This window comes from Chryseobacterium hilariae, assembly GCF_051400735.1.
In the GTDB taxonomy this organism is placed as follows: domain Bacteria; phylum Bacteroidota; class Bacteroidia; order Flavobacteriales; family Weeksellaceae; genus Chryseobacterium.
Genome location: NZ_JBLFFJ010000004.1, coordinates 403,700 through 461,370, shown reverse-complemented (window position 1 = coordinate 461,370; position 57,671 = coordinate 403,700). Strand labels below are relative to the sequence as shown.

At 37.0% G+C, this 57,671-nt stretch carries 53 protein-coding genes (1 of these 53 cut by a window edge); 28 read left to right on the top strand and 25 right to left on the bottom strand.

Translation table 11 applies throughout. From position 1 onward, the window contains the following. The 4 genes from ACMGDK_RS14670 to ACMGDK_RS14655 all read left to right on the top strand — a co-directional run. On the top strand, positions 1-1,019 hold the 3' portion of the coding sequence (locus ACMGDK_RS14670) for a DUF3472 domain-containing protein (protein WP_436808642.1). Its footprint begins 532 nt before the window's first position; 1,019 of the gene's 1,551 nt are visible here — the last part of the coding sequence; its start codon lies off the left edge, out of view; it ends in the stop codon at positions 1,017-1,019. A 390-nt stretch (positions 1,020-1,409) separates the two neighbouring features. After that, the gene (locus ACMGDK_RS14665) at positions 1,410-2,006 is read left to right on the top strand and encodes a porin family protein (protein WP_436808641.1); all 597 of its coding nucleotides are present in this window, start codon (positions 1,410-1,412) and stop codon (positions 2,004-2,006) included. 76 nt (positions 2,007-2,082) lie between these two features. Then, the gene (locus tag ACMGDK_RS14660; protein ID WP_436808640.1) at positions 2,083-3,144 is read left to right on the top strand and encodes a sensor histidine kinase; all 1,062 of its coding nucleotides are present in this window, start codon (positions 2,083-2,085) and stop codon (positions 3,142-3,144) included. Continuing rightward, on the top strand, positions 3,134-3,868 hold the full coding sequence (locus ACMGDK_RS14655) for a LytR/AlgR family response regulator transcription factor (RefSeq protein WP_436808639.1): 735 nt from the start codon (positions 3,134-3,136) through the stop codon (positions 3,866-3,868). The genes ACMGDK_RS14660 and ACMGDK_RS14655 overlap by 11 nt, the downstream gene beginning before the upstream one ends. 52 nt (positions 3,869-3,920) lie before the next feature. Here ACMGDK_RS14655 and ACMGDK_RS14650 read toward each other — a convergent pair whose 3' ends face one another. From ACMGDK_RS14650 to ACMGDK_RS14600, 11 genes are all read right to left on the bottom strand, one after another. Beyond that, positions 3,921-4,823: a DUF6268 family outer membrane beta-barrel protein gene (locus tag ACMGDK_RS14650; RefSeq protein ID WP_436808638.1), complete on the bottom strand. Its 903-nt coding sequence runs from the start codon at positions 4,821-4,823 to the stop codon at positions 3,921-3,923. Positions 4,824-4,973: 150 nt separating this feature from the next. Next, the gene (locus tag ACMGDK_RS14645) at positions 4,974-6,164 is read right to left on the bottom strand and encodes a multidrug effflux MFS transporter (RefSeq protein ID WP_436808637.1); all 1,191 of its coding nucleotides are present in this window, start codon (positions 6,162-6,164) and stop codon (positions 4,974-4,976) included. Between the two features lie 169 nt (positions 6,165-6,333). Beyond that, positions 6,334-7,152, bottom strand: coding sequence for a helix-turn-helix domain-containing protein (locus ACMGDK_RS14640; protein WP_436808636.1), 819 nt, complete (start codon positions 7,150-7,152; stop codon positions 6,334-6,336). Between the two features lie 381 nt (positions 7,153-7,533). Next, a complete protein-coding gene (locus ACMGDK_RS14635; protein ID WP_223557958.1) occupies positions 7,534-8,214 on the bottom strand; it encodes a hypothetical protein in 681 nt (226 codons plus the stop codon). A gap of 34 nt (positions 8,215-8,248) precedes the next feature. Then, entirely contained in the window at positions 8,249-18,334 is a 10,086-nt protein-coding gene (locus tag ACMGDK_RS14630) for a SpvB/TcaC N-terminal domain-containing protein (protein WP_436808635.1), read from the bottom strand. A gap of 205 nt (positions 18,335-18,539) precedes the next feature. Further along, positions 18,540-20,507: a DUF8202 domain-containing protein gene (locus tag ACMGDK_RS14625; RefSeq protein WP_436808634.1), complete on the bottom strand. Its 1,968-nt coding sequence runs from the start codon at positions 20,505-20,507 to the stop codon at positions 18,540-18,542. A 14-nt stretch (positions 20,508-20,521) separates the two neighbouring features. Beyond that, complete coding sequence (locus ACMGDK_RS14620; RefSeq protein ID WP_436808633.1) at positions 20,522-22,765, bottom strand: S8 family serine peptidase; 2,244 nt, start codon at positions 22,763-22,765, stop codon at positions 20,522-20,524. Positions 22,766-22,852: 87 nt separating this feature from the next. Then, the gene (locus ACMGDK_RS14615) at positions 22,853-23,692 is read right to left on the bottom strand and encodes a cell wall anchor protein (protein ID WP_436808632.1); all 840 of its coding nucleotides are present in this window, start codon (positions 23,690-23,692) and stop codon (positions 22,853-22,855) included. 85 nt (positions 23,693-23,777) lie between these two features. Next, entirely contained in the window at positions 23,778-24,590 is an 813-nt protein-coding gene (locus ACMGDK_RS14610; RefSeq protein ID WP_436808631.1) for a hypothetical protein, read from the bottom strand. 697 nt (positions 24,591-25,287) lie between these two features. Beyond that, positions 25,288-26,349 (bottom strand): thiamine-phosphate kinase, encoded by a 1,062-nt coding sequence (gene thiL, locus ACMGDK_RS14605; RefSeq protein WP_436808630.1) that lies wholly within the window; start codon positions 26,347-26,349, stop codon positions 25,288-25,290. A gap of 74 nt (positions 26,350-26,423) precedes the next feature. Continuing rightward, complete coding sequence (locus ACMGDK_RS14600; RefSeq protein ID WP_426048149.1) at positions 26,424-26,915, bottom strand: acyl-CoA thioesterase; 492 nt, start codon at positions 26,913-26,915, stop codon at positions 26,424-26,426. A gap of 113 nt (positions 26,916-27,028) precedes the next feature. Here ACMGDK_RS14600 and ACMGDK_RS14595 point away from each other — a divergent pair, with 113 nt between their 5' ends. Genes ACMGDK_RS14595 through ACMGDK_RS14575 form a run of 5 tightly spaced genes read left to right on the top strand, consistent with a single transcriptional unit; the run spans position 27,029 to position 30,621 of the window. Further along, a complete protein-coding gene (locus ACMGDK_RS14595) occupies positions 27,029-28,237 on the top strand; it encodes a BaiN/RdsA family NAD(P)/FAD-dependent oxidoreductase (RefSeq protein ID WP_436808629.1) in 1,209 nt (402 codons plus the stop codon). Beyond that, positions 28,234-28,644 (top strand): energy transducer TonB, encoded by a 411-nt coding sequence (locus ACMGDK_RS14590; RefSeq protein WP_436808628.1) that lies wholly within the window; start codon positions 28,234-28,236, stop codon positions 28,642-28,644. Before ACMGDK_RS14595 ends, ACMGDK_RS14590 begins: the two co-directional genes overlap by 4 nt. Position 28,645: 1 nt before the next feature. Next, positions 28,646-29,284, top strand: coding sequence for a DUF2306 domain-containing protein (locus ACMGDK_RS14585; protein WP_436808627.1), 639 nt, complete (start codon positions 28,646-28,648; stop codon positions 29,282-29,284). Then, positions 29,281-30,198 (top strand): YARHG domain-containing protein, encoded by a 918-nt coding sequence (locus tag ACMGDK_RS14580; RefSeq protein ID WP_436808626.1) that lies wholly within the window; start codon positions 29,281-29,283, stop codon positions 30,196-30,198. The genes ACMGDK_RS14585 and ACMGDK_RS14580 overlap by 4 nt, the downstream gene beginning before the upstream one ends. A 30-nt stretch (positions 30,199-30,228) precedes the next feature. Next, positions 30,229-30,621 (top strand): energy transducer TonB, encoded by a 393-nt coding sequence (locus ACMGDK_RS14575; protein ID WP_436808625.1) that lies wholly within the window; start codon positions 30,229-30,231, stop codon positions 30,619-30,621. On the opposite strand, the gene ACMGDK_RS14570 is transcribed toward ACMGDK_RS14575, so the two are convergent. From ACMGDK_RS14570 to ACMGDK_RS14560, 3 genes are all read right to left on the bottom strand, one after another. Then, positions 30,608-31,009, bottom strand: a complete 402-nt coding sequence (locus ACMGDK_RS14570) for a ribosomal maturation YjgA family protein (RefSeq protein WP_436808624.1) — start codon at positions 31,007-31,009, stop codon at positions 30,608-30,610. The two genes, ACMGDK_RS14575 and ACMGDK_RS14570, sit on opposite strands and share 14 nt — an antisense overlap. A gap of 154 nt (positions 31,010-31,163) precedes the next feature. Continuing rightward, complete coding sequence (locus ACMGDK_RS14565) at positions 31,164-31,823, bottom strand: thioredoxin family protein (RefSeq protein WP_436808623.1); 660 nt, start codon at positions 31,821-31,823, stop codon at positions 31,164-31,166. An 11-nt stretch (positions 31,824-31,834) separates the two neighbouring features. After that, entirely contained in the window at positions 31,835-32,323 is a 489-nt protein-coding gene (locus ACMGDK_RS14560; RefSeq protein WP_436808622.1) for a TlpA family protein disulfide reductase, read from the bottom strand. A 138-nt stretch (positions 32,324-32,461) separates the two neighbouring features. Here ACMGDK_RS14560 and ACMGDK_RS14555 point away from each other — a divergent pair, with 138 nt between their 5' ends. The 3 genes from ACMGDK_RS14555 to ACMGDK_RS14545 are packed head-to-tail and all read left to right on the top strand — an operon-like array spanning position 32,462 to position 33,019. Continuing rightward, a complete protein-coding gene (locus ACMGDK_RS14555) occupies positions 32,462-32,626 on the top strand; it encodes a bacteriocin (protein ID WP_111954095.1) in 165 nt (54 codons plus the stop codon). 29 nt (positions 32,627-32,655) lie between these two features. Next, complete coding sequence (locus ACMGDK_RS14550; RefSeq protein ID WP_436808621.1) at positions 32,656-32,814, top strand: bacteriocin; 159 nt, start codon at positions 32,656-32,658, stop codon at positions 32,812-32,814. 52 nt (positions 32,815-32,866) lie between these two features. Then, positions 32,867-33,019, top strand: coding sequence for a class IIb bacteriocin, lactobin A/cerein 7B family (locus tag ACMGDK_RS14545; protein ID WP_436808620.1), 153 nt, complete (start codon positions 32,867-32,869; stop codon positions 33,017-33,019). 29 nt (positions 33,020-33,048) lie between these two features. On the opposite strand, the gene mutS is transcribed toward ACMGDK_RS14545, so the two are convergent. Next, complete coding sequence (gene mutS / locus ACMGDK_RS14540) at positions 33,049-35,637, bottom strand: DNA mismatch repair protein MutS (protein ID WP_436808619.1); 2,589 nt, start codon at positions 35,635-35,637, stop codon at positions 33,049-33,051. 143 nt (positions 35,638-35,780) lie between these two features. Here mutS and ACMGDK_RS14535 point away from each other — a divergent pair, with 143 nt between their 5' ends. Then, positions 35,781-36,311 (top strand): GNAT family N-acetyltransferase, encoded by a 531-nt coding sequence (locus ACMGDK_RS14535; RefSeq protein ID WP_436808618.1) that lies wholly within the window; start codon positions 35,781-35,783, stop codon positions 36,309-36,311. A gap of 147 nt (positions 36,312-36,458) precedes the next feature. Here ACMGDK_RS14535 and ACMGDK_RS14530 read toward each other — a convergent pair whose 3' ends face one another. Beyond that, positions 36,459-37,340 (bottom strand): cupin-like domain-containing protein, encoded by an 882-nt coding sequence (locus tag ACMGDK_RS14530; RefSeq protein ID WP_436808617.1) that lies wholly within the window; start codon positions 37,338-37,340, stop codon positions 36,459-36,461. 358 nt (positions 37,341-37,698) lie between these two features. Between ACMGDK_RS14530 and ACMGDK_RS14525 the strand changes: the two genes are divergently transcribed. Next, the gene (locus ACMGDK_RS14525; RefSeq protein ID WP_436808616.1) at positions 37,699-38,592 is read left to right on the top strand and encodes a bestrophin family protein; all 894 of its coding nucleotides are present in this window, start codon (positions 37,699-37,701) and stop codon (positions 38,590-38,592) included. Here the strand turns inward: ACMGDK_RS14525 and ACMGDK_RS14520 are convergent. Next, entirely contained in the window at positions 38,589-39,188 is a 600-nt protein-coding gene (locus ACMGDK_RS14520; protein ID WP_436808615.1) for a hypothetical protein, read from the bottom strand. The genes ACMGDK_RS14525 and ACMGDK_RS14520 overlap by 4 nt on opposite strands. A 55-nt stretch (positions 39,189-39,243) precedes the next feature. Between ACMGDK_RS14520 and ACMGDK_RS14515 the strand changes: the two genes are divergently transcribed. The 10 genes from ACMGDK_RS14515 (at position 39,244) to ACMGDK_RS14470 (ending at position 47,243) form a co-directional block, all read left to right on the top strand. Continuing rightward, the gene (locus ACMGDK_RS14515; RefSeq protein ID WP_436808614.1) at positions 39,244-39,864 is read left to right on the top strand and encodes a toxin-antitoxin system YwqK family antitoxin; all 621 of its coding nucleotides are present in this window, start codon (positions 39,244-39,246) and stop codon (positions 39,862-39,864) included. A 5-nt stretch (positions 39,865-39,869) separates the two neighbouring features. Next, complete coding sequence (locus ACMGDK_RS14510; RefSeq protein ID WP_436808613.1) at positions 39,870-40,400, top strand: RNA methyltransferase; 531 nt, start codon at positions 39,870-39,872, stop codon at positions 40,398-40,400. A gap of 187 nt (positions 40,401-40,587) precedes the next feature. After that, entirely contained in the window at positions 40,588-41,238 is a 651-nt protein-coding gene (locus ACMGDK_RS14505) for a CBS domain-containing protein (RefSeq protein WP_436808612.1), read from the top strand. A gap of 1 nt (position 41,239) precedes the next feature. Next, a complete protein-coding gene (locus ACMGDK_RS14500; RefSeq protein WP_111954075.1) occupies positions 41,240-42,106 on the top strand; it encodes an NAD kinase in 867 nt (288 codons plus the stop codon). Between the two features lie 71 nt (positions 42,107-42,177). Beyond that, positions 42,178-43,248 (top strand): class II fructose-bisphosphate aldolase, encoded by a 1,071-nt coding sequence (gene fbaA, locus ACMGDK_RS14495; RefSeq protein WP_436808611.1) that lies wholly within the window; start codon positions 42,178-42,180, stop codon positions 43,246-43,248. A 90-nt stretch (positions 43,249-43,338) separates the two neighbouring features. Beyond that, positions 43,339-44,193: an acetyl-CoA carboxylase, carboxyltransferase subunit beta gene (accD, locus tag ACMGDK_RS14490; protein WP_034739627.1), complete on the top strand. Its 855-nt coding sequence runs from the start codon at positions 43,339-43,341 to the stop codon at positions 44,191-44,193. A 54-nt stretch (positions 44,194-44,247) separates the two neighbouring features. Next, entirely contained in the window at positions 44,248-44,757 is a 510-nt protein-coding gene (locus tag ACMGDK_RS14485; RefSeq protein ID WP_436808610.1) for a DUF6973 domain-containing protein, read from the top strand. 199 nt (positions 44,758-44,956) lie between these two features. After that, positions 44,957-46,360 carry a nucleoside recognition domain-containing protein gene (locus ACMGDK_RS14480; protein WP_436808609.1) on the top strand — a complete coding sequence of 468 codons (1,404 nt, stop codon included), beginning with the start codon at positions 44,957-44,959 and terminating at the stop codon, positions 46,358-46,360. Positions 46,361-46,426: 66 nt separating this feature from the next. Beyond that, a complete protein-coding gene (locus tag ACMGDK_RS14475) occupies positions 46,427-46,792 on the top strand; it encodes a four helix bundle protein (RefSeq protein ID WP_436808608.1) in 366 nt (121 codons plus the stop codon). 58 nt (positions 46,793-46,850) lie between these two features. Continuing rightward, positions 46,851-47,243: a hypothetical protein gene (locus ACMGDK_RS14470; protein WP_436808607.1), complete on the top strand. Its 393-nt coding sequence runs from the start codon at positions 46,851-46,853 to the stop codon at positions 47,241-47,243. A gap of 15 nt (positions 47,244-47,258) precedes the next feature. Here the strand turns inward: ACMGDK_RS14470 and ACMGDK_RS14465 are convergent, their stop codons facing one another. The 4 genes from ACMGDK_RS14465 to ACMGDK_RS14450 form a co-directional block, all read right to left on the bottom strand. Continuing rightward, positions 47,259-48,146, bottom strand: coding sequence for a ferric siderophore ABC transporter substrate-binding protein (locus ACMGDK_RS14465; protein ID WP_436808606.1), 888 nt, complete (start codon positions 48,144-48,146; stop codon positions 47,259-47,261). A 33-nt stretch (positions 48,147-48,179) separates the two neighbouring features. Then, positions 48,180-48,578 (bottom strand): ExbD/TolR family protein, encoded by a 399-nt coding sequence (locus ACMGDK_RS14460; RefSeq protein ID WP_436808605.1) that lies wholly within the window; start codon positions 48,576-48,578, stop codon positions 48,180-48,182. A 99-nt stretch (positions 48,579-48,677) separates the two neighbouring features. Then, on the bottom strand, positions 48,678-49,382 hold the full coding sequence (locus ACMGDK_RS14455; RefSeq protein WP_306840982.1) for a MotA/TolQ/ExbB proton channel family protein: 705 nt from the start codon (positions 49,380-49,382) through the stop codon (positions 48,678-48,680). A gap of 168 nt (positions 49,383-49,550) precedes the next feature. Beyond that, the gene (locus ACMGDK_RS14450; RefSeq protein WP_436808604.1) at positions 49,551-50,012 is read right to left on the bottom strand and encodes a hypothetical protein; all 462 of its coding nucleotides are present in this window, start codon (positions 50,010-50,012) and stop codon (positions 49,551-49,553) included. A 167-nt stretch (positions 50,013-50,179) separates the two neighbouring features. On the opposite strand from ACMGDK_RS14450, the gene ACMGDK_RS14445 reads away from it, so the two are divergent. The 4 genes from ACMGDK_RS14445 to ACMGDK_RS14430 all read left to right on the top strand — a co-directional run bounded on the left by ACMGDK_RS14445 (position 50,180) and on the right by ACMGDK_RS14430 (position 53,811). Beyond that, positions 50,180-51,970, top strand: coding sequence for a DUF885 domain-containing protein (locus ACMGDK_RS14445; RefSeq protein ID WP_436808603.1), 1,791 nt, complete (start codon positions 50,180-50,182; stop codon positions 51,968-51,970). A 99-nt stretch (positions 51,971-52,069) separates the two neighbouring features. After that, positions 52,070-52,516 carry a DinB family protein gene (locus ACMGDK_RS14440; protein ID WP_436808602.1) on the top strand — a complete coding sequence of 149 codons (447 nt, stop codon included), beginning with the start codon at positions 52,070-52,072 and terminating at the stop codon, positions 52,514-52,516. A gap of 37 nt (positions 52,517-52,553) precedes the next feature. Further along, the gene (locus tag ACMGDK_RS14435) at positions 52,554-53,156 is read left to right on the top strand and encodes a hypothetical protein (protein ID WP_436808601.1); all 603 of its coding nucleotides are present in this window, start codon (positions 52,554-52,556) and stop codon (positions 53,154-53,156) included. Then, complete coding sequence (locus ACMGDK_RS14430; protein WP_436808600.1) at positions 53,143-53,811, top strand: hypothetical protein; 669 nt, start codon at positions 53,143-53,145, stop codon at positions 53,809-53,811. Before ACMGDK_RS14435 ends, ACMGDK_RS14430 begins: the two co-directional genes overlap by 14 nt. 71 nt (positions 53,812-53,882) lie before the next feature. On the opposite strand, the gene ACMGDK_RS14425 is transcribed toward ACMGDK_RS14430, so the two are convergent. The 4 genes from ACMGDK_RS14425 to ACMGDK_RS14410 all read right to left on the bottom strand — a co-directional run bounded on the left by ACMGDK_RS14425 (position 53,883) and on the right by ACMGDK_RS14410 (position 57,472). Further along, positions 53,883-54,713 carry a DUF6625 family protein gene (locus tag ACMGDK_RS14425; RefSeq protein ID WP_436808599.1) on the bottom strand — a complete coding sequence of 277 codons (831 nt, stop codon included), beginning with the start codon at positions 54,711-54,713 and terminating at the stop codon, positions 53,883-53,885. A 68-nt stretch (positions 54,714-54,781) separates the two neighbouring features. After that, on the bottom strand, positions 54,782-54,964 hold the full coding sequence (locus tag ACMGDK_RS14420; RefSeq protein WP_116010438.1) for a TIGR04149 family rSAM-modified RiPP: 183 nt from the start codon (positions 54,962-54,964) through the stop codon (positions 54,782-54,784). Positions 54,965-55,025: 61 nt separating this feature from the next. Further along, a complete protein-coding gene (locus ACMGDK_RS14415) occupies positions 55,026-56,663 on the bottom strand; it encodes a vitamin K epoxide reductase family protein (RefSeq protein ID WP_436808598.1) in 1,638 nt (545 codons plus the stop codon). Between the two features lie 20 nt (positions 56,664-56,683). After that, a complete protein-coding gene (locus ACMGDK_RS14410; protein ID WP_436808597.1) occupies positions 56,684-57,472 on the bottom strand; it encodes a GLPGLI family protein in 789 nt (262 codons plus the stop codon). Positions 57,473-57,671 lie beyond the last annotated feature (199 nt).

Here is a 57,671-nt window from a genome sequence, read left to right as displayed (position 1 = left end):
CTACCACCAGTGATATTTCATATTATTATAATGAGGTGACCGTTCCCATCGGGAAGGATAAAGTTGGATCTTATTTTATGGCCAATGGTTTTGCCGAGGGTTACTTTGGTATGCAGGTAAATTCTTCCACCGAAAGAAAGGTCATATTCTCTGTATGGAGCCCGTTTATAACAGATGACCCGACTACGATCCCTGAAGATCAGAAAATAAAATTAAACTGCAAAGGAACAAATGTTACCATTGGAGAATTTGGTAACGAAGGATCTGGCGGACAGAGCTATTTGAAATATCCTTGGAAAGCCGGAGTTACCTACAAACTTCTTTTGAAAGGAAGCCCTGACGGAGCAGGCAATACTGATTATACAGCATGGTTTTTTGCTCCCGAAGCAGCTTCCTGGCAACTGATTGCAAGCTGGAAAAGACCCTATACCAATACCTATCTGAAAAATTTTCACAGCTTTGTTGAAAATTTCGAACCAGACAATGGCTATCTGGACAGAAAAGCTGAATACGGAAACCAATGGGTAAGAACTGTCCAGGGACAATGGCTGCCCGTATCCAAGGCAATGTTTACTGTAGATGCTACCTATACAGCCCAACAGCGGATAGATGCCTCAGGAGGAACCGTAAATAACAAATTCTTTCTAAAAAACGGAGGTTTTACCAATGAACAAACACAGGTAAATTCCTATTTAAATGTTTCTGCTCCTACACAATCTCCTGATATCAATTTTTCTAATTTACAGCTTTGCTCCGCTTCATTAAAAACTACAGAGTCTGCTACCTACGGCGACATAAAACTATATCCTAATCCTGTACACAGAGTTGTTAAAATAAATGGATTGAAAAATAAACAGGTTCCTTATAAAATTTTCAATTTTCAGGGTAATATTATAAAAAATGGATACACAAATGGAAATGAAATTATCGTTACAGATTTATCGGAAGGTACATATGTGCTTAATATTTATAATGAAAATAATACCCTTAAAAAAAGTCTGAAGTTTATTAAAAACTAATGCTACCTGTAAAAATGAAGCTCTTTATTATCAGCAGACTCGCATATTGCTTACAAACAAATATTTAAAAATAAAACCAATTTGGCATTTATATATTTACAAGAACATGATTTGTAACTTAATCAAATTGAATCATGAAAAGAATGAAGCCTTTGAGGCCTGTCAACAGTTTTTGGTTCCGGAATAAGCGGATGCCATAGGTACAGGCGGCTGCCCTCCGGGCATCATCCTTATTAACAAACAATTTAACCGGAAGAGAGATCTTCCGGTTTTCTTTATCCTTTTTCAGCTAAAAACAGAGTCTTATCCAAGCATCTCTGCCGTTTATCAAATAAAATTTTATCATCTCCTTCATAGTTGTTGTTTTGCATCAAATTATTACAGCAATTTATGAAACAACAAATTTTAGCACTAAGCTCATTTTTATTATGTATTACCTGTTCGGTTGAAACCCAAGCACAGCAAACTCCGGCTTTCCACATCGGGATAAAAGGTGGGGCAACCTATACTAAAACCTCAACGGAGTCTTCTGCACTGGAAGGAAAATATGGTTTTGGATATCAGGGAGGAATTATGACAAGAATGGATATTGGAAGCCTCTATGTGCAAGGAGAAGCCTTATTTAACAAGAGAAAAACCTCTTACAATTCCAAAGACGGAAGCTCTCCAAAGCTGACTTGGAACTCTATTGACATCCCGATAGTAGTGGGTTATAAATTGATCAATACGAAGGATTTTAATGTAAGGGCATTTGCCGGAGGAGTTTACAGCTATGCATTCAAAAATAATCTGTCAACCTCCAAAGCATTGCAGGAGGGCTTTAAAAGCTTTGATAAATCAAACATCGGAATTACAGGAGGTATCGGGGTAGATTATAAAAATTTTACAGCAGACCTCAGATATGAAACAGGGCTTACGAGCATCAGTAAGGAGTTTAAATCTAAACCCAACGGCTTTACCCTCGGGATAGGATATTTCTTATTCTAAAAACTTAAAGTACCTTTACCTATTAGAAACTGCGTCCGGCGGTTTCTAATTTTTTATAACCTATGTTATCTTATCCATGACAAAACCTTTTATTTTAAGAAAATATTTTTTTGTTACGATTTTCTGGCTCGTTTTTGCCGCTGCGGTCTATATTAACTTCCAGGCCACTTCCGACAAAGTTTCAGCCATATTCCAAACGGTTGTTCTTGCTGTTACTTCATTTATCTTTACTCATTTTCTTACGACACGACTTCTTCCTAATGCTTTAAGGCTAAAGAGAATGAAGTTATTTCTGATCCAGGCCACCGGAATTATACTTTTACTGAGCTTTATCTATTCACTCATTTTCACCTACATTGAGATCAATTCAAAAAACCAGCTCCCAGCAGATTTCGTGGATCATCTACCGTTTTTATGGAAAGGATTTTATCTGGCTCTTCCAGCCTCTTTTTTGGTTAACGGTTCTGTCTGCGGAATCAAATTCTACCAGGAGCACGGAAAAATAGAACGGGATCATATTCTTCTTCAGCAGGCTCATTTAGAAAACCAGCTCAAGCTGCTGCAGGACCAGATCAATCCTCATGTGGTTTTCAACATTTTGAATCATATTCATATTCTGATGAAAACGGATACGAAACTTGCGGATTATCTGCTCCTTAAATTTTCAGACATTCTTCGTTACCAGCTCTATCACTGCAGCCAGAGTCTGGTTCCCCTGGATAAAGATATTGAACATCTGCAGAATCTGGTAGAAGTTGAAAAATTAAGATGGGGAAATGAGCTGGAAGTGAATGCAGACTGGAGTACCGGAAATAACAAGTCATTTATTGCTCCTCTCCTTCTGGTTCCATTTATCGAAAATGCATTTAAATATGTATGCAGATTGCCTGGGCACAAGGGCTATGTAAAGATTTCATGTATAGAGAAGGACGGTTTTCTTTTGTTTTATGCTGAAAATTCCTATTCAGAGCCGGCAACCTATAAAAAGAAGGACGGCTCCGGCGGAATCGGGCTTCAAAATGTACAAAAGCGTTTGAAATTACAGTATCCGAATACTCACGAGCTTACCATTGTGGCAGCCGATAATGTATACAAAGTAACTTTAACCCTACAATTATCTGACAATAATGAGCAGTAATATCCCTAAAATGAAATGCCTGATCATCGATGATGAGCCTCTGGCCAGATTCCACCTTAAAGAGCTGGCAGATCAGATCGATTTTTTATCCGTTGAGGGTACGTGTGCCACAGCACTGGAAGCTGATGCTGTAGTGAAGGAAAAAGAAATTGATCTTCTTTTTCTGGATATAAATATGCCTTATTTAAGCGGTCTTGAATTCCTGGAACAGCTTGAAAATCCGCCTTTATGTATTCTTACAACCGCCTATTCCGAATATGCCCTGGAAGGGTACCGGCTGCAGGTTGTGGATTATCTGCTGAAACCCATTGCCTTTAACCGTTTTTATCAGGCGGTGAACAAAGCGCAACAGCAGTTTATTGTATCTGAAAAGATAAAGAAGAATTCTCCTTTTGATGATCCTTTTCTGTATGTAAGACAATCTGATACTTTTGTAAAAGTTTCCTGGGTGGATATTCTCTATATTGAAAGTATGCAGAACTATACGAAACTGCACTTTAAAGACAAGTCTCTGGTCATTCATCAAACCATGAAGGCTATTGAAGAATCCCTGCCGTCAGAACATTTTTTCAGGATCCACAAATCTTTCCTGATCAATATCACGCACATCGATATGATCTCAGGCGGACGTCTTTACATCAATAAAACAGAGCTTCCTATTTCCCGTACCCGAAAAGAAGAACTGCTTAATCAGGTGGTGTATAAGAAGCTTATCAGTAAATAAACAGGAAAGGAAGAGGGAAGCGAATATCCTTCTTCCGCTCCATCTTAATTCCTTACGGCAAATTCCATCTCAGCGATACGGCTGCATAAAATGTAGTGGCAAATTTGGGATCATCCATCTTTTTTTCTTTGAAAATACTTTTGATCTTCCTGTCGTTCTCACTGAAACTTCTCAACAGTGCTGTTCCTCCTGTAAGACGAAGACTCAGCTTGTCATTCAGTTTCAGTTCCGGCCTGATTCCCGCTGTGATCTGTTGGTAACCAAGCAACATTGATTTTCCGTCTTTATTTCTTTCTGCCGTCATCCCGCTGAGGTTGACCACAGCTTTTAAAGCAAATCTGTCTGAAAACAGGTAGCCGGCTTCCATTCCTTCCGGGAAATTGATGTTGAATTTAATTTTACCATTTGTTTTCCAGTCGAAATAGATCCACGGTAATATCATAGGAACTCCAAAGGCAGTTGTCAGCACAGGTCCTCCACCCAAAGCAAGATTGGGATTGAAATGCCTGATAAATAATATTCCTCCCTGTCCGAGAAAATCGTCAGAACTTATCTGCTCAAGATCTGTATAAACTCCTACTGTAGCTGCCATCATCATGCTCCATTTTTTTCCTAATGGTCTTATGTGCTGGATTCCGGCCTGTGCATTCAGCATCTGATCGGGAAACAGCTGCTTTTCATAGTCTTTATGAGTCATTTTCGCATATGATCCGCTAAGTAAAAGTGACCAGGCTTTTATCTTTCCGCTGCTGTCTTTTTTCATTGACAATGGAATGCTGAGGTTAAGATCTGCTCTCTTAAAGTTACTTTTAGAATTGGTTTTTACACTGTCTTCCGGACGTATGTAACTGGAAAAGGGTATATATTCAGTCTTAAGCTCTCCTGATATTCCGGATTGTGCACTGACCAAATATCCGAGCAGGCAGCAGGCTGCTGCCAAAAGATTTCTCTTCATAATTTAAATTTTATGCAAAGAGATACTTTTAGAAGGCGGTCACAAAAATTACTTGATTAAGTGCTAGAATGGTATGACCAAACGGAAAGACAACATGATAATATAAAATAGTACATCATCTATTTTGAGGTGGAACCTGCTAGAGTTTCATTATACCGAGGCTTTTTTATTCTTAAATAAACGGTAAGCAAACCAAACTGCAAATAATGCAATGCCTGCACGCAGAATAACCATCGGCATAATGGAATCAGCTTCTAAAAACCCAGCCAGTCCTGAAAGTAAAAAAGTAACCATCAGCTGCATGAATCCCATCACGGCAGCCGCTGTACCGCGACCTTCTTTAAAAGGAGACAAAGCATGAGCAGAAGTAATGGGAAACAGAATTCCAATAGCCAGCAATGACAGATACAGCATCATAATTTCTAAAGTCACAGAAAGATCAGACGCAGTTATCAAAATATGGAGGCTACATACCATCAGCAACAGAAGAGTGGCTGCCAGTAAAAGTTTTGTGTCACTTATTCTCTTTATTAATTTAGGGGTAAGGTAAGCTGCCGTTATCAATGCCAATGAATTAAAACCGAATATAAGACTGAAAACACCGCTTGAAAACCCATGAAGCTTCATAAATAAAAACGGTGCATTGGAAATATAAATGATTAGGGAAGCGAAAGCAATACTTCCTATCATCGTACTGTTGATGAATTCTTTATTTGAAATAATTGCCTTTAAATGGCTTTTTAATCCTTTTTCGGTTTCTGAAAGATCAGGAAGACTTATTCTTGGATTGGTCTCAGGAACATATTTATAAACCATGAAAAAGGTAATTAATCCCATTATTCCTAAAAAAGCGAACGAACTATTCCACCCCCAGAATTTAAGAAATACACTTCCCAGAAGCGGTGCAACAATAGGAGCAATTCCGCTAATTTGAGACTGCTGCGAAAATATGGCTACAGATTTCTGCCTGTCATAAAGGTCGATAACGATGGCTCTCCCGATCACAATTCCTGCACTTCCACCAAATGCCTGCAGAAAACGCATTGCCCAAAGCACGTAAATATTTTCTGTAAAAAATATCGCTGTAGCCCCTATAATGAAGAGGAAAAGTCCGCAGTACAGCATTGGCTTACGTCCTGTCCTGTCAGACAAAGGTCCCCAAAGCAACTGCCCAAAAGCAAATCCTGCAAAAAACACAGAAATTGAAATCTGAATATGTCCTATATCGGTTTGGAAAATCTGGGCCATGCTTGGAAAAGCAGGCAGATAAAGGTCTATACTCAGTGATTCCAGGGTGTTGAGCAGTGCCAGAATAAACACTACGATACTTAAGTTTCTCATAAAGGGGTTCAATCATTAAACGATCCACACAGATCGTTTTTTCTTCTGGCAAAATTCCGGTAAAAAACAAAGCTTTTCAATACAGTAACTGAAGGAACACCAGCACAAACTGAAGATTACATTTTATAAAATATATTATTTAAAATGATTTAGAAGAACTTTTTGAAGATTATGCTTTAGTCTCTTTAAATCCTTCCGGATTCCGGCCGGTATGTTTTTTGAAAAAACGGGAGAAATAAGACGCGTCGCTGAATCCCAGTTTAAAAGCAATTTCTTTAACGGTTAACGCACCAAAGCTAAGTTCTCTTTTAGCTTCCAAAACAATTCTCTGAGCAATCATCTTTTTCACTGTTGTTCCTCTGGATAAGCGGACAATATCATTGAGATGATGGGTACTTATTTTGATCTGATCTGCATAGAAGCTTGTCTCTCTCTGGACGACATAGTGCTCTTCAATAAGTCTTACTAGCTCTTGAATACGCTGCCTGTCATTAATTGATGGGTCTTGCAGATTAATCTGTTCTGTGATGATGATGCAGAATGCCCGCAGATAGGATTTTAATAAATCTAACCTGGAAGATCCATTATATTCTTTTTCCATCAGTGAGATGATTGTACTACAGGTTTCTCCGCTTTTAGGATCTAAAGAAAAAGGACATGTCCCTCCTGTGAGGATTGTTTCTATATCGCTGGCTTCCTTAAAAATTTCCCGGCTAACGGCCAGTACATAACCTTTTTCACCGTTCAGTTTCATATTGAATACCTGTCCCGGCGCAATAATGCAGATTTGGTTATTTTTAAGGATATGACTTTCAAAATCCAGTTCCAGACTGCTGTTTTCTTTCACCTGGCTGAACCAGATGATCTCAAAGAAATTATGCCGGTGAACATCATTAAAATTCTCTGGGTGTCCTGTATCAAGAGTCATTAACTGAAACTGTTCGGAGGTGAGATGATGGATGGGGATGTTTTTTTCTGATGAATTCATCGGTCAGTTTTTTATAGGGGTAAACAGAAACCTCAGCAAAGAAATACTGGGATGTCTGCTGATTAGCTGTTTGATTGTTTTTTATAAATGTAGAAATTTATTTGCTTTATGAAAAGATCAGCACCTTTTAAATTTCGACCATTTTACCCGTCCCTGCCTACGAGAGCATACTTCGCATAAAGGATTCTCAAGAAGCTACCAAAAACTTACCTTACAAAGAAAAAATTTAAAGACTTCTTTAATGAAAATGTAGCTGCTTTATAAAACACAAAACCACCGCTATTGCAGTGGCTTTTGTTTTACTATAGCTCAAAGTCACAGACTTTGCGCAGCGGGGGTTCTTCTTCTAAATTTCATGAGAAAAAAGAAAAGATCCGGAAATTAGGAAGTTGACACTAACATAGAATCTTCTATTTCCCAATAATTATCATTATTCAATCTTAGTTCAAATACAGCATTTCTATGGAAATAATTTTTTATACGATGGTCAACAAAAACTAATGCTCTTCTTTTAGAAGGATCAAATACAATCTCTGAAAAATATACTACTCCTATCTCACATTCATTTGTATGTTTATCATACTCTGCCAGATCTAGGACTTTTGCGGTACACAAATTAAATTGATTTGCTTTTATAGAACTTCGTATGCTTAAATTTTTAATATCTGGATTATTAGAAAAGTCTTTAAAAGAATCCTTCGTTCTTTTTATGCGTCTTAAATAAACTTCGGTATTATGTGTCCCGAAATATGTATTTTTATTTTTAGTAGAATCTATATACAAATTGCAAAATTTTTCAGGATGATTAAAAAGTTCGTTGTGCGCTTTTGTCTTCTCTTCGATATATAAATCATCATCATGAACTCTTAAACTATCAAAATATCTTTTTTCACCTAAATAATCTTCTCTAAAAAAATAAGGTATCAACTGATCTGTTAAATCATTATATAGTTTTACATTAGTATCGGTTGATTGACTTACACATTTTTTCATTTCCTCCTTACAATTCGTAATTAATAAAGAGGATAATAAAATCATAACTATTTTAGTTTTAAAATTCATACTATTTGGAAATTTTAGATTAATAACATCCTCTTTAACGATTTCCTGTTCGCAAATTATCTTTTGGTTTTTTATAAATATCTAAAATAGATGGCTTTTTTTCTGATTTCAAGTCCCTGATTTCACGTTGTTGCCTAAAATCTTTTGCAGCATTATTCCTCCTAAATCCATCAAACTTTTCACTAATTATATCACGATCAGAAGCAGAAAATTGAAGATCTGTTCCAAAATAAATAATTTCCCAATTATCTCCTATATCACCCTTAACACCTTTTGATTTAAGACTCTTCTTAAAAAGTGGGTCCTTTTCCTTGGAAACATGGTCAATTGCATAGTCTGCCCAATGACCACCTTCATGAATTATAATTTCTGCTAAATTATCAATATACTTTTTATTTCCTTTATTTTTTGAAACCGTGTTTACTACGCCAGAATCTATTTTAATAACATTGGGATCATCTTGATCAAAATTCCCCAAATCAAGTAAACTTTCATTCATTATAACAGTGGGTCCATCTCCATCTTTGAGCATTGTCTGTATCATTTTATCATCTACACCAAATTTCTCTTTAAACGCTCCTCGAAATTCTGAATCTCGAAACACCGCTTTTATAGTTTTTATTGCCTCTTTATATAATCTTTTTTGCTCTCTCGTAGCATTTGCTGGTAATCTAAAATTTCCATCAGGATCAATGTAATTAATAGGGTGGTTTCCACAATAAATATAAGGCTCCATTGTTTGTTCCGCCAGCGGATCCACATTCAACCAAAGAGAAACTCTAGGATTATAGTACCTCGCTCCATAATAGTAATACCCCGTTTCTGCATCAAGTTCCTTGCCATTAAACTTATAGGGACTGTAGTTACTGTTTCTGTGGTTTTCTACAAAAGTTTCACCACTTGGGAAGTATTCTATATTCTGGGTTACTTCTCCGTCTGCACCTGTAATAAAGCTGCTGGAACCTAAATGATCCGGATGGAACCAATAGATCTCTTTTTCTTTATCTCCTGCATAATCATTAACACAAGCTCCATTGTATCCTGCGTTTTGTCCGTAATTAGGTGGTGGCGTGATATTATTCTGCTGCATTACCGCAAGAGTAGCCTGAGTAGCTGCCTGCAGAATGGTATTTGATGTATTGACCGGATTAATCGGCGGAGTACTTCCTGCAAATGGAATGATCAGCCAGTTACAATCAAAAACTCCAATATTATCGCTTGTCCCATTCTTAGTTACTATTCTTTGGCTTCCTGCATAATAATGTTTTGTATAACGAGGAAGTGATACACCTCCAAGACTATCAAAATAAAGGTTCATCGTCAACAGTCCATTCGGGTAAATAGTTGCTGAATGGTATGTCATAGGTGTCTGCGGCCATGTATTTGTCTGTTCTGCTCTTGTTCTGAAAAGCATTCCTGAATACATCACATCTTTAATAATTCTTTCCCCTCCCGCATCATAAGTGTAGATCGCTGCCCCGTCAACTTCAGGAGTAGAAGGATTGGTATCTACAAAACGAAGGCGATTTTCTTCATCCCACTGATATACTGCTTTTGCTTCAGCATAAGTACATGTTTCCTGTTCAATAGTCGTAGGATTTCCTTTTGCATCATATTTATAATGTTGAAACTTCACTCCCGGATCATCCGGATTACAGCATGTGGAAGATGGTACCAAATTAGGTTCATCTACAATGGTTGTAGGAGCATGTGGATGTGAAGAATTTTCATATTTGTAGTTCAGCCTGTAAGAGGTTGGTTCCATTGCCGTCCAATTATTGTTGCTCGCACCTGTCGTCCATTCATGCTTCTGTGTTTTGCTCATGATATTGTGCATATTATCATAAGACATCGCAACAGTATAACGGTGACGTTCTTCCTGAGCCTGTGTATTAATCCCTCTCCAGTTCCCTGAAGCTGATGTAAGACGATAAAGATCATCATATCCGTATGCATAATTGGTTCCTCCTCCTAAAAGACCATTTACGACAGGAGCATTGTTATGAACCTGCATTACGTTAGATACCACATCATACTGGTATACGTTCTGCATGAAGAACCTATTGGTATTGGTATTCTGAGCGTACATTTTCAACAATCTTCTTCGGTTTGTCTCGTATTCGTATGTTGTTTCCGTACCGTTTCCATTTTTCAGGTATACTCTCTGTTCAAATTTATCATATCCAAGACTATTGATCATCGGATAGGAATTACCATCTTTTACTGAGGCAACATTATTTAAGTTCCCTGCTCTGTTGTATTTGTATGTTAATTTTTCTCCATCCGGATACGTAATGGTTTTCACACGATTCCATGTGTCGTACTGCCATTCTGTTCCGAACCAGTAAACCTGTGCCCCCGGGACAGCTACTGAACGTCTCTGGTAAGTAAGTTCTCCCAGTCTTCCGTATTTCAGATACTGTGTTCCTGTAGCGTCTGTCTGATACCATAATCTTCCTACTGCATTATTATCCATCGCTGAAGCATCCAATGCATTTCCGTAATAATATTTTACATTGTTTTCCGGATATAAAGGATATTTAACTTCTTTCAGCCTTGAATAGTCATATTGATATTCTACCGTTTCATTGGCAGCATTGGTTTTGGAAGTCATGTTACTTGCCGGATCATACTTATAAGTGGTAACCCCACTATCAGGATGAGTGTAAGAAACCCTTCTTCCCAGATCATCATAAACGGATGTCGTAATATTACCATTTACATCTTTTACCTGAAGAATTTCGCCGATGGCATCATGGGTAAACTGAGTTTTGATATCTCCGGTATTTGAAACTTCATGAACCGAAGTTGTTCTTCCTTTGATGTCAGTATACGTTTTCTTAATGCTTCCTAATTCATCTTTGAAGATAGTTTCAAACATATTTCTTCCCTGAACATCCGTACCAAAACCGTAAGTAATGGTTGAGAACAGGTTTTCTCCCGGAAGTTTTGTATAAATCACTCTGTCTAATACATCATACTGGTTAATAGTAGGTTCAATATTATCTACGACAGCATTGTACTGAGTATTAGAAGATCCAATATCTTCTACTGTTGGATAGTATGTTTTTAATGCTCTTCCGAACGCATCTTCTTCTACTTTACCCGATACAATATATTTTAATCCCTGATTATGAATGTCTCCGGTTTTCTTTACCTGAACCGCACCTCCGAAACCATCTGCAATGGTAATGGTATTAATGGTACTGTCTGTATATTCCGGATCATAATGTTTTGTTGTTGCAAAAGATTGTGCATTTGTTGCATTAAGCGGAGCATCCGTAATCGGATTGTACTCAAATTTTATAGTCCATGGAATGTTATTAAATAATTCGTATGGCCCTGTAATTTCAGTAGTTCTTGCTTTGGCATCATATACATATTTCATTGGCTGCAGGTTCATGTCCTCAGTGTAAGTTGGTACTCCGAAACGGAAATCATACTGGGTTTTGCTGCTGTATCCAAAGGCATCCTGAACTTTTACTGGATAGGTTTTTACATTATCATCATAGGTATATTGCTGGAAGAACCTTTGGTTCTGCACATTTGCAGGCCCTGTAGATTTAGTTATATTTCCATAAACGTCGTACTCAAAATCATAAACGGAATAATTCACGCCCTGATTAAGAATCGTCATCTTAGAAAGATTCCCATTAGCGCTATATTCTGCTTTTTTCTCTCTGGTAAAGCCATTGCCTGTAATTGTAGTGTTTTTCACAGAAACAGGCATAATTACATATCCTGATGGATCAACATTGGAATATTGTAGAACACTGGATATCCCATCAGTAGTAACCCCTATCTCTTGGTCTCCAATATCAACGATACCAGTAGCATTACCCCATTGGTCATAAGCAACAATAGTTGTTGAGGTCGATTTCCCTGGGGTCATTTGCCCCTCATAAAAATAAGATGTTGAAATATCTGTTGAAACAAAATAAGCATAGTTACCACCTAATTTTTCATCTTCTTTCTCTAATGGAAATTCATCATAGCCGGTATTCTTAATTAATCTAAGACTATATTGATTAAATTTTGTTGTCCAAACCTTATTATTAGCATCATAAAGTACTTCACTTATTAAAGTTCCCTTTAAATAGTAATTCGTATTATTAAACGTCTGAAGGGTTTTTCTGTAAACTACATTTGAACCAGCACCGCCTTGTTTTGTGTCAATTTGGTTGATAGTTACACCTCCAAATCCATAAAAAGTTCTCTCTCTTCGGCTGTGATAAGGATTCTGATACTCTACCGTCACTTTGGATACATCCGGACTGTATGCATTATCTCCCGTAAATCCGTCATTTGTAATTACGCTTTTTAATACGTATTTACTTTGAGGCATATCATAAGTATTGCCTAGTCTTTCGTAAGTAACTTCCCAAGAACCTCCCATTGGAGTGGTCACTTTTTTAAGAAGGTTCGTAACCCCTGTTTGGTTAAGTTGTACCTTAATATTATCTGTATCATCAGAAGTTACCAGATCTGGATATCCATCTCCATTCATATCTCTGAACGTAGCATGAGATCTTGAAGTTGAATTTCCTTTTGAAACCCCTAAAGTCACATTTAGTTTCAGCCCGCTTACTCCTGCAATAATAGGAATAGAAATTAAAATAGTTCCTGCTGCATTTCCTCCAACACTGATAGATACATCTTTATGAATATCATTTCCATTCTGAAAATTTAAATTTAGCGGAGTGCTGGACATTCTATCTCCTAAGTTTAGATATACTGTTGCACTATTTCCTGTGTATAAAACCTTGTCTGCTAGTCCATCACCATTAATGTCAACCAGTTCTTTTGTCGTTGTACTTGTATTAGAGCTAAAATTAACTCCAAATTCAAAACTTCCTCTGAATAAACTGATTCCTCCTCCCAGTCCAAATCCATTTCCTACACCTTCCGGTTTGATATCTGATCCCCAAGAATCATTTCCTGCAAACCCATTTCCGATATTCAGTTCAAAATTATTTGTATTAAATTTATCAGGAAGACCATCTCCATTAATATCTAAGAATGTTTGTTTAGAATTTTCACTTGAAGTTTCTCCATTTGCACTGATTGAAAGCTTTGTTGCTGCTTGTTTACTTTTAACAGAACTATCTATTAAATTCTCATTAAATGATTTATTCTTAGGGTTTTTACCCGCCGTCTGTATAAATGCCATTCTAGTGGATTCCCCATGTACAAATGAATATCCGGATGAAATTCCAGTAGAACTGGCTTTTGAAATCGACTGGCTTCCCACATTTAAGGAATTTCCAGATAAAAACCCTACCGGATATGTGATTTTTACATTGGTTTTACTGAAATCATCCGGGAACCCGTCTCCATTGTAATCTAGTACATTTCGGACAGATTTGGCCTCAGAAAAAAGAGTTTGTGACACATTTACTCCAGCCACTCCCGCACTTACTCCGGCACCAATACTTACACTTTGATTTTTCAACTGAATATTTGGTGCATTCAATTCAGATCCGACGGCCTGACTTAGTGAATGGTTATCAAAATTAGAATCTATATTATGTATTCCTAAACGTGAAGTATTGATCGTATTTTGAGAGATGTATATGGTTGGGTCAACATCTGTTAATCTTCCTTTATCAGTATTATTAACATTAGAGTTGATCATTAAGAAATAGTTTTTTGATAATGCCCCATCATTATCTGCAATGGTAATATTTCCATCAGGATCTATTATAGGGTTGTTAATTGTAGGGTTTATACCCTGATCTATACCATAAGCATTGCTCAGCTTCAAGCGGGTTTCATCTACCTTCATTTCGGCATCAGTTCCTCCATTGGCCAAGTTATTATTAATATCATAGGCTTCTACAATGGTATTTTTACTTAAATTATTCCCATTCAGGATAAAGCCTCCCCAACCGCGATAAAGTATACCGAATCTGTTGTCATATTCATTTGAACTTAATGCAGATGTTGGTGTTTGCGGCCCCAGAATTGGTTTATGCGGCGGTGAATTTGTAAAACTTGTTATGATAGTTTCACTGCCCGGATTTTCAATATATAATTTTGTAAATGCTGAAGGCGCGCCACCAGGAGAAAATGTCAGCGTATAGCTATAGGTCCCCGGGTTCAGCATTGTTTCCGAATATACAGGCATTCCTGATTGTCCGGATAAAGTTCCGTTAGGGAAAAATGTATTTATACCAAGTGTTGCTGATGTTCCTGCAACATAATTTCCTAATTCAAACTTCAGCATTGTAGCCTGATTGATTACAATTGTTCCTGTTTGCTGCACTGTATTTGAACCGGACAACTGTACTGATAAATTATTCGGGTTGTCTATATAATTGAGACCATTGTTTATTAGAGTGCCGGTAATGCTTGTTATATTATTTATAAAGTCTCTGTCTTCACTACTTACTGTTGTTTCCAGGTATATATTCTCATTTAAATCCTGAGAGACTATAGTATATGGCGTTCCAAAAACTGGAGTTACATTACCGTTAACAACATTATAAACTGTCTTGGTTAATAATTTATTTTTAATTTTTGCAGAGATAACAACCTTTCCGCTTTTCCCGTTAAAATTAGGAAGGGATGATGCTTTTACAGAAATCTTTTTTCCAATATCTGCCGATTGAGTTGCATAGGTTACAAAATTTCCTCTATCATTATACATACTGTACTCTACCTGCAAATATGTTTTTTCACCGGTTGAAGTCTCGGTAAATTCAGGAATTAACTTAAAGTTTGACCAATCTATCTGGGTATCTGTATATACTTTTACAGACACTTTATCATTAGGATTTAAATTCACCTGTGAGCCAATGACACTATTATTATAAGTAGAGCCAGATGCGATAGTCATCGGAAACTGAGGATAGTCCACATCGTTGACTGTCAGAAATATTTTAGCATCATCTGACAGCGGGATTATCTTGTTTAAATATAAATTTAAAGTTCCCGCATTTCCCACCATGAAAGCGCTGGTACCTGAGTTCACAAAATCCTCCTGAGCTTTGTATGTTGACAAATCTCTGTTATCACTATCAACAGCTGGTATATTTGGTGTTGAATAAGTAATTTCAGGATTCCATGTAAGCTGATCCAGTGTCCCATCATATTTGGAAGATACTCTGAAATAAAGCTTTTCTCCTTTACTGATATTAATGATCTGATCTGCAAAAGAATGTAAGTTATAGTCTCCAGCATTAATGTTATTGACTAATGGATCATTATTTTTATACTGAAAAGATACCGCAACACCGTCTGCTTTGCTACAATCCTCTTCCGGATTACATGATACCTGATTCAGTTTAAAAGCATTTTTAACAGTAATAGAACCCGACTTTGGAGCTACCCATACACGAACAACATCATGCAATGGATTCTGTTCCAGCATCATTTTTTTCTCTGTTTTATCCTGATCATCAAATAGTGAAACGGAAGGCTGTGCACCACTGGAAGTAACATTAATAGGATATGGCGTCAACCCGCTATTAGGGTCAAATGAAGGAATATTTCCAATAAGACTGTTAAAATAAACTTTCCCATTTTTCACAAAGTCCACCAATCCATCGTTATTGAAGTCCATAAAATATGATGCCGTAGTATTGGTACTGTTAGAATAATCAAATCCAAGACTTCCTCCACCGAAATTAGCATCAATTCCTACTCCCCATGATGAGTTTTTAGACTTTCCTATATCCTGTAAATTTCCAACACTTACCTGAGGTCCAAATGCTTGAACTCCATTTGTTGCGGTTGACAAGTTTTTAGAATAAGAAATAACTCCATTATTTTGATAAACTCTGTCTGCCAGATTATCCCCATCTATATCTATTAAAGTAATTTTATTTTCTGAAGATGAATTACTGATGGAGCCATGTGCCCCAACAGTTCCTTGTCTGAAACTGAATAAGCCAGTATCACTTGTAGGAGGAGAGGAAAAATTATATACTCCTACACTAATGCCAAAATTGGTTCCTGTAGATTTACCCTGACTTCCTGAAAGCATGGTATATCCTTGAAATAATTGTCCTGAAGAAAGTAAGCCTGGGAAACTGGCAGGATCCGGTGCGGCCCAAGGCTGAGGTGCCCCAAACATATTGGCTCCATCGGGAGCTTCATTATATTCTATTTCATTAGTATAAAAAACAGCACCTGCCGCATCTTTCTCCGTTATGTTTTTTAATAAGGATTTCCTGAAAGTTTTATCATCATTTTTATACCCGAATTCATAACTCCTTACGTTTTCATCACCATATTTGATTTCAACTTTGCTTAGCCTCTTTGATTCTATCTGAAGGAAACCTAATCTTCCATTAATCTGAACATCTTCTCTGCCAGTAGTTGTGGTAAATAGAACTGTATATTTTTTTACCGGATTTTGTGCATTGTGTAAAGTGTAATCAATTTGAGAAATATGCAATTCCTGTCCTCCATTTCCTGGATTTCCTGTATAAGTTGATTTATCATACGTATACAGCACATAATTTCCATTGGTATCAACAGTTTTATATAAAGCCCAATGTCCTATATTTCCATTGGCATCTTTAAGAACGGCATTATCAATTACGCCGGCCTCTCCGCCAAAAAAAGATTTTGTCCCGTCTTTAGATGTTACAATCCAAAAATAATTTTTAGGACTTGTCCCTCTTCTTACAATATTATTATAAGCACCTTCAATTCTAGGATAAAATTTTCTGTGCGGTATTCTTCCTTTTTCAAACCCTTCATTTCTGTTAGGCATAGCAAATATACCCGGGCTTGTTTCAAAGGTCAACTGTTCTCCTCCTATTGAGTACAATTCTGTTTCAGTTGCCTGATTGTATGTAGGAACGCCCCATCTCGTATCAATATTTACTGATGGAACAGACATATCCCAACCAAGTCCCATCCAGCCATTTCCTCCTTCACTGCTGTAGCTTACCGCCAAAGAAGGCTGCATTCCCGCTCTACCTGCGGGAAGTTTAATTGGAAAATTAGTGGTAACACTTCCCATACTGTTAGGAGATGGCGGTGCAATGCTTACAATTCCCTCGGAAGGGTTTGCGGCTTTAATATCTTTAATAGAGTTAGGAGCATAGCTTCCCGTTTCCGGAGATTCGGGAACTTTTAAAACCCCATTGACCATGTCTGTAAAGTGGGTAGTTTTTGACACCAAAATGTTCTGCTGCAGATTGACACTGTCCTTGTCTAAAGCAATCCATTTTTTTTCTGTTCTGTCAAAATAAAAAGTTTTGATATCCTGTTCCGTATAACCGGTTGGTATTTTACTTTTATCATATCCTAAAGATACTTTTGCAGGAGCTGAAAAATGGTCTCCATGAGGAAGGAAACGATACCCTGCGCTTTCAGATGTTACGTTTACCATTTCGGGAGTAATCGCAGGCATATCTATGTCTCTAAGCGCTGTGATTGAAAAGTTTTCTGAACTTTTAAGTACTCCTTTTGGGATGTTTAATTCAGCGGAACCCAGATTAAGTTTTTCAGAATCACTGATACTACCAACAAATTTTGAAACAGACAAAGCGTTGTATTTTACGCCGATACTATTTTTAAAATTCTGTTTTTTATTAGAAATTCCTATCCTAAGGTTTTTTACTTTATAGCTATAGTCTGCAAGATAAGGCAAGGTAAAAATTACCGTATTCTTTCCTTGTTGGATAGATTGATCTGCAATGGGTTCCGACTGGTGAATCCAGGTCGTGTTTTTTTGGATATTTTTTCCACCAACGGCCAGATCATCATTGATGACTTTGCTAACTTCTTTATAGCTGTCAACTCCATACAAATCATATTCTAATGTATATTGATACGTAGAATTAATTTTTTCATCGACTGAAATATTAAAGATATTATCATAGATCTGATCAATAGGATGTTCTGAACTTGTTCCTATAATACCTTCTTTAATATCAGAAATATAATATCTCTTTTCATTTAATGATAAGGGAGCAGAAGCATTATATCTGACCGTTTTAACAGGAGGAACCAAAATAGTATGGCCTGATTTCTCTTTACTTCCGTTAATAGTATTTCCGGAAATACCATCAGGCTCTTTAGAATTCTCTTTTTTCTCTTCAGCCTTGATACGTTCAGAAACGTCTTTCTTTATATTGTTTTTTGAAGCATCATTAATTTCCATTATGGGAGTCGCGTTTTCATGCCTATTCAAATAAGTTGAATTAGCATAAGCATGAACTTGAGACCAACAAGTGAAAAATATAACTGAATTAAGAAGTTTTGTGTTCTTTCTTAAGACGCTTAATAAAGATCTTTTCATTCGTTTATATGTGTTTTTACATTTAAGACACTCCTTTTTTACATATAGAGTGCCTTAGATGTGGATATTAATTTTTTACAATAAGTTTGAATACTTTTATTTCAGACGAAGTTTTTACAATGATTAAATACACGCCTTCAGCTGGCAGAGTATCTTTTATTTCATAGTAATCCTTGCCTTTGTCTTGGATGGTTTTTACCAATCTTCCAGATCCGTCATGGATTTTTATATCTACCGTTTCTATTTTATCTGAAATAATTCTAATGGTAAATGGCTGTCCTTTAGGTACCGGATTTGGATAAATGACAATTCCGTTTTCTTTTTTTCTTGTCACTTTTACTGTATCTTTTTTCGTACAGTTATCTGACGTTTTTACTGTTACCGTATATTCTCCCGGCTCGTAAACATTGATAGTAGCAGAACTGCTCGTAAATCCGTTATCAGAAGTCCATGTATAGACTGCATTTGGATCTGTAATTTGTGTTGATGCATCAAACTGTGCAGAATTTCCTGAAGAAAGTGCGACATCCGGACCAAGGTCTAAATTAATAGTACTGAAATCATTAACCGTGAAATCATATCCGGTAACATTATTATCAGCATCCGTAATATTCAGATGATAGTTACCAATTGTTAAATTAGGGAATGATACCTGTGATGTCTGAACGGTTATATTTTGTGATGTTCCGTTACCTGTAAGGGCAACATTAAACGGCGCTTTTCCTCCTTTAATATTTAAGTTAAGAGTTCCGCTAGTCACAGTACATGTAGGTTGGGTAAGCTGATAAGTAGATAAAATTTTATTTCCTAAAGCAAATGAGAAAACATCTGTTCCGGACAAATCCTGGTCAAAAACAACATCTTTAAAATGCACTCCCTGGTGATTATCAACATGGTCCATTGCGTAAGCTTCAATGTTGGCGGAATTAAAATTCCCTTGTCCTGTTCTGTCTACAAGAAGCCAAAGCTTTTTGTCAGCCGGAATCTGAGATATAATATCTTTAATAGAGAAAACTACTTCCGTTGGAATGGTCTGTGAGTTTTCTGTTGTAAATCTCGCTTTCCATTTTCTCTTTAATAATCTGTACCCGAAAGTATCAACGTCAAGCTCTAACGGCTTTTTATTATCGCCCCAAATCAAAAAACTCTGATCTGGAAATTGTGCATCGTTTGATTTATTATCGATCGCCAGTTTTTTGGCTGCAATGACAAGTCTCTTTTGTTCTGACGAGCTGGTAGCCTGTTTCTGATAAAGATCTGAATATCCGTCTCTAGCAATACCTGTTATATTGGCAGGATAGTCATTAAAATCATCCTGCTTCCATATTTTTTTATTTTTGGAGCTTAGATATTCTGTATAAGGCATTGTAATGGCATATTTTACAGCCAGATACGAATTCACCCTATTGCGTTCGTTAAGCGTAAGGATTTTTCTGTATGCAAAAAATTCAGGAAGTTTTCCTGTGAAGTTTTTCCATTGATGGTTTCCTTCATCTTTCCCGATATACATCGATGAAAGCCCCGTCTTACCGATTACTTTAGTAATTTTAGTTGAAGGGATTCCAAACTTAGAATACAAACTGAAAGATGCTAGAGTATCTATTGTGCTTATATTGATGTAATTAATCTGTTCGTTATTATACCTAAATACATTTTTAGTACTGTAAAACAGCTCTTTCTCATCGGTATTATCAGTTGTAAATAAAGCCGATTCCTGTGTTGAATTTTTATTCTGATAAGCCGTAAAAAAGTTCAGTTTATCTATTGTTTCTATGACAAAAGGGAACTTTAAAAAATCATCTGTGCCGTCAAAATTCAAGCATTCATTATAATTCAATAATGAATAAGTGGGTTGGTTCGCTCCCGTTAAAGCTTGTATCTGATGCTGATTGCCACTATAATCCTGGTACAACAGTGAAGGAGTCTGAAGTGAATTGGTCTTATACCATACACTTGTACCTCCTACTCCTCCCGGGGACTGTGCATTCGAAGCACAGACAAGTAAAACGCTGAGAATTGTAAATATTTTTTTCATGAGTGTAAGCGTTTTTATTTTATGATAAGCTTCTTGGTTTCCTTATATTCGGCAGTCTCTATAGAAACCATATAGATTCCCCGAGAATAAGATCGTGTGTCTATGGTTTTAATAAATTCCCCTTTTGGAAATTTAGTTGAACTTTGTTCTGATGATATCAGCTTACCTGAAGCATCATAAACCGAAATTTTAATTGAAGATTGGCTCTGTAAGAAAAATCTTACGTTTACCTCTTCTTTAGCCGGATTTGGAAATATTGTAAAATGTTCAGATCCCGAACTGCTGGTGTTAGACACGGATAGCAGCCCTGAACCAACTCTTTCCTGGGCTCTATATCTCATAGCAGAAATTATATCAAAACACGGCGTTATGAAAGCGTGGAATCCCGCATCCTGCTCAACTTGAAAACCGGGAAGTAAAACAATATCTCTGGACGCAATGTATTCAACACCCTGTACAGGAGCTATAATTTTATTGCTTGCAGCGATCTGTTTAGCCAAAATGGTCTGGCTTGTTGTAATATCATCTGCCGGGCTTACCAATGTTTTCAGATCTTCTTTATAACAGAAGTCTACATTAGAAACAACGATTGAAAATGTTTGGCTTCCACCAGGTAATAAAGGGGTTGTATTTGTTTTTGGAGAAACAATGATTTTATAGGTTGCTATTTCAGGATTTTTAACATCTACTCTTTCTATGGTATCTACATCATTTGTTGAAAGATTAGTTGCAGCGCTGGTTAGGTTATTCATTCCTCCAAGCTTCCATGGATAATAGGTAGTTTCCGTTCCGTTAGTGTTTATCTTTACAATTTTTAAATCCAAATCATTAACTACGTTCGGATTACTAAGGTCTACCACATTACTTACGAGATTTCCCTGAGGATCTGTCCACGAAATAGTGGCAGATAATGGCTGACTCGCTTCGTAAGGAACCACATATAAAGTATATTTATTCCCTTGGTTTAAGGTAACTTCTTTTATTAACGTTGATTTTTTTTCATTATTAATAATACCTTCAATATTATTGTAAATGGCTTCAGAAGCTCTTTTTGCATCGGCCAATCCCCAACCATATATATAATCCGGTCCTTCAGTCCCTTTGTCATTGGCTGTATGAACCAACAATGCACGCACCGTAGAAGAAAGCATATAACTTTGTGTAGGACTTACAGATTTATAATACTGCTGAAGTAAAGTGATAATACCAGAAACAACAGCTGCTGCAGAAGAAGTTCCTCTGTAAGTACCATAAGCAGCATCATAGGTTTCAATGGATGAATACATATTTTCTCCCGGAGCACAGATATCCGGCTTTATTCTTCCGTCATCTGTAGGGCCATAACTGCTGAATGCTGAAACGTCAAATGCTTCATCAGAATTCATATTTACATTTTTCTTAGCCGAAGCTACTACCAGAACATTTTTGGCAATTCCCGCTCCTTCCAGTAGATCATATCCGTTTTTGGCAGAAACCTGTGGAACGATACTAGGATCAATCTCTCTTGCATTTCCTGCTGCTTTTACAATTTGCAGGTACGGTTTTAGGTACATCAGATTATCCCATGATTGTGCTGTTACATTATATTTTCCGAACTGGTAGGCCAGAAGATACATAGGATCGAAGCCATAGCTGTTATTAGCCACTAATATTCCACTTGTCCCATTATATGCCTGTGAAAGCATTTCCGGAACATCATCTACCCAGTCATAAGCATTGATTTTTGCTTCATAGGCAATTCCTCTAGCTTCAGCCTCACCATTATTTCCCGCCAAGGTCCCCGCTATATTGGTACTATGCCGTGAAATGGTCTGATTTTGTAAATTATCGTAGCTGTTTATTTTTCCGGCTAATAACTCATGGGTAGTTCTTGGCTTGGAATAATCCCATTGACCAATGGTCATATTATTTCCGGTTATATTAAGCCCTAGCCCTCCTCCGGAATATAAATTATCAGCTTTTGTCATTTTTGCCGCTCCGGCATTAAGAGTCATATAATACATGGGGCGACCATTCTCGTCAGCCCCAATAAGTTGTTTTTCATTTCCATTTTCAGAAATGAATTCTTCATGACCTAAACTTTTAAGTCTTTGAATCTCGTTTTTTTGCTTTTGCGCCTGTTCTTGTACTTTATTTCGAAAAGCTTTGATTTCTCGTTCCTGCGGGTCTGTTTTTAATTCATTTTTGGTCTGACCATAAGATGAAAAAAAGAACATCACTGCAATACCTAATATAGATTTATGGTAGATTTTCTGCATCCGGAAAAAATTTAATGTGTGTTTTACTGAGATATATTAGGATGACATTAATCTGTGAATACAGATTAATGTCATCAACTTATCATTCTATTTATCGAGTAATTCTATTGTTTTCTTGAGTTCCTTGTTTTCTTCTCTTAGCTGCTTAACATCTTTATTAAGCTGGATAATATACAGGGTAAGTTCTTCTATCTTTTCAAGAAGTTTGGCATCCATTTCACCTAGATTAATTCCGTTTTTTTTCACATCTTCTGCAGATGGAATATTAGGTAAATGTCCTTTTTCTTCGATATGCTTTTCAACTGTTTCTAATGTATTAAGTTTATACTCTTTCTTAAAAACATAATCTGCCCATCCATTAGCTGCAGGATTTTCAACCTTTATCTGCTCAGCTTTTATCCCTTTTCTTACGTAGAAAATATAATTGGGATCGTTGTCGTACTGATCTGTCCCTACCGTCACTTTTCCAGTATTGAATATGACAAAATTACTTTTATGGACACTATCCGTAAATTTTATTTTTGTAATTCCAGATGAATTAGGAGTAGTTACATCAGAATTTGGATCAATAACATTATTGTTTGGCATATGAAATTCCATATTCTTACTTCCCAAATTTCTAATAACAATATCAGATGGTACAGACCAGTTAGAAGCACAGCCATTACATAATACACTTGCAATTTCTAGTCTTCCTCTAGCAGTACCCGTTGCAGTAGTATTCCCGATTACAATACCATTAGCATAGGGGCCGGCAAAAACCCTTAATCTTTCCATATTATTGGTTTTAAAAACAATCTCCTTATCGTCAATTGTTCCAATAAAATTGTCAGTTGTGTTTGTTCCCAAATTCCCTGTAAGATTCCAAGATTGGGAAGAATAAAAATGTGAAAACGACAATAAAGTAAATAGTAAAATTTTTTTCATAATATGTTGTATTTTAAGTCAGCTTATAGATGTATATGTTGTGAATATTCTTTCTAGCAACAAGCAATTGATTATTCTTAATAACTTATTCAGTGATGAGATTATCTTTTTGAGCTTTTTTATTTTCTTCTTCCAATTTTTTCACATCCTTATTAAGCTGTATAATATAAAGGGTTAGCTCCTCTATCTTCTCAAGAAGCTTGGCATCCATTTCACCTAAATTAATTCCGTTTTCTACCACATCTTTAGCTGACGGAATATTTGGCAAGTATCCTTTTTCTTCAATGTGCTTTTCAACTTCCTCCAATGATTTCAGTTGATATTCTTTTCTGAAAACATAATCTGCCCAAGCATTAGCGGAAGCAATATCTACTTTTATTTTTTCCGTTCTTATTCCGTTTTTTACAAACAGCCTGTAATCATTACAGTCTGAACAAGAAATATTACCAGAAGTCCCTAAAAAAAGTTTCCCATTTGATTTTAGTGAAAACATCAATTCGTAAGCGCTGGAAGTTGGCCAACCCGCAACATCCAAAACTCCTGGATTATCAGGCTGATACTGACTATATCTTAAAAAAACAAGAGATGCACCAGCCCCAATATTCGAACCGGTATTCCCTACATAAAAAGCATCGCTATTTATATTCGTAACGACTTGGGATCTTCCATTAACTCTGAAAGCTATATTTGGATCTGGCAAACCACCAATGGCAATATTTCCCGTTTGACTAATCCTCATTCTTTCCAGATTATTAGTTTTTAAAACCAGATCCTGAGCATCCTTTGTTCCTAAAAAGTTTGTTGTAGGATTAATTCCTGAATTCCCTTGTATATCCCAAGATTGAGAAAAATAAAAATTTGAAAAGGAGGCTAAAGTAAATAATAAAATTTTTTTCATAATGTGTCTTTTTTTTAATAATAAATAATAGATTAATTCTCCCGCAACCTATATGTTAGAATACCATTATTGAATTTCATCATAACATAACTGTTTGTATAGCCGGATCACTTGTTCCGATTTCGATATTGTTTTTATTTAAAAGTTTAATCCCTACCCATACATATAATTAAAGCCCTAATCCATCCCTACCAGAGCCAGGATAATGCCCTAAATAATAATTATAAGGTTCGAGTTCCCATACAATTTATCAAAGGTAATTTTTGAGAAAAAAGAGAGCCAAAAATACCAGGCTAAAAATTGATATCTTTTTTTTCATAAAAGTTTTTTGACAGAGGACATGATCATGTTTATGGCTTAAAAATCCAAGGTGCAAATACCGAATAATATCTGACTTTATTATTAAAGCCAGCAGAAAGTTCGGGGAAATTTAATCTTGATTCTGAGAAATAAAAGCAGGGAATCTACAGAAACCCGTATGACTATTTTTTTTCATTGGTCGTTAAAGTATTTGTGTTTTTGAATTACAGCAAATATATAAAATTTCCCTTTCGGGGGAGAAAAAATTTTTAAAATTAATATTCAATACATAGCATGCTGTTTCCAAGTATCTTTCATCTCCATAAATTGAATGGTAAACAAAACCACAGCGAAAAAATGCTGTGGTTTTACAATATTCAAATTAAATATAACTCTATTATTTTTGCTGGCTGTTTAAAAAAGCATCCCAGCCCTGTGCCGTAAGGGGAACAAGCTGATTGGAGCCTCTTGCTACCATATAGTTACCTTCTTCATTCTCTACAGCATGACCAATGATTGTAAAATCAGGGTGATTCTTAATTTTATCAAAATCATTGGGCGAAATGGTGAACAGCAGTTCATAATCTTCACCACCGCTTAATGCGGTCATGACAGGATTAAGATTCATTTCGTCCGCCGTGGAAATCGTGAGACTGTCCATCGGAATCTTCTCTTCATAAAGTCTGAATCCCGCTTTCGACTGGTCAGAGAGATGAAGGATCTCAGAAGCCAGACCATCAGAAATATCGATCATTGAAGTAGGTTTAATATCCAATTCCTCCAGGATAGCTTTAACATCTGTTCTTGCTTCAGGTTTAAGCTGTCTTTCAAGGATATAATCATAGCCTTCCATTTCAGGTTGCATATTTGGGTTGGCAAGGAAAACAGCATGTTCTCTTTCAAGAATCTGAAGTCCCATATAGGCACCACCCAGATCTCCGCTTACCACCAGAAGATCGTTTGGTTTTGCTCCGCTTCTTTTTATGATATTCTCCTCATTCTCAATCCCCACTGCTGTAATACTCATTACGAGACCGGAATTAGAGCTTGTGGTATCGCCTCCTATCAGATCAACCTTATATCTTGCACAAGCAGCCTGAATTCCGGAATAAATTTCTTCTAAAGCTTCTACCGGAAAACGGCTGGAAACGGCAAGAGAAACCAAAATCTGTGTAGGTACAGCGTTCATGGCTGCAATATCGCTGAGGTTTACTACGACAGCTTTGTAGCCTAAATGCTTTAAAGGCACATAGCCTAAATTAAAGTGAACTCCTTCTGCAAGGACGTCTGTTGTAAGAACAACTTTTTTGTTTCCAGGGTTGATAACTGCCGCATCGTCTCCCACTCCGAGTTCAGAAGACTCATTGGACAATGGAAAATGTTCTGTCAAATGCTTTATAAGACCAAATTCTCCTAATTTGGAAATGGGGGTCAGTTCCTGTGATTTATCTTCAAACATATTTTTTGTATTAATGCCCAGTGTGAAATGTATTGATGACATTCAACATTGAACTGTGAGCTTTAAACTTCGAATTAATTAAATTCTGCCGGATCCACATTATTAGGCTGGAAAGGAAGCTTTTTAAAATCTTCCCTGCTCATCACAATGGTTTCAGGGCTTTTGTATTTATTCATTGCTTCTACCACATCATCCGGCGGGGTTGTCATTTTTCTCAGCATCATGTCGATCCACACTCCCGTAGCCTCTGCAGTGGCACAATGAACTCCGTCCGGAGTATAAAATTTATGAAGGAATCTGTAGATGGAAGAGTCTTCCGAGCATCCGTCGATCTCAAGGCTTACAATTACCGTCTGGTCGGCGTAGATCTCCTTGAAGAAAGAATATCTTTCATGCAGGATGACAGGCCCTATTCCCCAGCGGCTCAGTTGGGTTACTCCCATCTTTTCTTTGGTCATAAAGGCCATTCTGGACTGCGCGCAGTACTGTACATATGATGAATTGGCTAGGTGCTTGTTGGCATCAAGGTCACTCCAGCGTACTTCGAATTTATGGTAAAAAATCATGTAAAAGTTGTTTTTAGTATGATTAAATTATAATCTTCAAAATTACTCAAATAAGATGGTTTATAAAAATTGTACTTTTGAAAAAATAATCTTCAGCATAGGATTGCAATTACATGAAACAGATCATCATTATCGGAGGTGGTGCGGCAGGCTTTTTCTGCGCATCGAATCTTGACGAAAAAAAATACAAAATCACCATCCTGGAACAGAACTCGGATGTACTTCAGAAGGTAAAAATTTCCGGAGGTGGGCGTTGCAATGTCACACATGCCTGTTTTGACCCACGGGAACTGGTTCAGTTTTATCCGAGGGGAAATAAGGAATTGCTGAGCGTTTTTACTAAATTTCAGCCGGGAGACACAATGGATTGGTTTGACCAGCGCAGCGTACCTTTAAAAATAGAGAACGATAATCGCGTTTTTCCGGAAAGCAACTCTTCACAGACCATTATCAATACTTTCCTGAATGAAATTCAGAATAAAAAAGTAGAGATTAAGACAAAATGTTCTGTTAAAGAAATTGAAAAGCAGGATGAAAAATACCTGGTAAAAACAAGCTTAGGCGATTTTCAGGCAGATTATATCGTTTATACAACGGGAAGCTCACCAAAATCACTGAAGATCGTTGAAAACCTGGGCCACAAGATCGTGGATCTTGTTCCGTCGCTTTTTACCTTCAATATTAAAGATGAGCTGTTACAGGATATTCCCGGCACGAGCTTTGAAAATGCTGAAATCTCAATTCCTTCCTTAAAAACTGAGGAAAGCGGACCTTTATTGATCACACATTGGGGCCTTTCCGGACCTGCTGTTCTGAAAATTTCAGCGTGGGAAGCTATAAATCTGGCGAAAGTAAAGTACCATTTTGAAATTGAAGTGAATTTTATTTCAAAATCCATAGATGAAGCTGAAGAAAGTTTCCAGAATTTTAAACAATCGAATCCCAAAAAGACCATCGGGCAGTCGAAAATTTTTGACATTACCAACCGATTCTGGCAAAAAATATTGGATGTTTCACAGGTTGATCTTAATAAACAAATATCCAATATTTCAGGGAAAGAAACGCAGAAGATCCTTGAAAACCTCTGCCGTAAAAAGTTGAAAGTAAATGGAAAGTCTACTTTTAAAGACGAGTTTGTAACCGCCGGAGGTGTTGATTTAAAAGAAATTAACTTCAAAAACATGTCCTCCAAGCTTCTTCCGAATTTTCACATTGCAGGAGAAGTGCTGAACATTGATGCGGTGACGGGAGGTTTCAATTTCCAGGCATGCTGGAGTGAAGGATGGCTTATTGCACAACATTTAAATAATTTAGAGATATGAAAAAAACCTTACTATTTATCCTATTTTCAAGTTCAATAACAGCCTATACGCAAACACGGGACACTTTGAAAACAGCTCTTTTACAAGATATTTCAGAGAAATCTAAAGATGCTGAGTATCCCGGAGGGATGATGGAACTTCGAAAGGATATCGCTAACAAACTAAAAATAAACAAAATAAAAGGAATAGAAGGGAAAAAGGGAGTTTTCTTTTCGCAAGCAAAATTTATGGTTAATATCAAGGGAAGAATAGAAGGCATTGTGGTAATCGGAGACGATGTCGATTTCAATAAAGAAGTAGAGAGAGCTATAAAATCTTTGAGAACCAGATGGAAACCTGCAGAAGATAAAGGGGTTCTTGTCCGCTCATATTATAAGGTTCCTTTCACCTTAACTATGAATAATTAAAATGCTTACCGCCAAAAAACATATTCTCTTTTTATTAAAAATCCTTTTGATGTTTGGGTTTGGATATTTCTTTTGGTTAATGTTTAAAATTACTTTGGAATATATTCCCTTCAATCCCAATGTAAGCTTTCTGATGATTAAACAGACAGAAGTCCAGGACAGACCGGAATATCTTTCTTTTTTCTATACTCATGTGTATACCAGCATTTTTGTTCTGCTTTACGGTTTTTTGGCTATTGTCAGAAAAGATTTCGGGATTAAAAACTTTCATAAAAATATGGGAAAGATCTATATTTTTTTGATTCTGATCTTTGCCGCACCCTCCGGAATTTATATGGGATTTTTTGCTAATGGAGGCTTTTTATCTAAAATTTCGTTCATTATTTTAGGGTCTCTTTGGTGGTTTACTACATATAAAGCCTATCAATCGGCAAGAAAGAAAATGTTTAAAGAGCACAAACAATGGATGTGGCGAAGTTTTGCCCTTACTTTATCTGCGCTTACTTTACGAATCTGGAAAGTTATTATTGTATATTTATTCCACCCAAATCCCATGGATGTCTACCAGATCATTGCGTGGCTGGGCTGGATTCCCAATATCCTTTTGATTGAATATTTAATTACAAAAAAACATATATGAAAACTCTAAATTACACCCTTGTTTCCCTATTAGCAGTTTCGCTCCTGAGCTGTAAGAAAGACGGAAAAATGAACGACATAGGAAAGGATTCCGTGATCGTTAAAAAAGATTCTGTAGCTGTTCCGGAGATTTATAAAGAATATTACGGGATTTATACCGGAGATTTTGCCGGGAAAGAAAAGATTACTCCTGAAGAGGGTGAAGAATATGAAGATTATGTCAATAAGAAAATTTCTCTGAAGATAAACAGAATAACCAAAGACAGTGTCTACGGACAAAGCATTGTCAATGGAAATCAGCGTCCTTTCAGAGGCATTTTTAATGAAAGCACCAAATCTTTTGTACTGGATGAGCCTGGCAATGACAAAACAGACGGTAGGTTTGAAGTGAAATTAAGCGGCGACAGCATTACCGGAAAATGGAATGCTTTTAATAAAACCGCAGTAAAGTCACCTTTAAAAACCCTTAAGCTTTCAAAGAAAGATTTTGTATATAATCCGAATTTTATGCTGGATAAGGATTCTGATCTGGTGGACTGGTCCAATCCAAAGGATTTTGTAGAAAAATATACGGATGAAGAAACCGGAAAGACGGAAAGCTATACAACTTCTAAAAACAGGGTAGCTTCTGAAGCGATTTTTAATTTGAATGCATCGAAGCAAAAGCTATCTGAAAAAGACCTGAAAAACCTACGGAAAATAGATCTTGAAATCATCAAAAATTCTGTTTTTGCAAGACATGGCTATTCCTTCAAAAAAGAGACTTACAGGTATTTCTTTGAACAGACGGACTGGTATATTCCTGTTTCAAATAATGTTGATAAAGAGCTTTCACCAATGGAAAAGGAGAATGTAGCTTTGCTTAACCGCTTTATCAAATATGCGGAAGATAAATATGACAGCTTTGGAAGATAAGATAACCCTATGAAAAAATATTTGTTTTTTATGATGTTATTCTGGGCTGTCTCTATTGCTGCCCAAAAGGATTCAACGGTAATTCCAGATCCAAAGCCATCGGTAGATGCAGAACCCGGGCCATCCCAGATTGCGGCGTTTCCTGGTGGGCACCAGGCATTTGTAAAGGAAATTTTAAAGAATTTCCGGACCTCTCCATTGGTAAAAGCGGAGATTATGAAAGCTAAAGCTGTTGCTACTTTTATTGTAGACACAGAAGGAAATATGGTAGATATTAAAATAGAATCCTACGAATATAAAATGGTAAGAGATGAATTTCTAAGATCTTTGAAAATGATCAAAACACAATGGATTCCTGCGGAACAGAATGGCAAAAAAGTCCGGAGCATCATGAGACAGCCTTTGGTATTCAGCCTGCAATAGTCTGCTTTTTTTTCTTCAATTGGGTAAACTTCAGCCCAAGGAAAAGCAGCAGGCATCCTGCAGCATAACACAGAATATCTATCCACGAGAAAGAATTTCCGATTACAATATACATCACGCTTCCAGGACGGAAGCCTAATTTTTCTGCAACCGTAAAGTATTGGGCAAATTCCACTATACAGGAAAAAATCAGAATTCCCAGGATCAGCCTTTCATCGTTTATTCTGACAAAAGTTCTGACGAAAGTATAGAGAAGCATAACAACTATCACATCACCAAGGTAAGCTCTCACAAAGAAAATATGGGCCAGTTTTGTGGCAATCAGAACTTCTATAAGAAAGATGGCAATGGTAAGAAGAAGATATTTCAGGCTGAATTTAAATTCCATACTGTGTGTAAGTTTTGGCTAAAGTCTTTAACGACTGATTTCTTTTCACGCGGGTTAAAGCCCATTCCTATTGAATGAATAACCTCATTCAATTTCGATCACAAAAAATCGGCGTTCAATGAACACCGATCTTTATAATTTTAATGCAAATATATTATTTCTTTACTTTGATTGTACATCCTATAGCTACTGTTTTTGTCATTTTTATTGGCTCACCTTTGATCAACGCATTTACAGCATCCTGAACATAATATTCAGATACATCGTTTGGGTTTTCGTAATTGTTGTCGATGGCTCCGATATATTTCACTATGTTTTTTCCGTTTTCTTTCTGAAGGACAAAAACATGGGGTGTTTTTGTAGCTCCGTAAAGCGGATATATCTTTTGTCCTTCATCTACCAAATACGGGAAAGTAAATCCTTTCTGTTTTGCTCTTTCTATCATCTGTTTGTAGCCGTCTTCCGGCTGTACATTGGGGTCATTAGGATTAACAGCAATAACGGGATAGCCCTGATCTTTGAATTTTTTATCCAACTCTACAATCCTGTCTTCATATTTTTTTGCATAAGGACAATGGTTGCAGGTAAAGACTAATATAAATCCTTTCGCGCTTTTAAAATCGCTTAAAGAAACCATTTTACCGTCAATATTCTTCAACTTAAAATCAGCGGCTTCATCTCCAACTTCATATCCTTTTACGGCAGAATTTGCATATGTATTTTGAGAAGCGTCTGCTTTATGATCTGTTGTTGTAAAGCTCAGAAGCCCAAGCCCGGCAATGAATACTGTCATTAAAATTTTCAGATTTTTCATATGATATTTTTTTATTTTAAATTATTGTTGATGGTTTTTTCCAGGTCTTCTTTGCTCATTTCGCCATCATTGAAATATACTTTTTCTCCATTTTTATAGAAGATGGTTACCGGAATATTTCCGTCCCAGTTTTTTTCAAACCTTGGTATCCATGTATTCATTCTTTTAATATCGTCCAGCAGGATCACTTCAGCGGTAATGTTTTTATTTTTCATGAATTTCAATACTCTTTCTTTATCCACAATCCTGTCCAGTGAAACCAAAATCATTTTAAAATTTGGCTGATCTTTCAATTTGTTATTGATCTCCATAAAATGCGGCAGTTCTTTCACACAGGGTGCGCAGGTAGTTGCCCAGAAATTAACAACCAGCAACTTATCTTTATCCTTCTGAATGTGTTTTTCAAGATCTTCATATTTCATAATGGAAACTTCTGTCTGCTGAGCACTCAAAGCAACAAAGGATAGAAAAATAAGACATATACTTAATAAATTCTTCATGCTTAAAATTAGTAAATGCTTCCTTTTATTTAAGTATCAATCTGTTAAACTTTGTTAATGACATTTATTTTTTTATCACTATCAATAGAATTATATATAAATAAAATGTAAATTAGCTATAACCAAATTAAAATTATTATGAAAAAATCAAATCTTCAACCAAGAAAGCTTTCAAAAAAAGAATTGAAAGAAATCAGTGGAGGCTTCAGGCCTGTGTGTCCTAGAGTTGTAAGCTGCATTGATCCGGTAACCGGAGTAGAATTGTATGGCGTTTATGGTATTCAGGACGGATACTGCTGTTAAGAATTTAAATTAACTATAAAATAATTGGTATGAAAAATTCAAACATTCAAAGCAGAAAACTTACAAAAAAAGAGTTAAAAGAGATCAACGGAGGGGCTTCATGTGCTGAAGGCCTGTGTAAGCTCAGAGGTGTACCTAGCCATTTCATGATCATTGGACCGAGAGGCAGTGACGGATACTGCTGCTAATTAACAGAACTTTGCAAAAAGACCATTTTAAACCTAATTAAAAATATTTAACATGAAAACAAATCTTCAAAAAAGAAAATTGACAAAAAAAGAATTAAAAGAAATTAATGGCGGTAACGGACCAACCTGTGTTGCAACCTGTTTTTGTAACAATGACGGAGAATTGTACATAGGAGCCTGTAATACAAAGGGAGTTTGCTGCTAAATCAGTACAAATGAAAAAATGATTGGAGGCTACCCTCCAATCATTTTTTTTATTGAATTCAGCTTCATTAAAGCTTCAATAGGTGTTAAGGTATTGATATCTATTTTCGTGAGTTCCTCACGGATATTTTCCAGGACCGGATCATCCAGCTGGAAAAAAGAGAGCTGCATATTTTCTTCCGTTACTCTTTTGATGCTTTCTGAGGTGCTGGTACTCTGCGTACGGCTTGCTTCAAGAGTTTTAAGGATTTCATTGGCTCTGTTGACCACTTTTGCAGGCATTCCCGCCAGTTTAGCCACATGGATACCAAAACTGTGCTCGCTGCCTCCCGGAATCAGCTTTCTTAAGAAAATGATATTTCCTTTATTTTCCTGTATGGAAACGTGGAAATTCTTCACTCTTTCAAAATTCACCGTCATTTCATTCAATTCATGATAATGGGTTGCAAATAACGTTTTTGCCTGCGTAGGATGCTGGTGAAGGTATTCTGCAATAGCCCATGCGATAGAAACCCCGTCGTAGGTAGATGTCCCACGGCCTATTTCGTCCAGAAGGATAAGGCTGCGTTCCGAAATATTATTCAGGATATTCGCTGCTTCATTCATTTCTACCATAAAAGTAGATTCACCGGCAGAAATATTATCGGTTGCTCCTACCCTTGTGAAAATTTTATCTAAAACCCCAATTTCGGCATGCTTTGCGGGAACGAAACTTCCAATCTGAGCCAAAAGACACACAATAGCTGTCTGACGCAGGATCGCTGATTTACCGGCCATGTTCGGGCCCGTCACCATAATGATCTGCTGGGAGTCTTTGTCTAAAAAGATGTCATTCGGAATGTACTTTTCTCCCAAAGGAAGTGCATTTTCAATAATAGGATGTCTTGCTTCTTTAAGATCAATAGCATACCCTTGATTAAGAACAGGCTTCGTATAGCTTTCAGAAACAGCCAGTTCTGAAAGTCCCACCGCTACATCAAGCTGCGCAATAATATTGGAGTTTCCCTGGATCTGATCCATATATACCATTGTTTCAGAGCAAACATTTCTATACAGCTCATTTTCCAGCACTCCTATTTTTTCTTCGGCACCCAGAATCTGGCTTTCATATTCTTTCAGCTCTTCAGTGATATAACGTTCTGCATTGACAAGCGTTTGTTTTCTCAACCAATCGGCCGGAACTTTATCTTTATGAGCATTCCTTACTTCTATATAATATCCGAAAACGTTATTAAAATCAATTTTAAGGCTTGAAATTCCCGTTCTTTCTATTTCTCTCTGGCACATTTCATCCAGGAAACCGCGGCCTTTACTTTGTAGATTCCTCAACCGGTCAAGCTCTTCTGAGATACCTTCTTTGATAATATTTCCTTTGGAAATATTCACCGGAAGCTCTTCATTCAGGTGATTCTGTAAAAATTTGATCAGCTCATCCATATCAAATAACGGCTCCAGCCAGGCCAGAACATCAGCATGCGGATGGAGCAACGCTTTGATCTGATGAATATTGATGAGACTCTGGCGCAAATAGCCCAGTTCTTTCGGGGATATTTTCTCTGCAGCCAGTTTTCCCATCAGCCTGTCAAGATCCGAGATCGATTTCAACAGCTGACAAATCTCGTATTTCAGTTGATCATTTTCGTTCAGAAAATCAATCAGAGAAAGTCTCCTCATAATTTCGTCCACCGATTTTAACGGAAGAATGATTCTTCTTCTCAATAACCTTCCACCCATCGGAGTAGATGTTTTATCAATAATATCCAGGAGTGATTTTCCCTGTGGATTACTTGGATAAACAATTTCAAGATTTCTCAGGGTAAAGTTGTCCGTCATCAGATAGTCTTCCTGTGGAATGATCTGAAGCTTTGTGATATGGGCCAGCAGATTGTGATGGGTATCTTCCACCAGGTAAGCGAAAATAGCTCCGGCAGCTGTAATGGCAAGCGGAAGGTTTTCAACACCAAACCCTTTTAAAGAATTCGTTTTGAAATGGGAAGTTAATTTTTCGTAGGCAAAATTATACTGGAAAGCCCAGTCTTCAAGCTTAAAGGCACTTTTATTTTTGAGTTGCTCCGGCAGCTGAACACTTCTCTGAAAAACAATTTCACTTGGATCAAAAGTATTGATGATGTGCAGGATCTTTTCCAGATTCCCTTCGCTCACTAAAAACTCGCCTGTAGAAACATCCACCATAGCAATTCCGTACTTCTCTTTTTCTTTATGCAGAGAAAGAAGGAAGTTGTTCTTTTTTGAATTCAATACCTGGTCATTGAATGTAACTCCAGGTGTCACAAGCTCTGTAACGCCTCTTTTTACAATTCCTTTGACCATTTTCGGATCTTCCAGCTGATCGCAGATGGCAACTCTCATTCCTGCCCTTACCAATTTTGGAAGATAGGAGTCCACTGAATGGTGTGGAAATCCTGCCAGCTCTATATGCCCTTCTCCATTGGCTCTTTTAGTAAGAACAATACCCAGAATCTGGGATGTTCTCACAGCATCCTGTCCGAACGTCTCATAAAAGTCTCCAACCCTGAACAACAGCAATGCATCAGGGTATTTCGCCTTGATGGTATTATACTGCGTCATTAGCGGGGTTTCCTTCTTCGTTTTTGCCATAATAAAAAATGAGCCCCAAATTTAAATAAAATAAATTCAGGGTTGGAAATTGTGGTGAAATTAATCTCGCCATAGGGATCAAAATAGCACTTAGCCATTTTCAGAATAAAATATTTATCGTATTTTTCAGTAAAATAAATTCTATGATATACCCTGTTTTAGAAACTGAAAGGCTTCTTTTAAGACAGCTGACTCCCAATGATGCAAAAGACCTCTTCGAATATTTTTCCCTGGATGAAGTGATGGAATATTATGATCTGGAAACATTCAAAACCCTGGAAGATGCTCAAAATATTATCCGTCATTTTAACAGTGAATTTGAAAAAGGAAAGGGCTTCCGATGGGCTCTGGAACTGAAATCTGAAAAGAAAGTTATTGGAACATGCGGTTATCACAACTGGTATCCTGAACATTTCCGGGCTGAGATCGGATATGAGCTGAATCCTAAATTCTGGAGAAACTCCTATATGAAAGAAGCCATTCTTTCTATTCTTACTTTTGGCTTTGAAAGTATGAAACTTCACCGGGTAGATGCATTCATAGATCCTTCCAATATTTCTTCCGAGAAGCTTTTAGATTCTTTAAATTTTAAAGATGAAGGAACCCTGCGCGATTATTTTTTTGAAAAAGGAAGGTTTGTAGATGCCAAACTCTTCGGATTTATTAATGAGTAACATCGAAGGCGGAAGTTTCTGAAGTTCTACAAAGCCACGGAATATTATTATTTAATTAATTTTTAAAACCGTTTTAAATTTGTTGAGTCATACGATCATTGAAATATAAATAGAAAAAGTAACTTCCACCTTCCCTCTTCCTCCAGACTACTTTCTCTCCGATTTCATTTGTTTTTCAAAAGCTTCCATCCCTTTTTCATAAGCCCATTTCTGCTTGTAATTCACCCACTTAGCCTTGAATAACTTACGGAGAAGTTTATCCGTATACCTCATGATAAAAACATGGTACATCATATTGGCAAAAACATTCGGTTTATTGGGGAGAGCTCTGAGCGACATAGAAAATCCCGGTTCCAGGTACCTGTTAAAATGCCAGAATGCCCCAGGAATGAAAAGCGCATCACCATGCTCCATAAAAATCTCATATCCTTTGGCATACTGTAAGGCCGGAAACTTCTCATAATCAGGATTTTCATAATCTATATCATAAACCGTATGAACAGAGAGCGGCACTTTATATAGAAAGGCAGATTGTTTTTGGTCAAATAGCAGAATTCTTTTTCTTCCTTCGAAATGAATGTGAAGAAAGTCTCCGAGGTCTACATCGTAATGCATCAGTACATGGGCTTTACTTCCACCGAAGAAAAGGGTTGGAAGCCTCTTAAAAAACTTGATTCCCAGGTCAGGATAGGTGAAATTTTTAAGCAGTTCCGGAAGCCGGTCTGTGATAATGTAGAAGAAGATACGCAGATCTGAAGGCCCGCTTTTAATCCGGTCAATATAGTCCTTCATTTTCATATTCGTCACAGGAGCGTCTGAGCTTTTGGAAGCATCAGCCGGTTTATTATCATACAACGGCACGGTCTGATCGCCTGCTTTCTCACGGATATAGGCAAGATTCCATTTGTCGAACGCATCCCATCTGGCCGCAAAATTTTTGATCAAAAGCGGCTTATGTTTTTTGAAATAATTTTTCTGAAAATCTTCTTTACTGATATCGTTGACTACATCTACGTTTTCGAGGATCATCTTGTTTTATTATTTAATACGAAATAAAAATAGTCTTTTTTTGAAATCTGAGAAAATTAAAAATCTCTACAGCTTATCATTTGCCTATTCAGCTTAAGGCATAAAACAAAAAAGAAAGTATTCCTCCTAAAATAACAACCACACATCCCTGTGGGTTTTTAGATCTTCTCTTACCTCTTCCAAAAGTCTTTACATAATGCCCACTCACCCATTTTCCATTTTTTTTAAATGTCCTTTTCTATAATATCCCATTTTATTTTTTATAACAAAGAAACAGTGTGGGCTAGAATCAATTTTATGGATTCCCATAAAGCAGAGATAAAATGAAAAAATTATCTTTGTAAGACTAAGCATATTTATGAGAGCCTACAACACCAAACATTTCCTGAAGATCCTTTTCAGTATGCATAAAAGCGATACCATGAAGATTCTTTTCCCGACGATGATCCTCGTGGGGCTTTATTCCTGGGGAATCCAGTATCTGGAAGTGGAGTATCTTCATCTTACTACAAAATCAGGGGTAAGCAATGTGGGAATGATTCATTCTCTGTTGGGTTTTGTATTGTCGCTGCTACTCGTTTTCAGAACGAATACGGCTTACGACAGATGGTGGGAAGGCAGAAAACTTTGGGGAAAGCTGGTGAATGACACCCGGAATTTCGCCGTAAAGATTAATGCTATTTTGGGTGACAATAGGCAAGACGCAGAGCAGATTTCAAGATATTTAAAGTACTTTCCGCATTTTCTGGCCAAGCATCTTTCCCAGGAGTCTACAAGATTGGCTTTAGACGAGGATTATTCAGAAATTGAAAGCTCCCTGAAGCATCACGGCCCCAGTGAAATTGTAATTCTTTTAACCCATAAGCTAAATCAACTGAAAAAAGAAGGAAAGATATCGGATATCGAAATGCTGTATCTCGACACTCAGCTTTCCGGATTCCTGGATGTCTGCGGAGGCTGTGAGAGAATTAAAAACACTCCTATTCCCTACTCTTATTCTTCGTTTGTTAAGAAATTTATCATCTTATATGTCCTTGCGCTGCCAGTTGCCTATGTTATTACAATCGGGCTTCTGATGATTCCGCTTACCGTATTCGTCTATTATGTTCTGATGAGTCTGGAACTGATTGCTGAGGAAATTGAAGACCCTTTCAATAATGACGAAAATGATATTCCTATGGAAGCATTGGCACAAAATATTGAGAGGAGCGTCCATCAGATCATGGGGCTAAAAAGTAAAAATCAACCTTAAAGGTTGATTTCTTTGATTTCTCCGTCTGCTTTTATTTCTACAAATTTACTCTCGCGGTTGGCCGCAGAATAGCCGTAAAAAAAGGTCTGGTATATGGGAGTAGAATACAGATAGCCGCCATAGGCATTGTAGGCATCTGACCTTCCTGTCTGCTCCTGATAGCTTGCTGTTGCTGTAAAATTAACAATTGTTTCCAGGTAATATTTTCCGGGTTTTAATTTTTCAAACTTAAATCGCCCATGATCGTCCGTTAACGCTTCCAACCTGTATTTAAAGGCATCTTCGGACATATAGACCGTTGTTTTCTTATTCTCATACTTTCTTCTCATGCTGTAAAACTCATCAAAATAAGGAGTCACAGGAAAAAGCATAACTACCGTTCCTTTAGGAGCATAATGCTTTGCCCCAAGCAGAGGTTTGATTCCCCAGTTGTTTTTCTGTTTCGTGGAAGCCACTCCTTCTATCGTAGAATTTCCAAAGCTAAGCATCTCTCTGGCTAGCTTTTTATCAAAAAAAGCCTGCGGATAATAAGTGTTTTGTGCCTGTGAAAATAGAAAAGTGAATACCAACAGCAGTAAAGTGGATATTTTTTTCATGTTAATATTTTAAATCAAATATAAGTATTTTGTTATTTTTGAAATAAAAATATCTATGAAATACTTTTTTCTGTTGCTAATGACCGCATCATCGTGGTTTATAGCACAAAAACCATGCGGATTCAAAGACGGACTTCAGGAAGGATCGTGCAAAGCTTTTTATGATAACGGCCAGGTAAAGCAGATCCTCGAATGGAAGAAGGGAAAAGTGGAAGGCGATGCCATTTATTACCACGACAACGGAAAAGTTCAGGCTAAAGGGGAATACAAGAAAGATTATAAGGTAAAAGAATGGGCTTATTATGATAAAAACGGCGTTCTGACTTCGAAGGAAGTTTTCAGAAATGGCGATAAAAATGTTTATGACAACAGCTTTACAGCTACTTTTTACACCCCGTCAGGAGTCGTGGCTGAAATTTCCAATTATAAATTTGCTAAATTAGACGGTGAAAGTAAAGTTTTTTACGAAAACGGGAAATCTGTAAAACAGATCGGCCAGTATGAGAACGGACTTGCTGTCGGAAAATGGAAATCATTTTATCCATCAGGAAAACTGCAGCGTGAAACAGAATTTGCCAACGATAAATGGAACGGAACCCGGGTTCATTACCGTGAAGACGGAGGTATTGAAAAAACAGAGATCTACAGAGACGGAAAATTAATCTCAACAAAATAAAACAATTGGTACAGAAATTAAAACTGGAAGAACTTAACAGAATAGATGTAGAAACATTTAAGAAGGTTGAGAAAATTCCATTGGTCATTATTTTAGACAATCTAAGGAGCATGCACAATGTAGGGGCATCTTTCAGAACGGCAGATGCTTTTCTGATCGAAAAAATAATTCTTTGCGGGATTACCCCGCAGCCTCCGCACCGTGAGATTCACAAAGCGGCACTCGGAGCTACAGAAAGTGTGGACTGGAGCCACGCAAGCGATATTAACACAGCAATTAACGATTATAAAAGCCGTGGATACGAGATCATTGGGATCGAGCAGACAACAGACAGCATCATGATTACAGATTTCAGCATTGACAAATCAAAAAAATATGTGCTGATCTTAGGAAATGAGGTGGACGGAATAAGTGATGAAGCGCTCCCGAATATTGATACATTTCTTGAAATTCCACAACTGGGAACCAAGCACTCTCTGAATGTAAGTGTATGCGGAGGAATCGTGATGTGGGAGTTTGCCAAAGCCCTAAAATAAAAAAACTGCATATGTCCTTAAAAGACAGTGCAGTTTGAAATAAATCTAATAAAAAGTAAAAATGAAAGGCGACAAAGATACTTTTTTTTTCTTTACGGACAAATTTTAACACCATTTTTTTATTTTTTCAAGAAAAAAAGTGATGTTTTGAGAAAAAGTTTCATTTAATTTTTTATAAATTAGCACAATGTTTATCAAGGATTATATCTCAAAAGACTTTCCGTGTTTTAGCCTGACTGACTCAATAGAATCAGCGAGGAATACGTTAGAGGATTTTGGCTATTCCCATGTTTTCATAAAAAAATCCCATCACTTTTATGGAGCCATCGCAGAAGACTTCCTGTATGAAGGTGATGGAATACTAAAGGATCTTGAGCATCAGATCGAGCGTTTTGCCATACTGGAAGATAATAATATCATGGACAGTATCCGCCTTTTCTACACATTCAGCGCCAATGTGATTCCGGTGATCAATAAAAATGAAAAATATCTTGGGTATATTACCTGTGAAGACATTTTCCAGAACCTTTCCCGTTATCCCCTGTTTTCGGAGAGCGGAGCTATCCTCACGATAGAAACCCCGGCCAGGAAATATTCGATGACAGAGATCGCCAATATTGTGGAAAGCAACAACTCGAAATTCTATGGCGGATTCATCACTTTTATGTCTGATGAAGTAATTCAGGTAACTATTAAGATCAGCAATGAAAACCTGTCTTCGATAGACGCCACTTTTGACCGGTACGATTATAGAATTGTTGAAAAATACTATTCTGATGAAAAATCAGACCTGTTTAAGGACAGATTCGGGTTTTTCCAAAAATTCATAGAAATATAACATGAAGGCAGCCATATATTCTCAGAAAAAAGACCTCGATACTTTTTTATATTTAAGCAAGTTTATTTCAGAACTTGAAACCAGAGGCGTAAAATCTGTTCTGTATGACGAAATGGCTGAAGCGCTTCAGTTTTCAAAGATATTTGAAACTTTCAACAGCAAACAGGACCTTCTGGATAAGGAGGTAGACCTTTTCTTTACGTTTGGAGGTGACGGAACTATTGTGAATTCCCTGACCTTTATTGAGGATCTTGAAATCCCGATCGTGGGCGTGAATACCGGAAGATTAGGATTTTTGGCAAGCTTTACTAAGGAGGAAGCATTCAAAGAACTTGACGCCATTTTAAAAGGTGATGTCAAAACAAGCCGCCGTGCCGTTATCGAAGTAGTTTCTCCAAAATCCGGCGATTTTTTCCCATATGCATTAAATGACGTTACCGTGTCCAGAAAAGAAACAACGTCCATGATCACGGTAGATTCATATATCAATGACGAGTTTCTCAATGTATTCTGGGGTGATGGAGTTATCGTTTCTACGCCTACAGGATCTACCGCTTATTCTTTAAGCTGCGGCGGGCCGATTATCTCTCCCAATAACGAAAATTTTGTCATTACCCCTATTGCTCCCCACAATCTGAATGTGAGACCTTTGGTTGTAAATGACAGAGTAGAAATAAAATTTAAAGTGGAAAGCAGAGTACCACAGTATTCCCTTTCCCTGGACTCCAGACTGGTTCATATAGAAACCGACAAAGAAATTATCATCAAAAAGGCAGATTTCCAGATACTTCTGGTACAGCCCAACCATTTAAGTTTCTACGAAACAATCCGTCAGAAGCTGCTTTGGGGCAGGGACAAAAGAAATTAGTAATTCCTCAAAAATGATTATCTTTACAGGAATTTTAAAAACGCCTAATAATTTAAAATAAAAAGTAAAACATGAGCAGAATTTTTCCGGCAGGAGTTGCCACAGGTCAATTAGTTACTGATATTTTTCAGTATGCCAAAGAAAACAAATTTGCACTGCCTGCAGTAAACGTAATCGGTTCAAGTAACATAAATGCTGTTATGGAAACTGCAGCGAAATTAAACTCTCCTGTAATCATCCAGTTTTCAAATGGCGGAGCTGCGTTCAACGCAGGAAAAGGATTAAGCAATGATGGTCAGAGAGCTGCCATTTTAGGATCTATTGCCGGCGCCAAACATATTCATACTCTTGCAGAGGCTTACGGAGCAACTGTTATTTTACATACGGACCACTGTGCTAAGAAATTGCTGCCTTGGATCGATGGATTATTAGATGCAAGTGAAGAGCATTACAAGCAGACAGGAAAGTCTCTTTATTCTTCTCACATGCTGGATCTGTCTGAAGAGCCTTTAGAGGAAAACCTGGAAATTTCTGCTAAATATTTCGAAAGAATGGCTAAAATGCAGATGACTTTAGAAGTTGAGATAGGTGTTACAGGTGGTGAAGAAGATGGTGTAGACAATTCTGATGTAGACAATTCCAAATTATATACGCAGCCTGAAGATATAGCTTATACTTACGAAAAATTAAAAGCTATTTCTGACAATTTCACTATTGCAGCAGCATTTGGAAATGTACACGGAGTTTACAAGCCAGGAAATGTGGTTCTTACGCCAAAAATCCTTGACAACTCTCAGAAATATGTTCAGGAGAAATTCGGAACTGCAGCTAAACCTATCAACTTTGTATTCCACGGAGGCTCAGGGTCTACTTTAGAAGAGATCAGAGAAGCTATCGACTACGGAGTAATTAAAATGAATATCGACACTGACCTTCAGTTCGCATATACGGAAGGAGTTAGAGATTATATGGTTAACAATATTGATTATTTAAGATCTCAAATCGGAAACCCTGAAGGAGAAGAAAAGCCTAACAAGAAATTCTATGATCCAAGAGTTTGGGTAAGAAAAGGTGAAGAAACTTTCTCAACAAGACTGGTTAAAGCGTTTGAAGACTTAAATAACGTAAATACTTTAAAATAAGAACTGTACATTTGTATTAATGTAAATAATATTCATACAGGATATCATTTACATTAATACATTTTACATTTATACCCTAATACAAACAAAATGGCATTCGACTGGTTTAAAAGAAAAGCAAAAAACATTACCACCTCTACTGATGAAAAAAAGGATGTTCCCAAAGGCCTTTGGCATCAGACTCCATCAGGAAAAATAGTGGAGCATGATGAATTGAGAAGAAACAGCTACGTTTCTCCTGAAGACGGATTTCACGTAAGAATAGGAAGTGCTGAATTTTTTGAGATCCTTTTTGACGAAGGTAAGTTCACCGAACTGGATGCCAATGTTGAAAGTATTGATATCTTAAACTTCAAGGATACAAAACCTTACAAAGACCGTTTGAAAGAGGTAAGAGCTAAAACAAAACTTACCGACTCAATCAGAAATGCTGTAGGAACCGTAAAAGGAACCGAAATGGTAGTTTCCTGTATGGATTTTGCTTTTATTGGTGGTTCTTTAGGCTCTGTAATGGGGGAAAAGATCAGAAGAGCGGTAGATTACTGTATCGCCAACAAACTTCCGTATATGATCATCTGTCAGTCCGGAGGGGCAAGAATGCAGGAAGCCACTTACTCTCTGATGCAGCTTGCTAAAGTACAGGCTAAACTGGCTCAGCTATCTGAAGCCGGACTCTTATACATTGCTTATCTTTGTGATCCTACTTTTGGAGGAATTACAGCTTCTTTCGCTATGACAGCAGATATTATTATGGCCGAACCGGGAGCGCTGATAGGATTTGCCGGCCCAAGAGTAATCCGTGAAACAATCGGAAGAGATCTTCCGGAAGGTTTCCAGACTTCTGAATTCCTACAGGAAAAAGGATTTGTAGATTTCATCGTAAAAAGAACTGAAATTAAAGATACAGTAGCTAAAACAGTAAATTTATTAGCTGTAAACGCTTAAGATCTGTAACAAACAACATACAGTCTCTCTCTAATTAGGGAGAGATTTTTATTTATGAGGACTTTGAAGATATTTTTTAATACCATCCGGAGCATGAGCCTGAAAAAGATCGTGCGTCTTTTATCACTTATTGTTCCCCATCCTATTTTTGCTTTATTAAGCTTTTATGCAACGGTACAGACTTTCACCATTGCACAGAAAAAATTCCCTAAAACAGCGTCTAACAATGGCATTGGGAATGCATACAGACATGCTTTGTGGTGCTGTTTTATTATGATGTACTGCTGTAAGGTTTCCTCTCCGGAAAAGGCTTTGGATTTCTGCAAAAGAATTACGGATATGCATGAAGAACTGTTTCCCAACCAGCCCCTGGAAACCAAAATGGATCTTCACAACAACAAGATCGGCATGGATTACTTCATGGAACTCCTTCCGGGAATTCACCGCCAGTTTTTTGAAAAAAGCTTTTTTATCGACAGTCTTGCAAAAAAAATGGATGACGCAAAGGTTTTGACAAGTTTAGATGATGATTTCGAGGGATATCTGGTTTATTTAAATGACTAAAACTAAAGATGCTTCGGCTGCGCTCAGCATGACATTGCTAATATGAAGCGTCCCTAATGAGCAGAATAATATACCTGTGTCACGCTGAGCGAAATCGAAGCGTTTTAATAAATATTAAAAAAATAAAGGGCTCTACAATAAAGTTTTTTCAGGTTTTACATTTAATTTATTATCTTTTCTAAAATTTTAATTTAATCGAATGGTTCTCAGTAGAATTTGGTCGGCTTTCATTATCATTGCGATTGCCATAGCCAGTATTAAATACGTTTCATCAGGTCACTACAAAACCATCTTTAATGATATGGTGGTAGGAAAAGGCGGTGACACGGTTCAGATCGTCTCACAGCCAATGAATACGCTTACCCCAATTGTCAGGGACAGCCTGATGAAAAAAAATGATTTTGCAGACAGCAGAATCCATTATAAAACAGACTCCCTAAAACAGAATGTAAATGTTTACAGAGTTCAGGAAGCAGACGGCGTGATCGGAACTTCTGAAACCGCAGTAAAAATCTGTATCGGGCTGATTGGGATCATGACACTGTTTATGGGATTTATGAGTATTGCGGAAAAAGCAGGCGGAATTAATCTTTTAAGCCGATTTATTCAGCCTTTTTTCTCAAAATTATTTCCTGATATTCCTAAAAATCATCCGGCTTTCGGGCATATGCTGATGAATTTCAGCGCGAATCTCCTGGGACTGGACAACGCCGCTACTCCATTTGGCTTAAAAGCTATGGAAAGTCTTCAGACCTTAAATCCAAATAAAGATACCGCCAGCAATTCGCAGATTATGTTTCTGTGTCTCCATGCAGGCGGAATGACGCTTATACCGGTTTCTATCATTGCAATCCGGGCTTCCATGGGATCGAAAACTCCAACCGATATTTTCCTTCCCTGTATGATTGCCACTTTTGCAGCAACACTGGCCGCAATGATCATCGTATCTCTTTACCAGAAGATCAATCTGCTTCGTCCGGTAGTAATCGCTTATGTGGGCGGAATTTCGGCGCTCATTGCACTTTTGGTTGTTTATTTGGTTCAATTAAGTAAAGATGAGTTGGATACGTTCAGTAAAGTATTAAGTAACGGACTGATTCTCTTTATTTTCCTGGCGATTGTTCTTGGCGCCGTTTATAAAAAGATCAATGTTTTCGATGCATTTATTGATGGGGCGAAAGAAGGCTTCACGACCTGCGTCAAGATCATTCCTTACTTAGTTGGAATGTTGATCGCAATTTCTCTTTTAAGAACTTCAGGCGTTTTCGATGTGATTATCGACGGAATGAAATGGCTGGCCAACACCGCCGGCTTTGATCCAAGATTTGTAGATGGACTTCCGACTGCGCTGATCAAACCTCTTTCCGGATCAGGAGCCAGAGGAATGATGGTAGACACGATGGCCACATTTGGGGCAGACAGCTTCCAGGGGAAATTGGCAGCGGTTCTTCAGGGAAGCTCAGATACGACGTTTTACGTCATTGCTGTTTATTTCGGAGCCGTAGCTGTAAAGAATACGAGATATACGGTAATTGCGATGCTTCTGGCGGATTTGGTTGGGGTTATCACAGCAATTGCACTGGCATATTTGTTTTTTGCTTAATTTGTTGTCAGTTGTTGGTTCCTAGTTTTTTGGTTCCTTACCATCGGTTTATTAAAATAACATTTTATGAGCTATCAAAAACTTGACATTTATAATATTGCTTTTGAGCTTTTTATTGAAACACATAAGCTTTCATTAAAATTGCCAAAATATGAATTGTATGAACTCGGAAGTCAATTACGCAGATCTTCTGATTCAGTAGTTACCAATATAGCTGAAGGTTACGGAAGAAAAAATTACAAGGGTGATTTCATTAGATTCTTAATATATTCCCAGGCAAGCTGTGACGAAACCGTGAGCCATTTATCAAAAATAGTAAGACTTTATCCTGATTTATGTTTAGATTCAGATGAAAAAACACAACAATATCAACTTTTAGAAGGAAAAATAAATAATTTTATAAAATACGTACAGGTAAGCTGGCGAACATAAAAACAAACAGCTGGAAACTAAAAAAAACCAGTAACCAGCAACAAAAATTAAAACTATTATGATCACAGATAAAGAATTCACATTAAGATTAATACGTCAGTTAACTCAAGCGTTGGAAAAACTGATCCTGGATAAACCCGAAGAAAGCTTAATGCAGAAAGAGTTAGATTTTGACTCTTTAATGAAAGATATTTTTAAGATAGATTTCACGGAAATTTCTTCAAAATCGAAAGAAGAGATCATTGCGATTGTTAATGAAAGACAGGAAAGAGATCATAAAGACTATTATGAAATGTTGGGGAATCTTTTTTACTTTAAGGGTAAGCAAGAGAATAATAAAGACTTTTTAGACAAGTCAAAAACATTTTATGAACTGTATCTCCAGACCAGCGGAATTTTTGCCCTTCCTGTGATCAACAGAATCAATGAAATGAAAAAAGCACTTGAATAAAGTGCTTTTGTATTTTTAGAATGTGATTTTATATGTTCCGGTAGAGGATGTGCCGGCCTTTTCGGCTTTCACATACTTTTTAACCCACGATACGCCTGTAGAAGAAATACATGGATCTGATGTTCCGCCCGATCTTCTTGCGGAAATTACATTCCCAGCTTTATCTACGGTATAAGCAATGGTAATTGTTCCGCTTGCCGTGCAGCTGTTACTTGGCTGTGCACCGCCTCTTCCCATAGTTCCCGGGATATATCCAATTAATTTCCTGTCAATTCCTACTTTACTGTCACCGTTTCCATCTCCTCCCAAAGGATCTCCTGCATTTCCTATTCCGCTGCCTGTGCCCTGGCTTCCGGCTTTTGTTCCTCTTCCTCTGATCAGGTTTCCGATGGCTGCATTTCCTTTTCCGTCCCCGCTGCCTGTTTTAGAGTTGGCTGTTGTTGCACCTGCTTTTTTAGTATTCTTTGAAGCGCTTGAGCTTGTCGATGTCTTTTTATCTGTCTTTTTTGATTCCTCTTTCTTCGGTACGCTGACTTTTGAATTGTTTCCGGTAAGCACTTTTTCCTTTACCTCTGTTTTCTTAGGCTCGGATGCGGGCTCAGGTTTTAAAACGGTTTTCGTTTCCGGCACAGGCGTCTCAGCTGGCTCGGGAGTTACTTCTTCTGTGGCAGCAGCCAGACTTCCGGGTTGGTCAGCAGGCTCCTCAATGCCGTTTCCGTTCCTGTTGTCTCCGAAATTAACAAGCATTGTTGTCATCACCTCATCCGGTTGTTTATCCAACTCAGGCTTCAATTTATAAAGGAAAACAAAAAGCAAAATTGCAGACCAGATAAGGATAGAAAGTATGGCACTTTTTATCCTGTCTTTATTTTGTTCATTTTTGTTTACAGTGTAACTTCTCATCTTAAATGATTCTTTCCGGCAATTCCGGAGACGTTATTTATCTTTAACGGTTGCAATAGCAATATTAAATTTATTTTTTTCAGCGATTTCCATAACAAAAACAACATCCTTATGCATGGTATTTTCATCTGCACGAATGGTAAATGATTTATTCGTCTGACCCGTTAATTTACTGACAATTGTTGATTCCAGTTGTTCTTTTGTAACAGCGTTATCATCAACAAAATAGGTTCCATCCGGCTTAATGCTTACCGTCAAAGGATTGGGAATATTATCCTCTATCGCTCCCGCTTTTGGCAACTTCACATCAATCGCGCTTTGATTGGCGGCTGATGAAGTTATCATAAAGAATATCAGCATCAGCAAGATAACATCTGTCATCGCTGCCAAACTGAATTCCGGGTTCGCTTTATTTCTTCTCTGAATTTTCATCTGTTTCTTTTTACTTTTTTATTGGTCAGATGGAATCGCTTAATACGTTATTATTATTTGAAAGATCAACAGGTTTGTAAGCGATTTCATAAGAAAGATTTATAAAGGTTTGTTGATAAGGTCTAAAAACTCTCCCGACATATTCTGTGCCTTCAATACAAACTTGTCAATTCTCGTTAAAAGTATATTGTAGAAAAAGTTAGCAGGAATAGCTACAGCCAAACCTACCGCCGTTTGTCCCAATGCTGTATAAATACCTTCAGACAATGTTTTAGGCGAAAAAGATCCTGTAGCGTGGGAAAGGTTGAAGAAAGCGATAATCATCCCGATAACCGTCCCTAAAAGCCCCAACATCGGCGCAATACTCGGTACCACGGCCAAAAGGTTCAGATTCTTCTCCATATTTGCCACTTCTACCTGAGCCTGCGATTCCATGGCGCTTACAATATCAGAAACAGGGCGTCCTAATCTTGAAATTCCCTTTTCCAAAATTCTGCCTTCCGGAGAATTCTGTCTTTTACAGTAATCCGCCGCTGATTCTATCTTTCCTTCTTTGATAAAATCTTCAATATTCTCCATGAAATTGGCATCTGTTTTTGAAGTCAGCCTTTTGATAAAGAAAAAACGTTCAAAGAAAAGATACAGTGAAAATACACCCAAAGCGAGAACGACAAACATTACAATCTTAGCGAAAGCCCCTCCGTGGAACATGATCTTCCAAAATGAAAATTCTAAATCGTCTGTTGCAACTGCAGGAGCAGTAATCTGTGCAAATAAAATCTGAGTAAGTTCCGTTAACAGCATTAATGTGAATTTTTATAAAATTTTAACGACAAATGTAGTGGAATATTATGAATTGCTCTCTTAAAAATTGTTTAAAAACAACTTAAAATTTGTTATGATTAAGAGACAGCAAATTTCTTTCCAAAAGAAATTTTGAAAAGAAATCTGTTTAAAATGATGAAGAACGGGTTAATCCTCGTCTACATCAATATCGTCCTGCTTAAATTCGCATTTCAGACGGAATGGGATTGGTGTATCTGCTCCTGTATAGAAATCATCAATAGTTCCTTTCCAGATCACCTGAAGTTCGCCCTCTTCATTTTTTTCAAACTGGAGTTCGTTATCATAGATAAATGCATCATCATCATCAAATAAATCTACTTCTGTATAGGTTTCTTCATCAGAATCATTGATTTTGATCGTTTTCCCTTCAATCTCCTTTGATTCGATCGGAAAATCAAAAATTTCAAGTGAAAGCTGCGGAAAGTTGTACTGTAATGAATCATCATCTACATGATCCAAACTGTCATCCGTTATAATTTCAACCTCTAATAAATGCTGCTGGTTGCTGTAGACGGCTTTACAATAAGTGTTTCTAATATTGTATTTTAGGGTCTCCTCCGGATGGTAAATTTTTAAAATCCCTTTCATTATTTCTTAAAAAAGAGCTGTAATAATATGATTGTTAAACGTTTTAGACAAAGATAAAAAATTGATTCAAAGTTGAAAATATTTTGAAAATTATTTTTTAAATCATTATGATTGGTTATTCCGTATATGTCAATATTACTTACTTTTGCTTCATAAAGATTCTGAAAATGAAAAACATTTTATCAAAAGGTATTTTGGGACTGGGATTGGTGATCAGTTTGGCAGCCTGCAAAAAATCTGATTCTCCTTTAACGAAGGTAACACCTACCAATATGGATTCTATTGCATCCAACTATTATGAGCAGTATCTTAAATTGTACCCTTTAGAAGCTACTTCTCAGGGAGATACGAGATATAACGACCAGCTTCCCATCAATATTGACAGGGATTTTATCTCCGGAGAGATCGCTTTTTACAATTCTGTACAGAAACAGCTGGAAAATGTTGATTATAAAGCTCTTTCGGATGAAAAAAAAGTTGTTTATGATGTTCTGGATTATACTTTAAAAGATAAAATAGAAGCATATGCCTATCATCCGGAATACATTCCATTTACCCAGTTTGGAGGTCTTCCCCTGAATTTCCCGCTGTATGGAAGCGGAGAGGGAAGCCAGCCCTTCAAAACGGAAAAGGACTATAATGACTGGCTGAAAAGGATGGAAAAATTCCCCGACTGGATGAATGCCGCAACAGAAAATTTCCGTGAAGGAATCAACAATAAGATTGTTCTTCCCAAAAAACTGGTTGTCAAAATGATTCCTCAAATGAAGGCTGAAGAGATCACCACAACCGATCTGGAAAAAAATATTTTCTACGGACCTGTTAAAAAATTTCCGAAAAACTTTACAAAAGCTCAAAAAGATAAGTATTCGGCTCTTTATGCTGATGCTATTACCAAAAAAATTATTCCTGCCTATACCAAAATGGGAGTGTTCCTGGAAAAGGAATATCTTCCGAAAGCACGGGATACGGACGGCTACAACAGCCTTCCGAACGGGAATGAGATTTACAGATATTACGCTAAAAGCTGGACAACAACAAAGAAAACTCCTGAAGAGATCAATAAAATAGGATTGCAGCAGGTGGCAATGCTCCGCGCAGAAATGGAGAAAGTAAAGCAACAGGTTGGTTTTACCGGGACACTGGAAGAGTTTATCAACTTTGTAAAGACAGATCCAAAAGCAATGCCTTATAAGACTTCCAAAGAGGTTCTGGATGGATTTAACGGTATTTTAGCGAAGATTACGCCTAAGCTGAAGACAATGTTCAGTGTAACTCCTAAAACGAAGTTTGAGATCAGACAAACGGAAAAATTCAGGGAGGCAAGCGCCAGTGCAGAATATATTCAGGGGACTCCGGATGGGAAAAGACCGGGAATATTTTATATGCCGCTTCCCGATCCTGCCAAATTCAATGTAACCTCGGGAATGGAGTCTCTTTTCCTTCACGAAGCCATTCCGGGGCACCATTATCAGGTTTCTCTTCAGCAGGAGAACACCAAACTTCCTAAGTTTATGAGATTCGGATGGTTCGGCGCTTATGGTGAAGGCTGGGCACATTATTGCGAAACATTAGGTCCTGAGTTCGGATTGTATACGGATCCTTACCAGAAAATGGGCTATCTGAGCGACCAGATGCTGAGAGCGGTAAGACTGGTAGTGGATACGGGACTTCATACGGGAACTATGAAAAGAGAGGAGGCTATTAAATATTTCCTGAGTAATATTTCTTATGATGAAGCCAGCGCAACTGCAGAAGTGGAAAGATATATGGCGATGCCAGGCCAGGCATTAGGATACAAGATTGGCTCTCTCCGTATCCGGGAGCTTAGAGAAAAGTATCAGAAAGAACTTGGAAAGAAGTTTAATTTAGCAAGCTTCCATGATGAGATCTTAAGCCAGGGATGCCTTCCTCTTGATGTTTTGAACAGAAAGATGGAACTTTGGGCAAAAAAGTAGAAATAATTGCTTTAAACATATCATATTAAAGATGGGATGATTAATTTTAATGTCCCATCTTTTTTTGTTCTTGAGTTTAACAATTAATAAAGAATTACTATGATCATAGAAAACCTAAGATCTCTCTACAACAGAGATTTGAATAAATTAAAAATAGAAATAGAATCTTACCAGAACGAAAAAGTAATCTGGAAAACAGATAAAAACATTGCAAATTCTGCAGGAAACCTTTGCCTGCATCTGGTGGGAAATCTCAATAATTATATAGGTGCAGAGCTTGGGAAAACCGGTTATATAAGAAACAGGGAACTGGAATTTTCATTAAAAGACATTTCAAAGGCTGAACTTATTGAGAAAGTAACAGCAACAACAGCTATGGTAAATGATGTGCTCAGCAAATTAACAGCTGAAGATCTTGAAAAGGAGTATCCTCTTGTTGTTTTTGAAGATACCATGACAACAGGCTACTTTTTAATTCATTTGATTACCCATCTGGATTATCATCTGGGCCAGATTAATTATCACAGAAGGCTGCTTGACTTCTAATTACTTACCTTTTAACCCTGAAAATCAAATCATTTTAATGAAAAAAATATTTTTTTTCACTTCATCCTCGAATGAATCTGCCAATGACATAGAGTCGTTCATAACAAGTGGTTTTGAGGTGAAAACCATTCTCCAAAATCAGGCTAATAACCTGGTTACCTGCATACAAGACACTGTCAAAAATAACCGGAACGAGGATTACGTTATCATCTGTACTTCCCATCATCAGTTTACCCCTCATTTTTCGATGGCCTATTTAGATAACTGCATTGAAAAGGTACAAAAACTTGGCGGTAACCTATTGCTGGGAGGACTTCTTGGCTTCGAAAAAGCAATGGAAGTCACAGATCATATCTTTTGGGTTGACGGCTTTAAAGGTGCTCAATTCATTGTTATTTTCAAAAAAGCATTTGCATATCTCCTGCAAAGAGATGTCATGGATAAAATTCCGGCTGAAATGTTCTTATCACAGCATCTGGATGACGTCTTTGTAATGCACCCTTTCATTTCCTCTTATAAGAACGGAGCCCTCAACTCTTTCGAAAACACGATAGATTTTCAGGATTTGAATGAAGATCCGGAAGAGATTTTAGCAGAGCTTTCTCAAATAAAAAAATACTATTCCTATGAGCCAAAATGAATTTGATGATATCATGATTCCTACCTACATCATTAACCTGAAGCACAGAAAAGACCGACTGGAAAGTGTTTTAAAGGAATTTGAGGGCAAACAGGAATTTGACTGCCACATTATAGAAGCCTGTGAACATGAAAAAGGAAACATCGGTTTATGGGAGAGTATCAGAAAAACGATACATCTTGCAATTGACAATGCTGATGATGTGATCATTATTGTAGAGGATGATCATATTTTTACAGATGATTATGACAGGGATTTTTTTATTGAAAATATTCTCGCTTCTAATGAACAGGGGGCAGATATATTGTCAGGCGGCATTGGCGGAGGCTTCAGATTTGCGGTTCCTATTACAGAAAACAGGTTTTGGATTAATCACTTTTGGTGTACTCAGTTTATGGTGATATACAGCCGTTTTTTCGAGCAGATTCTGAATGCGGATTTCGGGCCGGATGATACGGCAGACAATTTTTTATCCCAGCTTACGGCCAACAAAATGCTGTTGTATCCTTTTATCTCGGTGCAGAAGGATTTTGGATATTCTGATATAACAGCAGAAAATAATATTACCGGCAATATTGAAAACTACTTTAAAACGGCAGATCATGCTTTAAAACAATATCAGGAAAAGTACAGAAAATTTGTTTTACATCAATAAAAAGAGGGAGCCAGGTTGCTCTCTCTTTAGCTTAATATTTTTCAACCGTTCCTTTAAATCCAACTACATCGTTACCAGTAAATCCTTGTAGGGCTAACGTTGTAGGTAGTGGGAATTTTCTTTGGAACTTTTGTAGGATTGTAGACTTTTTTAAGCCAAAACATATGAAACATGATGGCTTCATATTTATTTTTATAGATGATTTTACCATTGTCAAACTTCACTCTTCCGGTATAGCCTTCCATCAGAATAAAATCAAAGTGAGTTCTTAAGATTCCATCCCGTTCGGCTTTCTTCATAATATGGGTAAAACTCTCGATTTCTGTTTGAATTTCAAATATTGAAACTCCTTCTGCGAGGTCATCCCAAACGAAATTGCATTCGTCAAAACAAAAATGATCAGCTTCCGAGAAAACTTTTTTATAATCTTTACTCCTCTTGAAAAAGGTATTCAGCATTTCATTGTTACGGTACAAACCGAAGCAACCGGTTGTGTAATCATCCCTGACACTGATATAATCGAAGTCATTTAAAAATTCATTGGTAAAAAAGGCCCTGATATCTCCATAAATCAGATCAAGGTCACAGTGTCCCCAAAAGTCATAGCCTTCTATAAGATCAGGAAACATAAACCCGTATGCAGGTTTAAAATCGCACAATTTATAGGGATTATCTATATTGATCTGAAAGCCTAATTTATTGGAAGTATCATAGATGATATCGTTCAGGCTTTTGTATATTATTTTTACATTATCCGGAACATCTTTCAGCTCATCGGTATTGTCTGTTATAATAACAAAATCAACACTTGGATTGAAAGCGCAGGAATGCAGGTAATAAGGTAAATACCATGGATATTTCCCGTACCAGCAGGTAATTAAAACTAAACTCGGTGTATTCATAAGTTGAAAAAAAATCTGTAATTGCAGAATTGCAATTACAGAAGTTGTTTTAGATTAGCCTTTTCAGATTAGCAGCATTTTGCTGGAAATCCGCTTCCGCATATAGCTCTCATACTATTCATATAGCAGTATTGTGAATTACAGTTACAAGTTCCAGGTGCTCCTGATGAACCCGCTTTGATAACTCTCATTTCGTTTCTGCTCATTTCGCTTTTCATAGCATTTAAGCTCAGCTTTTGTAATTTTTTCATAGAAATTTGTTTTAATTTTTTGCCTACTCTTTAGATTTTCAGCTTCCTCTTTATTATAGTTTTAATTCTGGTCAACCATTTGCCCGTATTGAGTTTCAAATTCTTCAACAGATATATTTTCATCAATACTCCATTGATCTTCAACAAGATCCGGCATAAACAACTCGATATATTTTTTATTCAATCTCACCGGAAACTCATAATTATTTATAAAATAATGCGGTGTGAAAAAAAAGTTATTCTGCAGGTTTTCATAGGATACAGAAACCAGCTTATTCAAAAGAAAAGTTCTGTTTGTAAGTTTTGTACTGTATCCTTTCAACCATTTATCGGCTTCTCTGTGGCTATACCAGTCATGGAGTGCGTCTATGAATTTCTGTTCTGCTTTTGTATGGTAAATATTCATGAGCTGGATCAGCATTTCTTCCACTTCCGCTGTAACGACTCCCGTCATATTGAATCGGATCTTAATATTGACCTGGTCTTTATAATGGGTGTGAATTTTTTGTAAAAACTCATGAGCCTCCTTACAATAGCTGCATAATGGACTCGTTATGAAAGTAATGGATACTGGTGCATCAGGATTCCCTACTATAATTGGTTCTGCCTTCAGCAGTACCGGATCCTTACTGGTCAGGATTCCTTTAAAATATGGGTAATGTCTTATATATCTGGAATCAAAGTCTGCATCTTTTTTCAAGCTGCTGTAAGATAAAAGTGCTTTTTTAATCAAAAAGTATGCACCAATAAAAACAGTTAAAACACCCGCAAAAAGAGAGATGGTTTTAATATCAAGAGTATAATTGTTTAGAATTTCTCTGCTATTAAAGGACAGATAAATAATCTCTGCATAGATAACTCCAATAATACTCAAACATATGGGACACCACTTCTTTTCTACTTTCATCTGGAAATAAAAGGAATACAGTGTAAACGGTATACATGCAAGCAGAGAGATAAATGTCAGAAAATAATAATCATTCAGTAAGCTTCTGTTAAAAATGATCAATAAAAAAAGTTGAGTTCCAAAGAGAAAAACACTAAGGTCACTTAATTTAAATCCTGCAATCTCCCCTTTTTCAGAATTAATGATCTGGCTGCAGCTGGATTTCTCACTGCCATCACAAAACTGATTGGAAAAATCTGATTCAAAACCCAGCTCTGTTTTAATGGCCTCAAAGGAAAAAAACAGACCCAACATCGCAATTCCTGTAAACCCCATCAGGTACCATCCTCCAATAAAATACATCACCGCGAGCCCCGCTAAAAAAACAAGGCCCGGCAGTATCTTATTATACAGTGTATTGGGAGATTTAACAATCTGATCATTACCTTCTGCTACTAAGATTGCTCCTGTCCATAACACGCTGATCCCGGACGCTGTAATATCTTTTTTAACGCCCTCATTATCAGTATATATAAAATGGTCGCCTTTTTTTTCAATATAAGACAAAATTAAATGCTCTTCCCCTAAGTTCAATATAGTAAGAAAAGTTTCCGGCAAAACCTCACGCTCCTCAAAATCAACATTAAAGGCTCCGTTTGGAATACCAAAAAAGCTAAAAGCATCACTAAAAGCCAAAAGACTTGGTGTTTCAGGATGAGATTCTACCTGGTAGATATAATCGTCCTTATCAATTTTTACATCAATTGATTTCAGATATAAAAAAACAGCATTGATTTCTTTTCTTAGTTCCATGGTTATAGACAAGTTTTAAGCTATCTTTCGATAGAATTATCATTATCCTGATAATATTTCTTTAGCGCTCCAGCCTGCTGGCGCATATTATTCATTGCTTTGGTATCTTTTGTGACCCCAGACATGGCCTGCATCAGAATGGGCAATGGATCTTTCGTGAAGTTTACTTTATTCTTGATATAGGCTTCTTTTGAAACCAATCCTTCACCTTCCATTACTGTTTCGGTTTGCAATTCTGACTGGCTGATTTTTTTGTTTCCAATTAGCCTCCAATGGTATTCATTGGCAGAATCTTCTATCTCCACAATCAGTCCCGGAAGCCCCATAAATACATACGGCCCATCAAAAACCGGGATATCGGCAGCAAACCATGCAATCCAATGCCTGCCTCCATAATCTGCCTCCGCTTTCTGTATCTTTATATTATCTAATGCTTTTTTCTCCTGGGAAAGTTTCCATTGAAGCTGTATGGTCTCTTGATATGAAAGTACTCCTGCCAGCAGATCATCTTTAAGAATAATGGATTTACTTTTAAGGTCTTTTACCACTTTAAAGTTCATTGTTCCGAAAGAAGAAAAAGTGGAGTTGAAATTGATATTGGCAGCAAGTAAAGAATCCGCTTCTTTTTTTTCTTTCCGGATAAATACAGATTTATTTTCAAGAGTATCCAGATAGAACAAATCCTTCTTCATCTCCTTATTCCGGGTTGAAGGTTTATAAGTCAGCTCATAGTAAAAACGGTGAATCTGACTATGGCGCGAAAAAGAAAAAAATACTGTAAAACAAAACAGTAAGATATTATTTTTCATTTCAATATCAATGGTATCGAGCCAAATATATCCCTTTTTTTTGAATTACAAAATATCCGTAATCCTTTTAAATAAAAGAAAATTAAAAATAAAATTCATTGTCTCAAAATGGTACTATAAATCAACAAGATACATTTTAAAAAAGAAAAATATTTTTTACTTTTTAATCAAAAAATATCATAATCAAGTGAATAAACAG

Excerpts from the sequence above, each read along its gene's own strand:
- ACMGDK_RS14665 (WP_436808641.1), top strand. The coding sequence starts at position 1,410 with ATGAAACAACAAATTTTAGCACTAAGCTCATTTTTATTATGTATTACC.
- ACMGDK_RS14660 (WP_436808640.1), top strand. The coding sequence starts at position 2,083 with ATGACAAAACCTTTTATTTTAAGAAAATATTTTTTTGTTACGATTTTC.
- ACMGDK_RS14655 (WP_436808639.1), top strand. The coding sequence starts at position 3,134 with ATGAGCAGTAATATCCCTAAAATGAAATGCCTGATCATCGATGATGAG.
- ACMGDK_RS14650 (WP_436808638.1), bottom strand. The coding sequence starts at position 4,823 with ATGAAGAGAAATCTTTTGGCAGCAGCCTGCTGCCTGCTCGGATATTTG.
- ACMGDK_RS14645 (WP_436808637.1), bottom strand. The coding sequence starts at position 6,164 with ATGAGAAACTTAAGTATCGTAGTGTTTATTCTGGCACTGCTCAACACC.
- ACMGDK_RS14640 (WP_436808636.1), bottom strand. The coding sequence starts at position 7,152 with ATGAATTCATCAGAAAAAAACATCCCCATCCATCATCTCACCTCCGAA.
- ACMGDK_RS14635 (WP_223557958.1), bottom strand. The coding sequence starts at position 8,214 with ATGAATTTTAAAACTAAAATAGTTATGATTTTATTATCCTCTTTATTA.
- ACMGDK_RS14630 (WP_436808635.1), bottom strand. The coding sequence starts at position 18,334 with ATGGAAATTAATGATGCTTCAAAAAACAATATAAAGAAAGACGTTTCT.
- ACMGDK_RS14625 (WP_436808634.1), bottom strand. The coding sequence starts at position 20,507 with ATGAAAAAAATATTTACAATTCTCAGCGTTTTACTTGTCTGTGCTTCG.
- ACMGDK_RS14620 (WP_436808633.1), bottom strand. The coding sequence starts at position 22,765 with ATGCAGAAAATCTACCATAAATCTATATTAGGTATTGCAGTGATGTTC.
- ACMGDK_RS14615 (WP_436808632.1), bottom strand. The coding sequence starts at position 23,692 with ATGAAAAAAATTTTACTATTTACTTTATTGTCGTTTTCACATTTTTAT.
- ACMGDK_RS14610 (WP_436808631.1), bottom strand. The coding sequence starts at position 24,590 with ATGAAAAAAATTTTATTATTTACTTTAGCCTCCTTTTCAAATTTTTAT.
- thiL (WP_436808630.1), bottom strand. The coding sequence starts at position 26,349 with ATGTTTGAAGATAAATCACAGGAACTGACCCCCATTTCCAAATTAGGA.
- ACMGDK_RS14600 (WP_426048149.1), bottom strand. The coding sequence starts at position 26,915 with ATGATTTTTTACCATAAATTCGAAGTACGCTGGAGTGACCTTGATGCC.
- ACMGDK_RS14595 (WP_436808629.1), top strand. The coding sequence starts at position 27,029 with ATGAAACAGATCATCATTATCGGAGGTGGTGCGGCAGGCTTTTTCTGC.
- ACMGDK_RS14590 (WP_436808628.1), top strand. The coding sequence starts at position 28,234 with ATGAAAAAAACCTTACTATTTATCCTATTTTCAAGTTCAATAACAGCC.
- ACMGDK_RS14585 (WP_436808627.1), top strand. The coding sequence starts at position 28,646 with ATGCTTACCGCCAAAAAACATATTCTCTTTTTATTAAAAATCCTTTTG.
- ACMGDK_RS14580 (WP_436808626.1), top strand. The coding sequence starts at position 29,281 with ATGAAAACTCTAAATTACACCCTTGTTTCCCTATTAGCAGTTTCGCTC.
- ACMGDK_RS14575 (WP_436808625.1), top strand. The coding sequence starts at position 30,229 with ATGATGTTATTCTGGGCTGTCTCTATTGCTGCCCAAAAGGATTCAACG.
- ACMGDK_RS14570 (WP_436808624.1), bottom strand. The coding sequence starts at position 31,009 with ATGGAATTTAAATTCAGCCTGAAATATCTTCTTCTTACCATTGCCATC.
- ACMGDK_RS14565 (WP_436808623.1), bottom strand. The coding sequence starts at position 31,823 with ATGAAAAATCTGAAAATTTTAATGACAGTATTCATTGCCGGGCTTGGG.
- ACMGDK_RS14560 (WP_436808622.1), bottom strand. The coding sequence starts at position 32,323 with ATGAAGAATTTATTAAGTATATGTCTTATTTTTCTATCCTTTGTTGCT.
- ACMGDK_RS14555 (WP_111954095.1), top strand. The coding sequence starts at position 32,462 with ATGAAAAAATCAAATCTTCAACCAAGAAAGCTTTCAAAAAAAGAATTG.
- ACMGDK_RS14550 (WP_436808621.1), top strand. The coding sequence starts at position 32,656 with ATGAAAAATTCAAACATTCAAAGCAGAAAACTTACAAAAAAAGAGTTA.
- ACMGDK_RS14545 (WP_436808620.1), top strand. The coding sequence starts at position 32,867 with ATGAAAACAAATCTTCAAAAAAGAAAATTGACAAAAAAAGAATTAAAA.
- mutS (WP_436808619.1), bottom strand. The coding sequence starts at position 35,637 with ATGGCAAAAACGAAGAAGGAAACCCCGCTAATGACGCAGTATAATACC.
- ACMGDK_RS14535 (WP_436808618.1), top strand. The coding sequence starts at position 35,781 with ATGATATACCCTGTTTTAGAAACTGAAAGGCTTCTTTTAAGACAGCTG.
- ACMGDK_RS14530 (WP_436808617.1), bottom strand. The coding sequence starts at position 37,340 with ATGATCCTCGAAAACGTAGATGTAGTCAACGATATCAGTAAAGAAGAT.
- ACMGDK_RS14525 (WP_436808616.1), top strand. The coding sequence starts at position 37,699 with ATGAGAGCCTACAACACCAAACATTTCCTGAAGATCCTTTTCAGTATG.
- ACMGDK_RS14520 (WP_436808615.1), bottom strand. The coding sequence starts at position 39,188 with ATGAAAAAAATATCCACTTTACTGCTGTTGGTATTCACTTTTCTATTT.
- ACMGDK_RS14515 (WP_436808614.1), top strand. The coding sequence starts at position 39,244 with ATGAAATACTTTTTTCTGTTGCTAATGACCGCATCATCGTGGTTTATA.
- ACMGDK_RS14505 (WP_436808612.1), top strand. The coding sequence starts at position 40,588 with ATGTTTATCAAGGATTATATCTCAAAAGACTTTCCGTGTTTTAGCCTG.
- ACMGDK_RS14500 (WP_111954075.1), top strand. The coding sequence starts at position 41,240 with ATGAAGGCAGCCATATATTCTCAGAAAAAAGACCTCGATACTTTTTTA.
- fbaA (WP_436808611.1), top strand. The coding sequence starts at position 42,178 with ATGAGCAGAATTTTTCCGGCAGGAGTTGCCACAGGTCAATTAGTTACT.
- accD (WP_034739627.1), top strand. The coding sequence starts at position 43,339 with ATGGCATTCGACTGGTTTAAAAGAAAAGCAAAAAACATTACCACCTCT.
- ACMGDK_RS14485 (WP_436808610.1), top strand. The coding sequence starts at position 44,248 with ATGAGGACTTTGAAGATATTTTTTAATACCATCCGGAGCATGAGCCTG.
- ACMGDK_RS14480 (WP_436808609.1), top strand. The coding sequence starts at position 44,957 with ATGGTTCTCAGTAGAATTTGGTCGGCTTTCATTATCATTGCGATTGCC.
- ACMGDK_RS14475 (WP_436808608.1), top strand. The coding sequence starts at position 46,427 with ATGAGCTATCAAAAACTTGACATTTATAATATTGCTTTTGAGCTTTTT.
- ACMGDK_RS14470 (WP_436808607.1), top strand. The coding sequence starts at position 46,851 with ATGATCACAGATAAAGAATTCACATTAAGATTAATACGTCAGTTAACT.
- ACMGDK_RS14465 (WP_436808606.1), bottom strand. The coding sequence starts at position 48,146 with ATGAGAAGTTACACTGTAAACAAAAATGAACAAAATAAAGACAGGATA.
- ACMGDK_RS14460 (WP_436808605.1), bottom strand. The coding sequence starts at position 48,578 with ATGAAAATTCAGAGAAGAAATAAAGCGAACCCGGAATTCAGTTTGGCA.
- ACMGDK_RS14455 (WP_306840982.1), bottom strand. The coding sequence starts at position 49,382 with ATGCTGTTAACGGAACTTACTCAGATTTTATTTGCACAGATTACTGCT.
- ACMGDK_RS14450 (WP_436808604.1), bottom strand. The coding sequence starts at position 50,012 with ATGAAAGGGATTTTAAAAATTTACCATCCGGAGGAGACCCTAAAATAC.
- ACMGDK_RS14445 (WP_436808603.1), top strand. The coding sequence starts at position 50,180 with ATGAAAAACATTTTATCAAAAGGTATTTTGGGACTGGGATTGGTGATC.
- ACMGDK_RS14440 (WP_436808602.1), top strand. The coding sequence starts at position 52,070 with ATGATCATAGAAAACCTAAGATCTCTCTACAACAGAGATTTGAATAAA.
- ACMGDK_RS14435 (WP_436808601.1), top strand. The coding sequence starts at position 52,554 with ATGAAAAAAATATTTTTTTTCACTTCATCCTCGAATGAATCTGCCAAT.
- ACMGDK_RS14430 (WP_436808600.1), top strand. The coding sequence starts at position 53,143 with ATGAGCCAAAATGAATTTGATGATATCATGATTCCTACCTACATCATT.
- ACMGDK_RS14425 (WP_436808599.1), bottom strand. The coding sequence starts at position 54,713 with ATGAATACACCGAGTTTAGTTTTAATTACCTGCTGGTACGGGAAATAT.
- ACMGDK_RS14420 (WP_116010438.1), bottom strand. The coding sequence starts at position 54,964 with ATGAAAAAATTACAAAAGCTGAGCTTAAATGCTATGAAAAGCGAAATG.
- ACMGDK_RS14415 (WP_436808598.1), bottom strand. The coding sequence starts at position 56,663 with ATGGAACTAAGAAAAGAAATCAATGCTGTTTTTTTATATCTGAAATCA.
- ACMGDK_RS14410 (WP_436808597.1), bottom strand. The coding sequence starts at position 57,472 with ATGAAAAATAATATCTTACTGTTTTGTTTTACAGTATTTTTTTCTTTT.